This window comes from Arthrobacter sp. CAU 1506, assembly GCF_005047635.1.
Taxonomy (GTDB): Bacteria; Actinomycetota; Actinomycetes; order Actinomycetales; family Micrococcaceae; genus Crystallibacter.
On sequence record NZ_SUKC01000002.1, the window covers coordinates 454,600 to 499,221 of the forward strand.

The 44,622-nt window shown below is 66.6% G+C and carries 39 protein-coding genes and 1 tRNA gene (1 of these 40 only partly in view); 19 read left to right on the forward strand and 21 right to left on the reverse strand.

The window, feature by feature from the left end; genetic code table 11:
- Window positions 1-1,134: the 5' portion of a DNA-directed RNA polymerase subunit beta gene (rpoB, locus tag E4J89_RS04840; protein ID WP_136784943.1), read on the reverse strand. The gene continues 2,385 nt to the left of window position 1, outside the view; only the first 1,134 of its 3,519 coding nucleotides appear in the window; it begins with the start codon at window positions 1,132-1,134; the stop codon falls past the left edge of the window.
- 549 nt (window positions 1,135-1,683) lie between these two features.
- On the opposite strand from rpoB, the gene E4J89_RS04845 reads away from it, so the two are divergent.
- A complete protein-coding gene (locus E4J89_RS04845; protein WP_136784944.1) occupies window positions 1,684-2,886 on the forward strand; it encodes an acetyl-CoA C-acetyltransferase in 1,203 nt (400 codons plus the stop codon).
- A gap of 82 nt (window positions 2,887-2,968) precedes the next feature.
- Window positions 2,969-3,466: a YbaK/EbsC family protein gene (locus E4J89_RS04850; RefSeq protein WP_136784945.1), complete on the forward strand. Its 498-nt coding sequence runs from the start codon at window positions 2,969-2,971 to the stop codon at window positions 3,464-3,466.
- A gap of 216 nt (window positions 3,467-3,682) precedes the next feature.
- Here E4J89_RS04850 and rplL read toward each other — a convergent pair whose 3' ends face one another.
- From rplL to E4J89_RS04895, 9 genes are all read right to left on the reverse strand, one after another.
- Entirely contained in the window at window positions 3,683-4,060 is a 378-nt protein-coding gene (gene rplL / locus E4J89_RS04855; RefSeq protein ID WP_136784946.1) for a 50S ribosomal protein L7/L12, read from the reverse strand.
- A gap of 69 nt (window positions 4,061-4,129) precedes the next feature.
- Window positions 4,130-4,714 carry a 50S ribosomal protein L10 gene (gene rplJ, locus E4J89_RS04860; RefSeq protein ID WP_136784947.1) on the reverse strand — a complete coding sequence of 195 codons (585 nt, stop codon included), beginning with the start codon at window positions 4,712-4,714 and terminating at the stop codon, window positions 4,130-4,132.
- A gap of 332 nt (window positions 4,715-5,046) precedes the next feature.
- A complete protein-coding gene (locus tag E4J89_RS04865) occupies window positions 5,047-5,805 on the reverse strand; it encodes a FadR/GntR family transcriptional regulator (RefSeq protein WP_136784948.1) in 759 nt (252 codons plus the stop codon).
- Window positions 5,806-6,010: 205 nt separating this feature from the next.
- Window positions 6,011-7,228 (reverse strand): MFS transporter, encoded by a 1,218-nt coding sequence (locus E4J89_RS04870; protein ID WP_136784949.1) that lies wholly within the window; start codon window positions 7,226-7,228, stop codon window positions 6,011-6,013.
- Window positions 7,229-7,277: 49 nt separating this feature from the next.
- Entirely contained in the window at window positions 7,278-8,030 is a 753-nt protein-coding gene (gene narI / locus E4J89_RS04875) for a respiratory nitrate reductase subunit gamma (RefSeq protein ID WP_136784950.1), read from the reverse strand.
- A complete protein-coding gene (gene narJ, locus E4J89_RS04880; protein ID WP_136784951.1) occupies window positions 8,027-8,653 on the reverse strand; it encodes a nitrate reductase molybdenum cofactor assembly chaperone in 627 nt (208 codons plus the stop codon). Before narJ ends, narI begins: the two co-directional genes overlap by 4 nt.
- The gene (gene narH / locus E4J89_RS04885) at window positions 8,650-10,467 is read right to left on the reverse strand and encodes a nitrate reductase subunit beta (protein WP_136784952.1); all 1,818 of its coding nucleotides are present in this window, start codon (window positions 10,465-10,467) and stop codon (window positions 8,650-8,652) included. Before narH ends, narJ begins: the two co-directional genes overlap by 4 nt.
- Window positions 10,467-14,186, reverse strand: a complete 3,720-nt coding sequence (locus E4J89_RS04890; RefSeq protein WP_136784953.1) for a nitrate reductase subunit alpha — start codon at window positions 14,184-14,186, stop codon at window positions 10,467-10,469. The genes narH and E4J89_RS04890 overlap by 1 nt, the downstream gene beginning before the upstream one ends.
- 75 nt (window positions 14,187-14,261) lie before the next feature.
- Complete coding sequence (locus E4J89_RS04895; protein ID WP_169303921.1) at window positions 14,262-15,374, reverse strand: GNAT family N-acetyltransferase; 1,113 nt, start codon at window positions 15,372-15,374, stop codon at window positions 14,262-14,264.
- Window positions 15,375-15,716: 342 nt separating this feature from the next.
- Here E4J89_RS04895 and E4J89_RS04900 point away from each other — a divergent pair, with 342 nt between their 5' ends.
- Entirely contained in the window at window positions 15,717-16,163 is a 447-nt protein-coding gene (locus tag E4J89_RS04900; RefSeq protein WP_136784955.1) for a universal stress protein, read from the forward strand.
- 113 nt (window positions 16,164-16,276) lie between these two features.
- Here the strand turns inward: E4J89_RS04900 and rplA are convergent, their stop codons facing one another.
- From rplA to E4J89_RS04925, 5 genes are all read right to left on the reverse strand, one after another.
- On the reverse strand, window positions 16,277-16,984 hold the full coding sequence (rplA, locus tag E4J89_RS04905) for a 50S ribosomal protein L1 (protein WP_136784956.1): 708 nt from the start codon (window positions 16,982-16,984) through the stop codon (window positions 16,277-16,279).
- 175 nt (window positions 16,985-17,159) lie between these two features.
- Window positions 17,160-17,588, reverse strand: a complete 429-nt coding sequence (gene rplK, locus E4J89_RS04910; protein ID WP_136784957.1) for a 50S ribosomal protein L11 — start codon at window positions 17,586-17,588, stop codon at window positions 17,160-17,162.
- Window positions 17,589-17,715: 127 nt separating this feature from the next.
- Window positions 17,716-18,597, reverse strand: coding sequence for a transcription termination/antitermination protein NusG (gene nusG / locus E4J89_RS04915; RefSeq protein WP_240691705.1), 882 nt, complete (start codon window positions 18,595-18,597; stop codon window positions 17,716-17,718).
- A 93-nt stretch (window positions 18,598-18,690) separates the two neighbouring features.
- Complete coding sequence (secE, locus tag E4J89_RS04920) at window positions 18,691-18,975, reverse strand: preprotein translocase subunit SecE (protein WP_136785023.1); 285 nt, start codon at window positions 18,973-18,975, stop codon at window positions 18,691-18,693.
- Between the two features lie 99 nt (window positions 18,976-19,074).
- Window positions 19,075-19,147, reverse strand: a tRNA-Trp gene (locus E4J89_RS04925).
- A gap of 423 nt (window positions 19,148-19,570) precedes the next feature.
- Between E4J89_RS04925 and E4J89_RS04930 the strand changes: the two genes are divergently transcribed.
- Complete coding sequence (locus E4J89_RS04930; RefSeq protein ID WP_136784959.1) at window positions 19,571-20,791, forward strand: pyridoxal phosphate-dependent aminotransferase; 1,221 nt, start codon at window positions 19,571-19,573, stop codon at window positions 20,789-20,791.
- Window positions 20,792-21,067: 276 nt separating this feature from the next.
- Here the strand turns inward: E4J89_RS04930 and E4J89_RS04935 are convergent, their stop codons facing one another.
- The 3 genes from E4J89_RS04935 to E4J89_RS04945 all read right to left on the reverse strand — a co-directional run bounded on the left by E4J89_RS04935 (window position 21,068) and on the right by E4J89_RS04945 (window position 24,354).
- Entirely contained in the window at window positions 21,068-21,898 is an 831-nt protein-coding gene (locus tag E4J89_RS04935) for a type IV toxin-antitoxin system AbiEi family antitoxin domain-containing protein (protein WP_136784960.1), read from the reverse strand.
- Between the two features lie 447 nt (window positions 21,899-22,345).
- Window positions 22,346-22,996, reverse strand: a complete 651-nt coding sequence (locus E4J89_RS04940; RefSeq protein WP_136784961.1) for a response regulator transcription factor — start codon at window positions 22,994-22,996, stop codon at window positions 22,346-22,348.
- Entirely contained in the window at window positions 22,993-24,354 is a 1,362-nt protein-coding gene (locus E4J89_RS04945; RefSeq protein ID WP_136784962.1) for an ATP-binding protein, read from the reverse strand. The genes E4J89_RS04940 and E4J89_RS04945 overlap by 4 nt, the downstream gene beginning before the upstream one ends.
- 136 nt (window positions 24,355-24,490) lie before the next feature.
- On the opposite strand from E4J89_RS04945, the gene E4J89_RS04950 reads away from it, so the two are divergent.
- The 5 genes from E4J89_RS04950 (at window position 24,491) to E4J89_RS04970 (ending at window position 29,097) form a co-directional block, all read left to right on the forward strand.
- Window positions 24,491-26,572 carry a PspC domain-containing protein gene (locus E4J89_RS04950; protein ID WP_136784963.1) on the forward strand — a complete coding sequence of 694 codons (2,082 nt, stop codon included), beginning with the start codon at window positions 24,491-24,493 and terminating at the stop codon, window positions 26,570-26,572.
- Window positions 26,569-26,787, forward strand: coding sequence for a hypothetical protein (locus E4J89_RS04955; protein WP_136784964.1), 219 nt, complete (start codon window positions 26,569-26,571; stop codon window positions 26,785-26,787). The genes E4J89_RS04950 and E4J89_RS04955 overlap by 4 nt, the downstream gene beginning before the upstream one ends.
- Before the next feature lie 115 nt (window positions 26,788-26,902).
- Window positions 26,903-27,145: a PspC domain-containing protein gene (locus E4J89_RS04960; RefSeq protein ID WP_136784965.1), complete on the forward strand. Its 243-nt coding sequence runs from the start codon at window positions 26,903-26,905 to the stop codon at window positions 27,143-27,145.
- 200 nt (window positions 27,146-27,345) lie between these two features.
- A complete protein-coding gene (locus E4J89_RS04965; RefSeq protein ID WP_136784966.1) occupies window positions 27,346-28,374 on the forward strand; it encodes a 6-phosphofructokinase in 1,029 nt (342 codons plus the stop codon).
- 21 nt (window positions 28,375-28,395) lie between these two features.
- On the forward strand, window positions 28,396-29,097 hold the full coding sequence (locus E4J89_RS04970) for a GNAT family N-acetyltransferase (protein ID WP_136784967.1): 702 nt from the start codon (window positions 28,396-28,398) through the stop codon (window positions 29,095-29,097).
- A 19-nt stretch (window positions 29,098-29,116) separates the two neighbouring features.
- Here E4J89_RS04970 and E4J89_RS04975 read toward each other — a convergent pair whose 3' ends face one another.
- The 3 genes from E4J89_RS04975 to E4J89_RS04985 form a co-directional block, all read right to left on the reverse strand.
- A complete protein-coding gene (locus E4J89_RS04975) occupies window positions 29,117-30,199 on the reverse strand; it encodes a glycine cleavage T C-terminal barrel domain-containing protein (protein ID WP_136784968.1) in 1,083 nt (360 codons plus the stop codon).
- Window positions 30,200-30,431: 232 nt separating this feature from the next.
- On the reverse strand, window positions 30,432-31,034 hold the full coding sequence (locus E4J89_RS04980) for an FABP family protein (protein ID WP_136784969.1): 603 nt from the start codon (window positions 31,032-31,034) through the stop codon (window positions 30,432-30,434).
- Between the two features lie 255 nt (window positions 31,035-31,289).
- A complete protein-coding gene (locus E4J89_RS04985; protein WP_240691707.1) occupies window positions 31,290-32,042 on the reverse strand; it encodes a hypothetical protein in 753 nt (250 codons plus the stop codon).
- A 152-nt stretch (window positions 32,043-32,194) separates the two neighbouring features.
- On the opposite strand from E4J89_RS04985, the gene E4J89_RS04990 reads away from it, so the two are divergent.
- The 10 genes from E4J89_RS04990 to E4J89_RS05035 all read left to right on the forward strand — a co-directional run bounded on the left by E4J89_RS04990 (window position 32,195) and on the right by E4J89_RS05035 (window position 44,612).
- Window positions 32,195-32,899, forward strand: a complete 705-nt coding sequence (locus E4J89_RS04990) for a response regulator transcription factor (protein ID WP_136784970.1) — start codon at window positions 32,195-32,197, stop codon at window positions 32,897-32,899.
- A gap of 287 nt (window positions 32,900-33,186) precedes the next feature.
- Window positions 33,187-34,167, forward strand: a complete 981-nt coding sequence (gene mshD, locus E4J89_RS04995; protein ID WP_136784971.1) for a mycothiol synthase — start codon at window positions 33,187-33,189, stop codon at window positions 34,165-34,167.
- 72 nt (window positions 34,168-34,239) lie between these two features.
- On the forward strand, window positions 34,240-36,462 hold the full coding sequence (locus tag E4J89_RS05000; protein ID WP_136784972.1) for an RNA degradosome polyphosphate kinase: 2,223 nt from the start codon (window positions 34,240-34,242) through the stop codon (window positions 36,460-36,462).
- On the forward strand, window positions 36,462-37,421 hold the full coding sequence (locus E4J89_RS05005; RefSeq protein WP_136784973.1) for an NUDIX hydrolase: 960 nt from the start codon (window positions 36,462-36,464) through the stop codon (window positions 37,419-37,421). Before E4J89_RS05000 ends, E4J89_RS05005 begins: the two co-directional genes overlap by 1 nt.
- A gap of 72 nt (window positions 37,422-37,493) precedes the next feature.
- The gene (locus E4J89_RS05010) at window positions 37,494-39,449 is read left to right on the forward strand and encodes a hypothetical protein (RefSeq protein WP_136784974.1); all 1,956 of its coding nucleotides are present in this window, start codon (window positions 37,494-37,496) and stop codon (window positions 39,447-39,449) included.
- Entirely contained in the window at window positions 39,446-39,853 is a 408-nt protein-coding gene (locus E4J89_RS05015; RefSeq protein ID WP_136784975.1) for a GntR family transcriptional regulator, read from the forward strand. The genes E4J89_RS05010 and E4J89_RS05015 overlap by 4 nt, the downstream gene beginning before the upstream one ends.
- Window positions 39,854-40,065: 212 nt before the next feature.
- On the forward strand, window positions 40,066-40,827 hold the full coding sequence (locus tag E4J89_RS05020; RefSeq protein ID WP_240691718.1) for a thymidylate synthase: 762 nt from the start codon (window positions 40,066-40,068) through the stop codon (window positions 40,825-40,827).
- Window positions 40,824-41,507 (forward strand): dihydrofolate reductase, encoded by a 684-nt coding sequence (locus tag E4J89_RS05025; RefSeq protein WP_136784977.1) that lies wholly within the window; start codon window positions 40,824-40,826, stop codon window positions 41,505-41,507. The genes E4J89_RS05020 and E4J89_RS05025 overlap by 4 nt, the downstream gene beginning before the upstream one ends.
- Window positions 41,508-41,772: 265 nt before the next feature.
- Window positions 41,773-42,918, forward strand: a complete 1,146-nt coding sequence (gene asd / locus E4J89_RS05030) for an aspartate-semialdehyde dehydrogenase (RefSeq protein ID WP_136784978.1) — start codon at window positions 41,773-41,775, stop codon at window positions 42,916-42,918.
- Window positions 42,919-43,553: 635 nt separating this feature from the next.
- Window positions 43,554-44,612 carry a DUF222 domain-containing protein gene (locus E4J89_RS05035; RefSeq protein WP_136784979.1) on the forward strand — a complete coding sequence of 353 codons (1,059 nt, stop codon included), beginning with the start codon at window positions 43,554-43,556 and terminating at the stop codon, window positions 44,610-44,612.
- Window positions 44,613-44,622: the final 10 nt, after the last annotated feature.

The following is a 44,622-nucleotide window of genomic DNA, read 5'->3' on the forward strand; positions in this document are numbered from 1 at the left end:
CGCGCGGATGCGGCGGTTGCCGAAGTGGTCGATGTCGTCGATCTCGACGCGGAGGTCGTGGTCGGCGCCGTCGCGCTTGCCCGGGATGGTGGCTTCGCCAGCGTGCAGGGCGACCAGGAACTTGATCATGGCGACGATGTCGTCATTGTTCAGGACGGAGGCGTCCGGATCGCTCAGCGGCTTGTCGATGCCCAGCTTGCGGTTGATCTTGTAGCGGCCGACCTTGGCCAGATCGTAGCGCTTCGGGTTGAAGTACAGGTTGTCCAGCAGGGACTGGGCAGCCTCGACTGTCGGCGGCTCGCCCGGACGCAGCTTGCGGTAGATGTCCAGGAGGGCTTCCTCCTGGGTCTGGGTGGCGTCCTTCTCCAGCGTGGCGCGGATGGAGTCGTACTCGCCGAAGGTCTCCAGGATCTGGCCTTCGGTCCAGCCCAGAGCCTTCAGCAGGACGGTCACGGACTGCTTGCGCTTGCGGTCAAGGCGAACGCCGACCTGGTCGCGCTTGTCGATTTCCAGCTCGAACCAAGCGCCACGGGACGGGATGATCTTCGCGGTGAAGATGTCCTTGTCGCTGGTCTTGTCGGCGGTCTTCTCGAAGTAGGCGCCCGGCGAGCGGACCAACTGAGAGACAACAACACGCTCGGTGCCGTTGATGACGAAGGTGCCCTTGTCGGTCATCAGCGGGAAGTCGCCCATGAACACGGTCTGCTGCTTGATTTCGCCCGTGTTGTTGTTCATGAACTCGGCCTTGACGTACAGCGGCGCGGAGTACGTGGCGTCGCGGTCCTTGCACTCGGCCATGGTGTACTTCGGATCGGCGAACTCCGGCTCGGAGAAGCTCAGGGACATGGTGCCCTGGAAGTCCTCGATCGGGGAGATCTCCTCGAAGATGTCTGAGAGGCCGGAGGTGGTGGCGACGCCCTGGCGGCCTTCTTCCTCAGCCTGGGCTACGCGCGCTTTCCAGCGCTCGTTGCCGACCAGCCAGTCGAAGCTGTCGGTCTGAAGGGCGAGCAGATTGGGAACGTCAAGAGGTTCGTGAATCTTGGCGAATGAGAGCCGGCGGGTTGCTCCGTCGTTCGACGAGGCGTCCAGCAGGCTGTTAGCGGTATCGGTATTAGAGGTGCTCGAGGCGACCAAGAGGGATCCTTCCACAGACCTTCAGGCTTGTCCTGCGCTTCCGCACTGCCGGTACCCCTGGTGAGGTCCGGACACAACCTGGATCCGCTATATGATCCTTGCCCGCCGCACGATCTGTAGTTAAACACAGATAGGGCGTGGCGAAGCCCACCGCTATATGAAGGCCGAAGGTTTTGAGGGAAGACGCAAATACTAAGTGTACGGGACCGCGTCGCGGATTGTCCAGCATGCAGGGCAGGACCATGTGCCCGCTCCCCCGCCATCGGGATCGGAGCGGCGCGCGTCGGGCGAAACGCCATGCGGGGCACGGTGCCAACCACCGCAAACGGTAGTGCAAGCGCGTTGCGAAAGGCGTCTTCGCCGTTGTCTTCCCCGGGACAACGCCACCAGCATATACCCCGCCGCCAGCATTTTTCGGTCATCACTTCAGGCGAGTTCCCCGGTACGGGTAATCTGTGAAGCAGATCATACCCAGCGCAGCAGCCGCCAGCCTCAGTTTTACGGCCGGTTCACGGCCAGGCCGTCGGCGCAGAGAGAGGCACGTACACCATGGCCCAGAACACCAGCAGTCGCGACGACGTCGTCATCCTGGCCGGCGCGCGGACGCCGAACGGACGGCTGAACGGCCAGCTCGCATCCTTCACCGCCGTCGAACTCGGTGGTAAGGCCATCGCTGCCGCCCTGGAACGCGCCGGGGTCGCCGCAGCACAGGTGGACGCGGTCATCATGGGGCACGTGATCCAGGCCGGGACCGGCCAGAACCCTGCCCGCCAGGCCTCCATCGCCGCGGGACTGGGCTGGAACGTACCCACCGTAACGATCAACAAGGTCTGCCTCTCCGGGCTGGCAGCCATCACCGACGCGGCCCGGCTGATCCGCGCCGGCGAGGCCCAGGTGGTTGTCGCCGGCGGGCAGGAGTCCATGACCAACGGTCCGCATCTGCTCCCGGGCTCCCGCCAGGGCTGGACGTACGGCAGCATGACCGCACTGGATGCCACGGCCCACGACGGCCTCACCGATGCCTTCGACCACGAGTCCATGGGTGCCTCCACTGAACGCCGGAACAGCGAGCTGGGCATTGGCCGCGAAGCGCAGGACGAAGTGGCTGCTGCTTCACACCAGCGGGCCGCGGCAGCTGCGGAGAACGGCGTTTTCGACGACGAGATTGTGGTGGTCAAAGTGCCGCAGCGCAAGGGCGCCGATCTGATCGTGGACCGGGACGAGGGCGTCCGGCCGCAAACGACCGTCGAGAGCCTGTCTCCGCTGCGCCCGGCGTTTGCCAAGGACGGCACCATCACGGCCGGGAACTCGTCCCCGCTCTCCGATGGCGCCGCGGCCGTTGTGGTGGCCACGAGAGGTTTCGCGGAGGACAACGGGCTTGACTGGCTGGCCGTCGTCGGCCGTGCCGGGCAGGTTGCCGGACCGGACACCTCGTTGCAGTCCCAGCCCTCCAACGCCATCTCGCAGGCCCTGCACCGGGCTGGCTGGAGCACTGCGGAGCTGGACTTCATCGAAATCAACGAAGCTTTTGGTGCCGTGGCGGTGCAGTCGCTTCAGGACCTGGACTACCCGCTGGAGAAGTGCAACATCCACGGCGGCGCCATCGCCCTGGGTCATCCGATTGGTGCTTCCGGCGCCCGGCTGGCGCTGACTGCCGCGCTTGAACTGCGCCGGCGCGGGACCGGCAAGGCTGCGGTTTCGCTTTGCGGCGGCGGCGGCCAGGGCGAGGCGCTGCTGCTCTACCGCGACTAGGACTGCGGGCCGGCCGACTTTCGAGCCACGTCGTCGGGGCGTGGCAGGGAATACCGACCGTGCTCCGGGACTTGAACCGGACATGAGCAATGAATCCGGTGCCCCCGTCCTGCCTGCCGGCCTGCAACGCTTCCTGGCCGGCGCCGAAGCATACTCGCTTCAGGTGGAAGTGGCCGAGCGCTCCGGCGCCCGCAGCCTGGCAGAGGCGGCCGACCTCCTGGGCATTGCCGAAGCGGACATCGTGAAGACCCTAGTGGTCAAGCACAAGGACGGCTCGTTCCTGTTCGCCCTGATTCCCGGGGACCGGCAGATCTCCTGGCCGAAGCTCCGGTCGCTGCTGGGAGTCAACAAGCTCTCGCTGCCGCACGCCGATGTTGCCTTTGAGGCAACCGGCTACCGGCGCGGCACCATCACTCCGCTGGGCAGCAGCACGGCCTGGCCGGTGTACGCCGACGAGTCGATCCGCGGCCGGCGGATTTCTCTGGGTGCCGGTGAGCACGGCTACTCCGCCTTTGTCGACGCCGATGCCCTCACCGCAGCGCTTGGCGCAACGGTCGCAGATATCTCCGACCCGGTCTGACATCGACGGGTCGGCGCCGGCCTAGCCTGCACATTTCAGCCTGATACGCGCGGCCTGAATCCTTCTCTGATGCTGCCCGATCTGACCCTGCCCGCTCCGCCAACTCCGGCCCCGCCCGGCATCGACCGGGCGCCGCCTCGCCGTCGTGCTTGAAGGAAAACACAAAGCCCCGCCGCCCTGTGAGGGCAGCGGGGCTTTGCAGCAGCTTGAAGAAGCTTACTTGAGGGTGACGGTAGCGCCGGCAGCCTCGAGAACTTCCTTGGCCTTCTCGGCAGCTTCCTTGGTGGCGCCTTCGAGGACGGCCTTCGGAGCGCTGTCAACCAGGTCCTTGGCTTCCTTGAGGCCCAGGGAGGTCAGGCCGCGAACTTCCTTGATCACTGCGATCTTCTTGTCGCCGGCAGCTTCGAGGACGACGTCGAATTCGGTCTGCTCCTCAGCAGCGGCTTCGCCAGCGCCGCCGGCGGGGCCTGCAACGGCAACAGCTGCAGCGGTGACCTCGAAGGTCTCCTCGAACAGCTTGACGAACTCGGAGAGTTCGATGATGGTCAGTTCCTTGAAAGCTTCGATGAGCTCTTCGTTGGTGAGCTTCGCCATGGTTGGCGTCCTTCCTGATAGGTGATGCGGCTGGTGTGTCCGCACCAAGAGTGGGGTTGGTGAAGAGTCTTACTGCTCTTCGGCAGCAGCCTCGGCCGGGGCCTCGGTTGCTTCGGCAGCGGGAGCTTCAGCTTCGGCAGCTTCGGCCGGAGCTTCGGCAGCGGCGCCACCGTTCTCCTCCTGCTTGATGCGCAGAGCATCGATGGTGCGGGCCAGTGCGGACATCGGAGCCTTGAGGACTCCGGCGACGCGGGCCAGCTGGTGCTCGCGGGACTCGAGAGCGGCCAGTGCAGCAACAGCGGAAGCGTCCAGGGCCTTGCCCTCGAAGAAACCGGTCTTGATGATGAGCTGCGGGTTGGACTTTGCGAAATCCGTCAGGGACTTGGCGGCTGCAACGGCGTCACCCTTGATGAAGGCGATAGCAGTGGGTCCGGCAAGCTGGCCTTCGAACGCGTCGATGCCGGCTTCCTTGGCTGCAATGCCAGTCAGGGTGTTCTTTACGACCGAGAACTTGGTGTCCTGGCCCAGAGAAACACGCAGCTCCTTGAGCTGTGCAACGGTAAGCCCGCGGTATTCGGTTAGGACTGCAGCGCTGGATTCCTTGAAATCGGTGGTGATTTCTTCAACGGCTGCCACCTTTGTTGGCGTTGCCATAACCCTCCTTCCGGGGAATAGTGCCGGTGGTTCGGGTCGCATGCAATAAAAACGCCCCATGCAGATGCACGGGGCTTCGATCCCGTCTCCGGCAATTCGGGGGCGGGGCAATGCTTCGTTCACCTGCGCAGGCCGTCCCGGGCACGGGACTTTCGGTTGAAAACGTAGAGGATTCAACGACCGACGGTCTTTGGTTCTTCAAGGTTACGGGATGCTTCGGCCGGACTCCAAATCGGCGCCCGTGCCGGCAGCAGCGGGTCCGCTGGCTAGTCCACTGCCCTGGTCCCTGTTGGTCCGCCGACTAGTCCGCTCCACGTGCTGCCGCACGCCGTTTAGACGACGGCGGCTTTCTGCGCTTCGGCGGCCGGCACTCCTTCGGCGGATGGCACGGTCAGGCCGGCTGTACCGCCGTCGAAATCATCCTGGATCTGGCCCATATGGTCCTCCATGGCCTGGCGGGCACCGTGCTGGTCTCCGCTGCCGACGGCGGTGAGCACCTTGCGATGCATGGCCAGTGTGCGGGCGCGCACGGCGGGTGCGGTGAATGCCTCGCGTCGAGCGGAGGCCAGCACCCGGCCCATGGGCACGAACACAGCAGCAAAGAGAGTATTACCGGATGCTTTCAGGATCCCCGTGTGGAACAGACGGTCGGCTTCGACGAAGGCGTCTGCATCGCCCGCCGCATCTGCTGCCGCCATCGACTCCATTTCCCGGCGCAGAAGCTCCAGGTCCTGCTCGGTCCGGCGCGCAGCGGCCAGCGCCGCTGCCCCGGATTCCACCAGGCGCCGCGCTTCCAGCAATTGCCTCGATGCAAGGGAGTCACCAGTGCTGTGGGCGGCGGCCCGGACGATGGCCTCGACGGAGGTCCACTCGTCGGGCGGGTTGATAAAAGTGCCCCGTCCCCGCTGCACGCTGATCACGTTGATCGCCCGCAGCATGGTGAGCGCTTCCCGGACGGTAAGCCGGCTGACCTGGGACTCGGCGGCGATGTCGGCTTCGGCCGGCAGCGCGTCACCCGGAGCCAACCGGCCGGCGACAATTTCCTCCAGCAGCTTCTCGGCCACCGCGTCCACGAGTGTCCTGTGTTCCATGCGCCCGCTCCTGTCACTCCCGGCGCGGATGCCGGTGCGCAGTCATCGTAACTGCGCACTGCGGTTACCGAGGGGTAGCATTACGGCCGCCCGCCACACAGGCATTTTGACGTCACAGACGGTGAGCGATTGTTCGGGGCGGGGATGCGTTCGGGGCGGGGATCCGTTCCGGGCGGCGGTGCCACTCCCCCGGTTCGGCTGGATCTCAGCCGGGCTCCGACCCGGCGGTTTCCTCCGCCGGCTTGCGGCGGCCCTTCATGAACGACGTGGTGTAGGCGAAGGCGACCAACGCCGTGGCCGCCAGCAGCAGCAGGCCGATGGCGTAGCTCTTTTCTTCGGCGTTGTAGGTAGCACCCATGACCAGCGGGGGGAAGTATCCGCCGAGTCCGCCCGCCGCACTGACGATTCCGGTCACCGACCCGACCCGCTCGGGCGGCGCGCTGATCCCCACCCAGGCGAACACCCCGCCGGTGCCCATGCCCAGCGACGCGGCCATGGCCAGAAAGGTCAGGCCGGCCGGGATCTCAGCCCCCGGCCGCATATTCACCACGACGGCGAGGACGGCCACGGCGCCTAGCGAGAAGAGCACCACCGGCTTGGGCCCGATCTTGTCCGCAAGGGTGCCGCCGACCGGCCTGAGCAGAACTGCCGCCAAGGCGAAGCCGGCGGTCCGGGTGCCGGCCCCGGTGGGATCCATGTCGTACACATCCTTCAGGTAGGTGGGCAGATAGTTGCTGAAGGAGACGAATCCGCCGAACACCACAGCGTAGAGGAAACACATTTCCCAGGTGACCCGCAATTTGGCGGCAGCCTTCAACTTGGGGATCACCGGGTTCCGGTTGGCTTGCCAGCCGGGGGCTTCCTCCATGGTGAACCAGACGACGACGGCCACCGCAACCAGCAGGGCGGCCACCAACAGATGGGTGGGGAAATAGCCGATCCAGGCCACCAGCCGCGGCGTGAGGAAAGCAGACAGCGCGGTGCCGCCCATGCCGGCGCCGAAGACTCCAGTGGCAAAACCGCGCCGCGATTTCGGATACCACGGGCTGACGAATGGGATGCCGACGGCAAACACCGTGCCGGCGACTCCGAGGAAGAAGGCGAAAACCACCAGCAGCACATAGGACTGCAAGGAACCGGCCAACGCTACCAACAGCACCGACGGAACCGTGCTGATCAGCACCGCGGTGAACATGATCCTGCCGCCGAAGCGGTCGGTGAGGGACCCGACGATGATTCTGCCCAGCGATCCGACGAAGACCGGCATGGCCACCACGACCGCTGTTTGCGACGTCGACAGGCCCATCTGTTGGGTGTAGGCCGTGCTCAGCGGCGCGATGATGGTCCACGCCCAGAACGCGGTCAGTGAAGCCGCCGTGGCCAGCGCCAGGTTCTTGGTTGCACCCTTGCTCTCTGTCTCCACGTTTTCCCTTCCGTAGTGCCTGCTGGCGCTGTCTCGAAATGGCTGGGGGTTACCGCCGGTCCCGGTCCCGGGTCCCGACCGGCTGCCATCCCGGCTGGCGGCCGCGGGCGCCCGGGGCGTTGCCGATGTCGCGACTGCGGTAAACGATGTACGGCCGGAACAGATAGTGGAAGGGTGCCGTGAAGGCGTGCACCAGCCGGGTGAAAGGCCAGATGGCAAACAACAGCATGCCCACCAACGTGTGCAGGTGGAAGGAGAACGGGGCGGCCGCCATGGACCCGATGTCCGGCTGGAAGATGAACAGCGAGCGGAACCACGGGGAAACCGTCTCACGGTAGTTGTGCCCGTGTTCGCCCAGGAACACACTGGCCAGCGTGGTCCAGAGGCCGAACACGATCGCGGCCACCAGCACCACGTACATGGTCTTGTCATTTTTGGTGGTGGCCATGAAGACCGGCCCGGTGGTCCGGCGTCGGACGATCAGCAGGATGATTCCACCCAGCGTGCAGATACCGGCTATGCCGCCGACGAACAGCGCGTTGAAGTGGTAGAAGTCCTGGCTCATGCCAATGGCTTCGGTCCAGCTCTGCGGGATGACCAGCCCGAAGAAGTGGCCGGCGATGACGGCCAGGATGCCAAAGTGGAACACCGGCGAAGCGATCCGCAGCAGCTTGGACTCGTACAACTGGGATGACCTCGTGGTCCAGCCGAATTGGTCGTACTTGTAGCGCCAGATGCTGCCGCCCACCAAAATGGCGACCATGACATAGGGCAACACGCCCCAGAGCACAATGTCGGTCATTGTTGTCCTCCTGCCAGCGGGAGCAGCCGTGGGTCATAGGCGTCCAATCCCACGCGCTCGGTGGGCGGCCCATAGCCGGCCATTTTCATGATTTCCTGGCGGTCGGCGGGCGATCTGCCCGGCAGTGAATCGCACACCGCCTGCACCACGGCGGCCTGCGGAAGGTTGTCGTCCACCAAGGCCAGCCGCAGCATTTCCAAGCTGGCCCGGTAATCGGTCAACAGCTTGCGGCCGGCGTCGAGGTCCACGGTGGCAGCGAACTCCAGCACCATCGGCAGGTAGTCCGGCAGCTCGCCGTGCAAGTCCACCAGCATGCCGCTGTCCCGGTACACCTGCTTGAAGCTGGCAAGGACCTCGCCGCGGCGGCGTGTGTCGCCGTCGGTCCAGTAGGACAGGTGGAGGGCGTGACGCCGGTTGAGATCGAATTCCTGCACATAGCGGGCCTGCGACTCCCCCAGCGGTGCGGTGGTGAGCGCCTGCAGCACGTCTTGGAAGGTCCGGTCCAAGCCGGGGAATTCGGCGAGCGCCCGGCGGACCAGCGGGATCCGGCCGAGCAGTTCCTCGTCCGGGTAGGACAAGCACCAGGACGCCGCCAGATAGGTGACCCGGTTCCGCTGCGTCATGGCCGGCTCTCCAACGGGTTGCCGCCCGGTCCGGCCTGGCCGCTCGGCCCGCCGGAGTCGGGACTCGGCCCGCCGGCGTCCGGACCGGGGCCGGCGGCGTCCGGACCGGGGCCGGAGGCGCCGCCGGAATGGGCGGGTGAATCCGTCGACATCTGCGGGTTGTCCTGCTCCGGGAACATCCCGCGCGGCACGCCCCGGCCGTCCCAGTTGAGCAGGTTCACCCGGCCGCGCAGTTCGCCGGGTTCAGCGTGGCCGCCGGTGGTCTGGCGTTGCTTCAGGGCGTAAAAGTTCTCCACCGCTACCGGCGTCGGCCGTCCGCTGGCTTCGCCGAATGCCTCCGAGGGGTACATGCCGGGCCCGTCTTCGAAATCCAGCGAGCAGCCCATCTCCTCCAGATTGTGGGCCTGCTCGACGTGCGCCTTGGGAATGACATAGCGCTCGTTGTACTTGGCTATCGCCATCAGCCGGTACATGTCGTACATCCGCTCGCCGTCCATGCCCACGGATGCGGCGACCGCTTCTTCCGGATCGCCGCCCAGGCTGATCCCGCGCATGTAGGCGCGCATGGCCGCCAGTTTCCGCAGCACCCTTGTCACGATCTCGGTATCCCCGGCGGTGAAGAGTTCGGCCAGGTACTCCACCGGGACGCGCAGCGCTTCGATGGCCCCGAACAGGTTGTCCGCGTCCTCGGCGTCGTGGCCCTGGTCGCTGAGCAGGTCCACCACCGGCGAAAGCGGCGGCACGTACCAGACCATCGGCATGGTCCGGTACTCCGGGTGCAGCGGCAGCGCCACCTTATAGACCTTCGCGAGGTGGTAGACCGGCGAGCGCCGGGCGGCGTCCAGCCAGTCGTCCGGGATGCCTTCGGCACGGGCGGCCGTGATGACCTCCGGGTCGTTCGGGTCCAGCATCAAGTCAAGTTGGGCCTGGTAGAGGTCCCTCTCATCCGGGACCGACGCCGCTGCGGTGACCTTGTCGGCGTCGTACAGGAAAATCCCGAGGTACCGCAGCCGGCCCACGCAGGTCTCCGAGCACACCGTGGGGATGCCCACTTCGATGCGCGGGTAGCAGAACGTGCACTTCTCGGCCTTGCCCGTCTTGTGGTTGAAGTACATCTTCTTGTACGGGCATCCCGTGATGCACTGGCGCCACCCGCGGCACCGGTCCTGGTCCACCAGCACGATCCCGTCTTCTTCGCGCTTGTAAATGGCGCCGGACGGGCAGGAGGCCATGCAGGAGGGGTTCAGGCAGTGCTCGCAGATCCGCGGCAGGTAGAACATGAAGGTCTGTTCGAACTCGAACTTGATCTTGTCTTCGGACTCCTTGCGGATCTTCTCCACGATGGGGTCCAGATGCCCCAGCTGCGAGGTGCCGCCCAGGTTGTCGTCCCAGTTGGCGGACCACTCGATCTTGGTGTCCTCGCCGGTGATCAGGGACTTGGGCCGCGCCACCGGGAAATCGTCGCCGAGCGGCGCTTCGGTCAGCGTCTCGTAGTCGTAGGTCCACGGCTCGTAGTAGTCGTTGAGCTCCGGCTGGACGGGACTGGCGAAGATGCCCAGCAGCTTCTTCACCCGGCCGCCGGACTTGAGCTTCAAGCGCCCGCGCCGGTTCAGCTCCCAGCCGCCCCGCCACCGGTCCTGGTCCTCGTAGCGGCGCGGATACCCCTGCCCGGGCCGGGTCTCCACATTGTTGAACCAGACGTATTCGGTGCCGGCGCGGTTGGTCCAGGCTTGTTTGCAGGTAACAGAGCAGGTGTGGCAGCCAATGCATTTGTCGAGGTTCATCACCATGCCGACCTGAGCCATGACTTTCATCAGTACGTGACCTCCTGCGAGCGCTTGCGGATGGTGGTGACCATGTCCCGCTGGTTTCCGGTGGGGCCAAGGTAGTTGAAGGCGTAGGCCAACTGTCCGTACCCGCCGATCAAATGCGTGGGCTTGACCAGCAGCCGGGTCACCGAGTTGTGGATGCCGCCGCGGCGCCCGGTGGCCTCGGACTTGGGCACGTCGATAATGCGCTCCTGGGCGTGGTGGACGTAGACGACGCCTTCCGGCATCCGGTGGCTGACGATGGCCCGGCAGACAAACACGCCGTTGGCGTTGACGCACTCGACCCAGTCGTTGTCCAGCACCCCGATGGACGCGGCGTCCTGCTGGCTGATCCAGCAGACCGGACCTCCGCGGGAGAGCGACAGCATGAACAGGTTGTCCTGGTATTCGGAATGGATGGACCACTTGTTGTGCGGGGTCAGGTAGCGGACGGTGATCTCCTTGGAGCCGTCCTGGCCCAGCTTCGGCTCGCCGAAAAGCCGGTGCATGTCCAGCGGCGGGCGGTAGATGGGCAGCGCCTCGCCGAGGTCACGCATCCAGTCGTGGTCCAGGAAGAAGTGCATCCGCCCGGTCAGCGTGTGGAATGGCTTGAGCCGTTCGATATTGGTGGTGAACGGTGCGTAGCGCCGCCCGCCGGTCTCTGACCCCGACCACTCCGGCGAGCTGATCACGGGGACCGGCGCCGCCTGTGTGTCGGCGAAGGTGATGTGCTTTTCTTCCGAGCCCAGGGCCAGGTCCACCAGTTCCCGGCCGGTCTGTTTCTCCAGCTCCCGGAAGCCGTGCACCGCCAGTTCCCCGTTGGTGGTGCCGGAGAAGGTCAGGATCGCTTCGGCCATCTTGGCGTCCGTCTCGATGGCCGGGCGTCCGTCCGCGGCGCCGCCGAGCATCACTCCGTTCTTCTGGGCCAGCCAGTCCAGGGCGTGATCGAGTTTGTAGGTGATGTTCTTGACCGTGAAGCCGAGCTTGTCCGCCAACGGCCCGACGGCGGCGAGCTTGTCGGCGATGGCCGTGTAGTCGCGTTCGACGACGGTGAAGTTGGGCATGGTCTTGCCCGGCACCGGCTCCGTGGTTCCGTCCCGCCAGTCCCGGACCACGCCGCCGGGCTGGGCGATCTGGCCCTTGGTGTCATGCTGCAGCGGGACGCTGACCAGGTCTTTGCGCACGCCCAGGTGCGTGGCGGCCTGGCGGGAGAACTCTTGGGCCAGCAGGTGGAACATCTCGAAGTCCGATTTGGTCTCCCACGGCGGGTCAATGGCCGGCGTGAAGGCGTGCACAAACGGGTGCATGTCGGTGGAGGACAAGTCGTGCTTTTCGTACCACGTGGCCGCCGGGAACACGACGTCGGAGAGCAAGGTGGTGGAGGTCATCCGGAAATCCGCCGAACACAGCAGGTCCAGCTTTCCCTCCGGCGTCTCCTGGTGCCACGTCACGTCCTTCGGCCGAGCCATGCCGGCTTCTGCCGCGTTGCCCATCACGTTGTGGTGGGTGCCGAGCAGGTTCTTCAGGAAGTATTCGTTGCCCTTGGCCGAGGAACCCATCAGGTTGGACCGCCACAGCATCAGCGTCCGCGGCCAGTTCTCTGGAGCATCCACGTCCTCCACGGCCGGTTTCAGCGCGCCCGCGGCCAGTCGGGTGGCCACGTATCCGGCGGCGTCGTCCGCCTGGCCTGCGGCGACGGCGGCTTCTGCTTCTTCCGCGACGGCCAGGGGGTTCCGGTCAAACTGCGGGTAGAACGGCATCCAGCCCAGCCGGGCGGATTGCGCAATCGTGTCCGCGGTGTGCATCCCGGTCAAGTTTCCCTCGGCCAGCGGCGAGCTCAACGATCCCGCGGAGTAGCCGTCGTTGCGCCACTGGCCGGTGTGCATGTACCAGTAGGAGGTTCCCGTCATCGTCCGGGGCGGGCGGGACCAGTCCAGCGCGTTCGCCAGGGACACCCAGCCGGTGATCGGCCGGGTCTTTTCCTGACCCACGTAGTGCGCCCAGCCTCCGCCGTTGCGGCCCATCGATCCCGTCAGCAGCAGCAGCGAGAGAATCGACCGGTAGGTTGCGTCGCCGTGGAACCACTGGCAAATCCCGGCTCCCATGATGATCATCGACCGGCCCTTGGATTGTTCACCGTTGCGGGCGAACTCGCGGGCAATCTTGATGCACTTCTTCGCCGGAACCGAGGTAATCGCTTCCTGCCACGCGGGCGTGTAAGGCGTGGCTCCGTCGTCGTAATCCCCCGCCCATTCGCCCGGCAGGCCGTCCCGGGCCACGCCGTATTGCGCGAGCATCAGGTCATACACGGTGGTGACGACCTTGCCCCCCACCTGCCGGACCGGCACGCCGCGGCGCAGCACGGAGCCCGAACCGTCCGGAGCCTCGAAGCACGGCAGCAGCACTTCGCGGGCGTCGGCCCCCGGCGAGTACAGGCTCAGCTTCGGACGGATGCCGGCCAGGTCGAGGTTCCATTTGCCCGCGTCCGCCTGGTTGTAGCGGAAGCCCATGGAACCGTTCGGCACCACCGGTTCACCGCTGGCCTCATCCAGCAGCACGGTCTTCCACTCCGCGTCCTGGGCCGCGGCGTGTTCCGGCAGGTCGGCCGCGGTCAGGAACTTTCCGGGCACCAGCGACGAACCGTCCGGCGAGGGTGTCAGCGTGATGAGGAACGGCAGGTCCGTATACTGCTTGACGTAGTCGGTGAAGAACGGGACCTCGCGCTGCACAAAGAATTCCTTCAGAACCACGTGCCCCATCGCCATGGCCAGGGCCGCGTCGGTGCCCGCTTGCGCCGGCAGCCAGTCGTCGGCGAACTTGGTGTTGTCCGCGTAGTCCGGGCTGACCGTGACCACCTTGGTGCCGCGGTACCGGACCTCGGCCATCCAGTGCGCGTCCGGCGTGCGGGTCACGGGAACGTTGGAGCCCCACATCATCAAGTAGGTGGAATCCCACCAATCACCGGATTCGGGCACATCCGTCTGGTCGCCGAACACCTGGGGGCTGGCCACGGGGAGGTCCGCGTACCAGTCGTAGAAGCTGGTCATCACCCCGCCGATCAGCTGGATGAACCGGGTACCGACGCAGTGGCTGACCATGGACATGGCCGGGATCGGCGAGAACCCGGCCACCCGGTCCGGGCCGTAGGCCTTGATGGTGTGGATATGCGCCGCGGCCGCGATTTCCACCGCTTCCGCCCAGCTGGTGCGCACCAGTCCGCCCTTGCCGCGGGCCTGCTGGTAGCGGCGCCGGCGTTCCGGGTCGGACTGAATGTCCGCCCAGGCCAGTACCGGGTCTTTCAGCCGTTCCTTGGCTTCCCGGTACATCTGGACCAGCACACCGCGTACATAGGGATACCGCACGCGGGTGGGCGAATAGGTGTACCAGGAAAACGCAGCCCCGCGGGGGCAACCGCGGGGCTCGTATTCGGGACGGTCTGCGCCGACCGAGGGGTAGTCGGTCTGCTGCGCCTCCCAGGTGATGATGCCGTCCTTGACGTACACCTTCCAGGAGCAGGAGCCCGTGCAGTTCACGCCGTGCGTGGACCGGACCACCTTGTCGTGGCTCCAACGGTCGCGGTAGAACACGTCGCCCGCGCGGCCGCCTTTGCGGAAAACGGCCCGGCCATCGTCGGATTCCTCCCAGCGGGTGAAGAATTTCCCGACGGCCAGCATCGCGTCGGATGCACTGCCGTCTGTACCTGGTTTGATCGGTCCGGCTGCCATGTGGCCCACCCTATGGCTTGGATGTGACTTAGGCCACCCTTCCAGGTGCAGTCCGGATGCATTCCGTCGGCATTCTTATCCGGCCTCCGGCCGGGCCGGCAGTTTCTTTTGCCAGGCAGCCTCGTCACCGGCCGGTGCGAAGCCAAGGGCTAGGTTGATGTCCAGCATGTGGCTGTTCTCCGCCGCGTTCCAGGTGTACAGCCGGCGGCCCTGCGGCCAGGACTCCGCTACGCGCTGCAGGTTCCGGGCCTTGAGCCAGAGGCCCAGGCGGTGGCCGCGATGCGCACGCAGCACCAGGGTGTCCTCTTGGTACACGACCTCGGGTTGTTCCGGAAACCACTCAAGGACGGTATGCCCGACAAGGTCGCCGGTGGGCGCGTGCTGCACTGCCACCACCAGGCTCCGGCCGTTCATGCGCTTGAGGTTCTCCTCCTTGTGCCGCACCCGGACCGCGTCCCAGACTTCCTCCTCGTAGTCGAGTTCTCCGAGGGGAGCGTCGGTGCTCATCCGCTGGCGGAGCACAGCGTATTGGTCCAGGTATTCCGGCGGGCAGCTGTCAGCCCACTCCACCAGCCGGTAGCTGCCGGCGGCCCTGGCCGCGGCCGACTCCACCTGCCCGATCAGGCGGCCGGCGTCGGCGGGTATCGGCATCCGGCTGCACCGGTCCACTTGTTCCAGCTGGAAGCCGCTCGACGTGGCAAACCGGACAGCCGGCGATGCCGCCGGAGCGGAGCCGTACCCCGTTTCGGCCTGCAGCATCGCCTGACCCTCCATCTTGAAACCTACCGGGTGTTCGCTCCACGACTGGAGCGTGGTCCGGCCCCGGCTTCCCGCCAGTGCTTCGGCTTCAGCCAGCAGCCGTCGGCCGATTCCCCGGCGCCGGTACTGCGGGTGCACCGCCACAAAAACATAGCCGTTTTGTTCATTGTCTTGCAGCGACAGTTCCAGCAAGGCACGGCCTACGTGACGATCTCCGTCCCTGGCTGCCCAGAGATAGGTGGCCGTGTAGTCGTTGGCACGGGAACCTTCCAGCCTGGCGGCCGGACTGACCCAAAAATCGTTGTTCCCCCACAACAGGCAGCTGACCAGGTTGGCCAGCTCAGCGGAGGCAGTGAAGTCGGCACCCGCTTGCCCTGCCAGCGACTCCGGGATCGGTAGCGGCGCGATGGTGATCGACGTAATCGGCATGTCGGCTCCTCGGACCTGCACGAGTGATTGAGTCTTACCAATCACCTTACGGCATGGCGTCGGGCCAACACCAGAGTCGGTGTAGGCGCAGTCAGCCCGGCCTGCGCCACAGCGCGACCAACGCCGTCTCCCGGCCAGCACCACAGCGCGACCAACGCCGTCGCCTCGGCCAAAAGCACAGCCGACCTGACCTGTCATCCCGATCAACCCGCCGCGGGCACCCCTGCCGCCCGGCCCAGTATGGAAGGACCCGGAGGTCCGGCGTAGGCTGTCCAGACACAGGACCGGCCCGGGACTGAATCTGGTTCTGCGCCACAGGGGAGAAAAAGATCGGAGTCAGCCATGGCCAGCAACAGCGCTACCGGCACAGTCGTCGTAGGAGTCGATGGTTCCGAAGCCTCGCTTGAGGCCCTGCGAGAGGCCCAACGCCTGGCCGAGCCGCTCGGTGCCGATCTTGAGGCCATCGCCGTCTGGGAGTTTCCGCAGATGTACGACGGCTACACCGTCATGGGGATCGACGGGTTCAAAGAGCGGGCCGGACAGATCCTGCACGAATCTGTGGAGAAGGCTCTTGGCCCGGACAACAATGTCCGCACGCGCTTGGTGCGGGGTGCTGCCCGGCAGGCCCTGATCGAGGCCAGCAAAGAGGCCCGGATGCTGGTGGTCGGCCGGCGCGGCCACGGCCGGTTTGGTGGCTTGCTGATCGGCTCGGTCAGCTCGGCCTGTGTGGCACACGCACATTGCCCCGTTGTGGTGGTGCATACTCCGGAATCCGATAAGACGAACTGAGGTTCCCGGCCGGAACCTGTTAAACGGAACCCGGCGTTAAAACGGCAATGGCCGCAGCGTGATGCTGCGGCCATTGCCGGTGGACGCCGTTGCCAGCGAACGTGAAGTCCTGACTAGGCCTCCACAGCCACCTTGGTCACGTTCGGGTCCACGGCGATGCCGGGGCCGAAGGTGGTGGCGACGGTGGCCTTCTGGATGTAGCGGCCCTTGGAAGCGGACGGCTTCAGGCGCAGTACTTCTTCCAGAGCGGCGGCGTAGTTCTCCACCAGCTTGTTGGCGTCGAAGGACACCTTGCCGATGATGAAGTGGAGGTTGGCGTGCTTGTCGACGCGGAAGTCGATCTTGCCGCCCTTGATGTCGTTGACAGCCTTGGCCACGTCTGGGGTCACCGTACCGGTCTTCGGGTTCGGCATCAGGTTACGCGGACCCAGGACCTTACCCAGGCGGCCGACCTTGCCCATCAGTTCCGGCGTCGCCACGGCGGCGTCGAAGTCGGTCCAGCCGCCCTGGATCTTTTCGATCAGGTCGTCGGAGCCAACGAAGTCGGCGCCGGCGGCGATTGCGGCCTCGGCCTTGTCGCCGGTGGCGAAGACCAGCACGCGGGCGGTCTTGCCGGTGCCGTGCGGCAGGTTGACCGTGCCGCGGACCATCTGGTCAGCCTTGCGCGGGTCAACGCTGAGGCGGAAAGCCACCTCAACGGTCGCGTCGAACTTCGACGGGTTGGTCTCCTTGGCCAGGGTGATTGCCTCGACCGGGGCGTAAACCTTGTCCGCCTCGATCTTGGCTACAGCTGCCTCATATGCTTTGCTGCGCTTTGCCATCTGCTTTTTCTCCTTGTGCAGTTGTGGTCTGCGGACCGCGCTCGGCCCTGCCACAACGACGGCGGTGTTCCCACCTTTGGCGAGCCATGTCGCCGTCGTTCTTTGAATTGTTTTGTTGGGGCCGAAACAGGACGAAAGTCCTGGCACGACCGCCGGGCTAGGGGGTTAGCCCTCGCTACTCGACCTCGATGCCCATGGAGCGGGCGGTGCCGGCGATGATCTTGGCAGCAGCCTTGATGTCGTTGGCGTTGAGGTCATCCATCTTGGTGCTGGCGATCTCGTCGACCTGCGCCTGGGTCAGCTTGGCAACCTTGTTGGTGTGCGGGGTAGCCGAACCCTTCTGCACGCCTGCGGCCTTCTTGATCAGCTCGGCGGCCGGCGGGGTCTTGGTGATGAAGGTGAAGGAACGGTCTTCGTAGACCGTGATTTCAACCGGGATCACGTTTCCGCGCTGGGATTCCGTGGCAGCGTTGTACGCCTTGCAGAATTCCATGATGTTGACACCGTGCTGACCAAGTGCCGGACCGATCGGCGGTGCCGGGTTGGCGGCGCCTGCCTGGATCTGCAGCTTGATGAGGCCGGTGACCTTTTTCTTGGGGGCCATATCGGGTCCTTCTCTCACATTACGTACCGCGGCACAGGAGCGTGCCTGCGGTGGTTGGCCGCCATGGCGTGGCGGCCGCCCGTGCGGGCCCGGCTAAAGCGGGTCCGGATCCGCACGAAGTCTTTGGTTACTGGATCTTGGTGACCTGGCTGAACGAGAGCGTGACCGGGGTTTCGCGCTCGAAGATGGTCACCAACACCACCAGCTGCTGGGATTCCGGCTTGATCTCGGAGATCGTTGCCGGCAGCGTCTCGAACGGCCCGTCGTTGACCGTGACCGACTCGCCGACCTCGAAGTTGACGGTGATCGGCGTGCTCGAGGCTGCGGCCTTGCCAGCTGCCTTGCCCGCGGCCTCCGGCTTGGCGCCGGTGATGGTGTGCTCCAGCATGGAAGCAACTTCCTTCAGGCTCAGCGGCACCGGGTTGTGGGCGTTGCCCACGAAGCCGGTCACGCCCGGCGTGTGGCGGACAGCACCCCAGGAGGCGTCGGTCAGGTCCATCCGGACCAGCACGTAGCCGGGAATGCGCACGCGCTTGACCAGCTTGCGCGTGGTGTTCTTGATCTCCACGACCTCTTCCATGGGGACCTGGATTTCGTAGATGAAATCTTCCATGTTCAGGGTCTGGATACGCGTTTCCAGATTGACCTTCACGCGGTTTTCGTAGCCGGCGTAGGAGTGGATGACGTACCAGTCGCCGGGCTGGCGGCGCAGCTTGGCGCGGAACGCTTCGAGCGCTTCCTCTTCGGTCTGCTCGACCTCTTCGGCGGCCTCTTCGGCAGCGGCGGCTTCGGTCATGCCTGCCTCGGCAGCGGCCTCGGCCGCCTCGTCGAGAACCGGGGCGTCGTCGGCAGCCTGGTCAAGCTCGCTGGCCAGATCGGTACCGGCAGTCTCTGCGTCTTCAACGCCAGAAGCCGACACCTCGTCGGTGCCGGTCTCGGTAACCTGCTCGTCTGCTTCCAGCTCCACGTTCTCTTCGGAGTTCTGGGCTTCGAGTTCCTGGTCGGACACTTGGCTTCCTGCTTTCTTCTTCAGCTCACTTGGCTCGCGCCGGCTTTCCGCCGTCGTCGTCATCCATCCGTACGGCTGCCGCATACACGGGCGTTACTGTTCGGGTATGCCGTCTCCGAAGACGAAGAACGCGGCCTGGCCGAAAACCAGATCCAGCAGCGTAACGAGCAGCATCATGATGGCCACGAATGCAATCACTACCAGCGTGTAGTTCACCAGTTCCCTGCGGGTCGGCGTGACGACCTTTTTGAGTTCTGCGATGGTCTGGCGGACAAACAAAACGATCCGGGCGAAGAAACCGCGCTTGTCGGTCTTTCGTCCGGTGGGGCGCCCCTTGGGGCTACTGGCAGCCGTATCGGTCAACCTGGCCTCACTCATTCTGTCCGGTGTCCGGCCCGGGTCGGCCTCGGCCGGCCTGAACCACTGCTTCGTGCTGGGATGCTGAACTGCTGCAGTCATGTCTGCGACGGTTCTGCGCAGGGCAGACAGGACTCGAACCTGCAACCTGCGGTTTTGGAGACCGCTGCGCTACCAATTGCGCCACTACCCTATGGAGCCGAATACCGCCTGATGGTCCCGCCGGGCGGGCATGGAACATCATGGCGTTTTCAACACCGGAGATCTAGTTTACGCCAGCGATGCGCCGACGTCGAACCGGACCCCGTTTGCCGCCCGGAAAGGCGACTGATCCATTATGCAACATTTCCGACGGCCCCTTGACCACGCGGGGGTTCCCGGGTGGCCGCCGGGCGTTCTCAGGTCCCCGGGCGTATCCGGCTTCCCTGGGCATTCCCGGACAGCACCAGGGACTTCTAGGCAGCGGCTACGCGCGCCACCCAGTGGCCGCGGTGGCGCGCAAGCCGGCCGCGGATTGTTGGACCGCGGGCCGCGGTGCCCGCGCAGGCGGGACATGGCCGACGGCCTGCACCTAGACTATGAAACAGTCCTACACGCTACTGAAGACGGGAATCCCATGCCTGCCAACGCCCGCGTCTCCCGGCGCATCGCGTCCATCGCCGAATCCGCCACCCTCGCCGTCGATGCCAAGGCCAAGGCGCTGAAGGCTGCCGGGCGTCCGGTGATCGGCTTCGGGGCGGGCGAACCGGACTTCCCCACACCGGAGTACATCGTTGAGGCCGCCATCGAAGCCGCCCGGCAGCCGCGTTTCCACCGCTACTCCCCCGCCGGCGGGTTGCCTGAGCTGAAGCAGGCTATTGCGGATAAGACGCTGCGTGACTCCGGCTACCAGGTGGATCCGTCCCAGGTGCTGGTGACCAACGGCGGCAAGCAGGCCGTCTACGAATCCTTCGCCACCTTGCTGGACCCGGGCGACGAAGTCCTGGTCCCCACACCGTTCTGGACCACCTACCCGGAGGCCATCCGGCTGGCCGGCGGCGTCCCGGTGGAAGTTTTCGCCGGCCCGGAGCAGGGCTACCTGGTGACCGTTGACCAGCTTGAAGCCGCGCTGACCGACAACACCAAGGTGCTGCTGTTCGTCTCCCCGTCCAACCCCACCGGCGCCGTCTACTCGCCCGAACAGGTCGCCGAGATCGGGCGCTGGGCTGCCGCAAAGGGCTTGTGGGTGATCACCGACGAGATCTACGAGCACCTGACCTACGACGGCATGCCGTTCACCTCCATCGCCACCGCGGCGCCGGAACTGGGCGACAAGGTGGTCATCCTCAACGGCGTCGCCAAGACCTACGCGATGACCGGCTGGCGGGTGGGCTGGATGATCGGCCCGAACGACGTGGTCAAGGCCGCCACCAACATGCAGTCGCACGCCACCTCCAACGTGGCGAACGTGTCCCAGATGGCTGCGCTGGCGGCCGTGTCCGGACCGCTGACCGCCGTGGACGAAATGAAGGTCGCCTTCGACCGGCGCCGCAAGGCCATGGTGGACGGCTTAAACGCCATCGACGGCGTGGAATGCCCGACGCCGAAGGGCGCGTTCTACGCGTATGCCGACGTCCGCGGGCTGCTGGGCAAGGAATTTTCGACGGCGAACGGCACCATCCGCCCGGCGACCTCCGCAGAACTGGCCGCCCTGATCCTCGATGAGGTCGAAGTCGCCGTCGTCCCGGGCGAGGCCTTTGGCCCCTCCGGCTTTGTGCGGCTGTCCTACGCCCTCGGCGACGACGATCTCGCCACCGGCGTCGGCCGGCTGCAGGAGTTCCTGGCCAAGGCCAAGTAACTCACCCCGGCCGCCCTGGGGCCGGTACGCCTCTCGGTGGTGCCGGTCCTCGGCGCGGCCCGCCTCGGCGGTCCCGCCTCTCGGGCGGTACCGCCGCCCGGCAGCCTTCACACCCAGCCGAACGCCGCGGCAGCCCCAGGGCCGTGAGCAGCAGTTGCCTCGGCGTCGTACCGAATCGCAGCTTACGGCCCCGGACGCCGGGCCGTACGCTGCGCGGCGGCTCCGGCACCGGGTCTCTCGTTCCAATGCTCCTCAATCCCGTTATTCCGACCGTCACTATGCCGCCCGTGCGGCTACCCCACGGCCGGCGAAGTACCGGCTGACTGGCCGCAAGATGGACTCCGGATCGTCGAGAATGTCTCCGGCAGGAAGCACTAACAGGTCCCGGCCGAGGAGCGTCAGTTCGTTCCAGCGGCGCCGGTCCTCGGTGAAGGACGCCTCGTCGGAGTGGTAGTTTTTGCCGTCGATTTCCAGCAGCAAGCGGCCTTCAACTTCCAGGTCGATCCTGCCGACTCCTTCGATCCGTCTCTGACAAACCACGTTGTAGCCGGACGAGCGCAGTACGTGGCGGGCCAGTGTTTCCGGGACTGACATGGACGCCGGGTCGATGGCCTCGATGACCTCGTCTGCCCGCTTGCTCCCCCGCCCACGGCTGAGCCGGCGCGCGTCCTCCACGGTGATGTGGCCCTGAACGACAGCAGATTCAATGATGACAAGGGCTTCTCTGAGTGGAAAGCAGCTCAGGACTTGCCGGAGACAAACGTCAATCGGAACTACCGTGCCGTGTGCTTCCCGGGTTCGATGCACCTTGCCGTAGCGCGGCTTGGCAACAGAGCGCGGAGCACTCACATGGAGGCCGCGGTAGGGCCTGTGCACCCACAAGCCGTGAAACGCTGCAGCGCTGAAACACCCCACGGAGGCACCGATCGCCTTGGCTTGTGCAATTTCAGCGACCACATCGAGGATCGCGTAAAGACCAAAGCGGATCCGCTGCACGGACCCCGCTTCAACGGCTTCCTTCAATCTTCGCGCCGTCACACCCGCGTCCTGTAGCCGACGCCATCGTGCAATTCCGCCTTGTCGACGCAGAGCCATCACCGGATCCATGGCACAAGCCTGCTAGGTGGCGCGTAGTTCGGGCGGCATGCCCCGGAATGTGTGGATAACTGCTGGACCCCCTTCTGGCCCGTTTGGAAAGCTCGACGTGCCGAGGAAGGTGCCGTCTGAGTCCTTAGCCGTCCCGCCAGGCGATGTATGTACGCTATACGCCACATTGGCCCAGCCAACGGTCCCGCTTTGTCGCATCTGCGTGATGAAGTGACCATATAGCCAGCAGATGCGGAAACTCCCAACCGGTTTGGCAGGCAATGTGGCGCATCCTGTACAGGGCAGCACGAAGGAGCAGGCTTGGAATCTCGGTAAGTATGTCTTGGCGCATCACAGCGAGCATGCCAGAGGCGCGGCGCAGCCAGCCCGTCGCCCACAAGACCATCCCGAGTGCTCCGGCAGATTGAGCGGCTTTCGGACGGTCGGGCAGGGCGCCGGCCGGCTGCCCTACAGGATCCGGCGGTCGACGGCCCAGCGGGTCAGCTCGTGCCGGGACGACAGCTGCAGTTTGCGCAGGACGGACGAGACGTGGGTTTCGACGGTCTTGATGGAGATGAACAGTTCCTTGGCCACTTCCTTGTACTGATAGCCGCGGGCGATCAGCCGCATGACTTCCAGTTCGCGCGCGGAGAGCTTGTCCAGCTCGTCGTCCACGTTGGCTACCGCTGCCGTGCCGAAGGCGTCCAGCACGAACCCGGCCAGACGCGGCGAGAAGGCGGCGTCCCCGCCCGCCACACGCTGGACGGCGTCGGAAATCTCCGCCCCGGATACGGTCTTGGTGACATAGCCGCGGGCGCCGGCCCGGATCACGGTGACCACGTCTTCGGCTGAATCGGAAACGCTCAGGGCCAGGAACTTGGTCTCCCCCAGCAGGGCCGCGCAACCCGCAACCACCTCGGCCCCGCCGCCGCCCCTTCCGCCGGGCAGGTGCACGTCCAGCAGCACTACGTCGGGCCGCTGCTCATGGATGGCCGCAATTGCCTGCTCCACCGTCGCGGCCTCGGCAACGACCTCGATCCGCTCGTCCAGATCGGCTTTCAAGCCCGAACGGAAGATGGCGTGGTCGTCAACGACGACCACGCGGATGGGTTCGGTCACGATGCGGTTCCTTCCTGAGGGTGTTCCAAGCTGAGATGGACTTCGGTGCCGCTGCCGGTATTGCGGATCCGGGCCTCGCCGCCGTGGCGTTCCATCCGGCCGATCAGCGATTCACGGACGCCCATCCGGTCCGGCGGCACGGATGCCAGCTCGAACCCGGGACCCCGGTCGCGGACAAAGACTTCGCTGCGCGCCGGTGTGCACTCAACATAGACCGAGATGCCGCCGCCTGCATGTTTGGCCGCGTTTTGCACAGCTTCACGGGTGGCATGCACCAGGACCTCATGCCGGTCGGTCATAGCCGCATCGCCCACTGCCACCACTTCCACCGGGTGCCCGTAGGCGTCTTCGATCTCCGCTGCCACTGCCTTGACCCGATCGACCAAGTTGCCTTCCTCCTGCCGCTTGTCCCGGTACAACCATTCGCGCAGTTCGCGTTCCTGCGCGCGGGCCAAACGGGTCACGTCCTGCTCCGACCCGGCACGGTTCTGGATCAGCGCGAGCGTCTGCAACACGGAGTCATGCAGGTGCGCGGCAATTTCGGCCCGTTCAGTTTCCCGGATGCGGCCGGATCGCTCGGTCTCCAAATCGCGCCAATACTTCAGCACCCACGGCGCCAGGACCAGCAGGACGCCGGCCAGCACGGCCAGCGAGGCAAACAACGTCGGCCACATGGCCTCCCAGGTGATCGACCCGGACACCATGGTGACGATGCCGGCCACCACCAGCACCAGCCCGGCCAGCAACCGCACGGCACCCTGCGCGCCGGTGGCACCGGCGCGGTCCATCAGTCCACTGCGCCGGGAATCATCCAGCTGCATCCAGGCGATCACCGCACCGGCCGCAATGGCGAGGACGGGCAGCCATGTTCCCCACGGCAGATTAATGCCGGCGAGCTGTGCGACGACGGCGCCGCCCGCCAGCACCAAGGCCGCGCCGATCAGGATTTCCTTGCCGCCGCGCTGCAGCAGCCGCGGCGCGGCCACTTCGGCCTGCACTGCAGCTGCGCCGGGCTGTGTGAGGGGCTGGCCAACAGGCCGGCTGACGCTGCCATCCCGGGCGGTCACGTCTCGGCCTGTGCCATCCCGGCCGGCGCCGGAAGCGCCGAATCCCCGGGCGAAGTTCTCCGCAATGTTCCGCGGGTTGAAGGCGCGCTGGGCAGCCATGGCTTCATCGGCGGCGGTGGGTACCAGCAGCCAGAGCCATATGTAAAGCAGCGCCCCCGCACCGCCGGCCAGCGCCAAGACCACCATTCCCACCCGGACGATTCCAACCGAGACGTTCAGGTGTCGGGCCAGTCCCGCGCACACGCCCGCAATGATGCGGTCCTCGGTCGACCGGATGAGTGGTTCTCGCATGGGTTAATCCAAGCATGCGCCGCAGCCCCGACCTACCATCCTGCCCGAATTCAGGGGAACCCCGGCCGGGCGGTCAGGGAAGGGTCAGGGTGGCACCCCATAGAGGAAGGGTGGCGCCAGTTGGAATGATCTAACTATGACCTCACACGCACCGACCCCGAATGACGGCACTGACCGCCCAGGCGATCCGGACCAGCAGCCGGACGCCTCCGAACAAACTCCCGGGCAAGCCCCGGCGCCCGCATCCGACGAGCCGGAGATCGCCGAAGCAGAGGCCGCACAGCCGGCGATTGCGGAAGCGGATGCGCCCGAGCCTGACTCTGCTCCGGCCGCTGCTACACACGCCGATGACGCTGCCCGCTACGATGACGCCGAGCCCGTCGAGGCACCGCGGCCCGACGACGCTGCCCGCGACGACAATGCCGACGACGCTTTCCGCGACGGCACCGACTCCCCTGCCGACGACGCCGGCGGCGACGCTTTCCGCGATGACCGTGGGACCAACCCCACCGAACCGCTTGCCGCGGAAACCTACCCGACCACACCGATCGGCTCCGGGTACACCCGCGGACCTGCCGGTTCCGACTTCACCGGAGGCCCGGCGGGATCCGACTTCACCGGCGGACCTGCCGGTTCCGACTTCACCGGAGGCCCGGCGGGATCCGGCTACACCGGTGGACCTGCCGGCCCCGGCTACACCGGCGGACCGGGCTTTGGCAGCGGCAACGCGGGCTTTCCGCCGCCTCCGCCGTCGGGCGCTGCCGGCGCATTCCCTCCCCCGCCGCCCGGTGGACCGGTGGGGCCGCCGAGCAACGCATTTTTTAACTGGTTTCGTAACCTCGGCATGCCCCGCGGGCAGGACCGCTGGATCGGCGGCGTCGCCTCGGGCGTTGCACACCGGATCGGGCTGGACCCGATTCTGGTCCGCGGACTGTTCATCCTGCTGGCCGTCTTCGGCGTCGGCGTGCTCCTCTATGGCATCGCGTGGGCGCTGCTGCCCGAGCCGGACGGCCGCATCCATGCCGAAGAAGCAGGACGCAGCAGCTGGACGGCCGGCATGACCGGCGCGGTGATCTTCACCGTCCTCGGCGTGTTCAGCCGGCCCTTCGGCTGGTTCACCAACGACTGGGGCTGGGGCTTCGGCGGCTTCGTCTGGGCCGCCATCTGGGTCGGCGCCGTGGCGTTCTTTGTCTACTGGCTGGCCACGCGCAACAAGGACGGCGCTCCCGCCGGTACGTCGCAGCATGGGACCGCGGGTTTCCCGCCGGCACCTGCTGCGTCCGGACCAGGCACCTCCACATATGGCAGCGAGTATGACAAACCTGCCAGCACCTCCACCGATCCGGCCGCGGGCAGCCACTCCGGCCCGTCCCACTCCCCCGGCTCCAACTTCGGTTCGGCCTCCGGCTGGGGATCAGCCTCCAGCTTCGGGTCGACGCCGGCTGCCGGGACCGGTTACGGAACCTCCGGCGGCTACCAGGGCCCGCCCCGTCCGACCTACCCGCAGCCGCGCCCGTACCCGCAGCCAGCCCCGGTACCGCCGAAGCCCGCACCCCGCGGACCCTCGGGCGCAGCCATCGCGCTGACCCTGGGCGCCGCGATGCTGGCAGCCGGCGCCGTGCTGGGACTGAATGCGCTGGAGTTTGTTGAACTGGGCCTGAACGTTGTCCCGGTCGCGATCGCCTCCGCACTCATCGTGATCGGCCTCGGCGTCGTCGTGACCGGCTCCCTGGGCCGCACCTCCGGGATCCTCGGGTTCCTGGCCGCCGTGGGGCTGGTGCTGTCGCTGGTCTTCTCTGCCGGAATGCAGTGGACGGCCTCCAACTTCGCCATCGCCTCCAGCCGCACCTGGACCTCGACCGCCGCCCCGGCAGCGGGCGACGGCTACAGCGTGGTGGCCGGCAACGGCACCGTGGACCTGCGCGGCGTGTCCGGGTCCCGCTTCGGAGGCCCCGCTGTCGTCCCGGTCAACGCGGTTGCTGCGTCCGTCACGGTCATCATTCCTGACGACGTACCGGTGAAGGTTGAAACACAGATGGCGCTCGGCAACGTCGAGTACGCCACCCCCTCGGACAGCGGACGCCAGTCCGGCGTCTGGCAGCCCGGAACCTACATCATCAACGACGACGGCGGCGCGCCGGAGATCATCCTGTCCGTCAGGGGCGCGGTCAGCAGCGTCGACATCCTGACCGTTAGCGAACTGGAGCAGAACCAATGAGCACTGAATACAAGCACGACGACGATCGCCGGCCCCGCGTGGGCACCATCATCTGGGGACTGATCGCCATGGCCGTGGGCCTGCTGGTGCTCGCCGGATCCTGGTGGAACATCAGCTTCAACTGGGCCTACGTCATGATCGCCCTGCTGATCGGCTCCGGCCTCGCCCTGGTGGTGGCCGGCGTGCTGAGCGCCACCCGCAACCGCGGCCGATAATCCTGGCCGGCACACGATAACCCCCAACTGCCGACACCTTCCCCTGGCCACCCGCCCGGCAAGGGCAGTTACTTCCCCGAGTGACAACAGCTCCCGAACACGAAAGCATGGTCCCATGGAAACTTTTTACCGAATGCTCCGCTCCAGCCCGGTCCGGCGCGGGCCCGACCGCTGGGTGGCCGGCATCTGCGGAGGCATCGCTGCAAAGTTCGGCTGGGACGTGACGTGGGTGCGCATCGCCACCCTGCTGATCTTCCTGTTCCCCGGCATCGGCCTCGGCACCTACTTGGTGCTCTGGCTCTTGCTGCCGAAATACGACGGCAGCATTGCGCTGGAGAACCTGCTCCGCAAGTTCTGACCCGCCTGGGCGACAGCCAGACCGGAGCCTCCGCGCATGCGGGGGCTCCGGCACTTTTAAGCGGCAAGCCACCGCGGGAAGTGTGGGCTTTGGTACGTTAGGCGCGGCTCCTTGTGACTGCGGTGAGGTTCCTACGTAGAATCGAGGCGGGCTCAATGGGGTGCTCGCACTGACCGGCCGGCCACCGAGAAGGAGTACCCATGAGGATCGGCATCATGACCAGCGGCGGGGATTGTCCCGGCCTGAACGCGGTGATCCGCGGCATTGTGCTCAAGGGCATCACCGCACACGGGCACGAGTTCGTAGGCTTCCGCGACGGCTGGCGCGGCGTGGTCGAGGGCGACTTCATGAAGCTGCCGCGGCACCAGGTGCGTGGCATTTCCAAGCAGGGCGGCACCATCCTGGGCACCTCGCGCACCAACCCGTACGACGGCCCCAACGGCGGGCCGGAGAACATCCAGCGGACCCTGGACAAGCTGGGTGTCGACGCGCTCATCGTGATCGGCGGCGAGGGCACCTTGGCCGGCGCACACCGGCTCACCGAGGCCGGGCTGAAGATCGTGGGCGTGCCCAAGACCATCGACAACGATCTGGAAGCCACCGACTACACCTTCGGTTTCGACACCGCCGTGCAGATTGCCACCGAGGCGATCGACCGGCTGCGCACCACCGGCGAATCGCACCACCGCTGCATGATTGCAGAGGTCATGGGCCGTAACGTCGGCTGGATTGCGCTGCACGCGGGCATGGCCTCCGGAGCGCATGCCATTCTGATTCCCGAGCAGCGTGTCACCATCGACCAGGTCTCCGAGTGGGTGCTGCACGCGCAGAAACGCGGCCGCGCCCCACTGGTGGTGGTGGCGGAAGGCTGGGTTCCGGACGGCGAGCTGGGCCCGCACGCCGAGCGCGGGCTGGACAGGTTCGGCCGGCCCCGGCTGGGCGGCATCGGCGAACGGCTGGCCCCGGAGCTGGAAGCGCGCACCGGCATCGAGACCCGCGCCACGACCCTGGGCCACATCCAGCGCGGCGGAGTTCCCTCCGGCTACGACCGCGTGCTGGCCACCCGTCTGGGCATGGCGGCGGTGGATTCGGTGTCCGCCGAACGCTGGGGCACCATGGTGGCGCTGCGCGGCACGGACATTGCGCACGTGGGTTTCGAGTCCGCACTGAACAACTTAAAAACGGTCCCGCAGCACCGTTACGACGAGGCAAGGGTTCTCTTCGGCTAAGCCTTCAGTAATCTGGCCGGTATGCGATTGGACGCAGGAACAGCCGACATTGTGCTGCTGGCGTGGGCACGTTTGCTGGGGTTTGCCGACAACGCCTTCGCCTCGGGCGGGGGCCGGCTGACCAAGATCAACAACGACGCCGGTGCGCTCACCTTTGTGCGCCTGTTCGACAGATCCGCATTGGTCGGCCCGGAATGGGCGGTGGAAGCGGCCGCCCCCTACTCGGACGACGAGCTCACCGAGTACCAAACGCTGATGCAGGTGAGCCGGGAGCACGGCGGCCACGGGCTGGGCAAGGCGGTGCTGTCCTACGCGGACGATATGCCGGTGGTGCAACCCGAACGGGAGGCCACGGTGTCCACTGCGGGCAGTGACGTCGCCCGTCTGGAGGCCATGTGCCCGCCGGACGACAACCACGAAGTGGGGCTGGCCGGCATGGACAAGTCCTTTGTGCTGCTGGACGGCAGCACGCCGATGGCCGGCGCCGGCTACAAGGAATGGCAGCAGATCCTGGCCAACCTGAGTGTGCTGACTGCGCCTACCTACCGGCGCCGCGGCGCCGGGGCGCTGATCGCGGCAATCGCCGGCCACGAGGCGCTCTCCTCCGGGCTGATCCCGCAGTGGCGCTCGCATGAAGCGAATGAAGCCTCCCGCGCACTGGCCGCCAGCCTGGGCTTCTGGGACGCCGGCACCCAGACGTCGGTGATCCTGCCGAAGGGCTAAAACGCCGAAGGACTGAGACTCAGCGCGGCGCGCGCAAGAACCCGGTCTGCCGGCCGACCACCTGGCCGGCGTCGGTGGTGACGATGACTTCCTGGGCGGCGTCATAGCTCTCGCCGTCGTCCACCACCGTCAGCTGCGCCTGCGGATCGGCCGAGCGCTTGACCACTGCCAAGGCAATCGGCCCCATTTCGTAATGCTGTGCCGCGGAGGTAATGGCACCGACCCGCTTGTCGCCGAGCAGGACGTCGCTGCCCGGGGCAGGAAGCGTGTGCTGGGAGCCGTCCAACTGGAGGAACACCAGCCGGCGCGGCGGATGGCCAAGGTTGTGCACGCGGGCAATGGTCTCCTGGCCCTTGTAGCAGCCCTTGGCCAAGTGCACGGCGGTGCGGAGCAGATCGAGCTCATGCGGAATGGTTTTCTCGTCCGTCTCGGCGCCGAACCGCGGGCGCCAGGCCGCGATCCGCAGTGCCTCTGCCGCCCAGACGCCGGCCAGCTGCAGGCCGGTAACGGCAGCCTCAAGTTCGTCGGCCGGCAGCAGATACTCGTACCAAGTCCGCTCCAGGCCGGGGTGCTGGGGTTCGTTGATCCCGGTGTAGGCATAGCCGCCAACGCCGATCTGCGGCCACGGGTCCTGCCACACAGTCCTGCCGTCGAACGCCGGCACCGGTTTGACCGAACCGACCACGGCCCAGTCCGCGGTGACATCGGCGACGTCGACCCGCAGCATGAACTTCATCGAGTCCAGCCAGGCGGCCAGCGGCGCGGCCTCGAAGGACTCGACAATCAGCCAGGTGCGTTCGCCGTCGTCCACAATCCGGGCGTCGTATTCGATCCGGCCCTGCACGGTGAGCAGCAGAGCCTCGCTGGACTGCCCCGGCTGCAGGTTCAGCAGCAACTGCGAAGAAAGGGTGTTCAGCCAGCTCAGCCGGTCCTCGCCGGCCACGGTCACCACACCGCGGTGCGACAGGTCCACCACGGCTTCGCCGCGCGCCAGCGCCCGCTGTTCGCGCAGCGGGTCGGAATAATGGGCGGCTACGCCGGCGTCGGCTCCGGAGGCTTCGACGGCGCCGGTCTGCAGAAGCAAGGGGCTGCGGTAAGTCATATTGGCATCAACTCCTGACGGCGGTGCCGAATTCCCGAGGGGCCGGCCTCCAACGGTATCGGCCCCTGGCGGTGACGGTTTCTGGCGGTGCCGGTTTCGATCAATATCGGCTTCTGAGCGGTGCCTGCCCGGCGACCTGGAGGGGCCAGATGTGCCGTCCCGGCAGGCGAGGTCGCTCGTGGTTGAGGTCGCCCGTGATTGAGGGCGCCAGCGGCTCAGGGGCGCTTGAAGATCAGGGGCGCTTGGTGAGGATGGCCGAGGCGTGCGGGGCCAGGTCTTTGCCCTTGGCCGCGGCCACGTCCCAGCGCCAGTAAAGGTCATTGTTGACCAGGCCGAAGATCCGGGTGGCCGCGCTGTAGTCCTTGGACTGCGATCCGCGCATGACCATGTCCGTGCTCAGCTGCACGCGCGGGCCCTTGATCTGGCCATAGTAAAGCTCGGAGATGCCGCCCGGGTGCACGATGGTGGCGGTGATGTCGAAGCCGCCGTCGGCGTTACGCAGCTCTTCGACTTCGTCCGCTGATTTCAAAGCCGGCACAATGTCCGCCGGGACCAGGCCCGGTCCGACGTCGGCGTCATTGAGTTTGCGGTCGAGCGCCCAGAAGCCGGTTTCCACCGACAACGGCCGCAACCGGTTGCCGTCCTCATCGGTGAGCCAGCTTTCGGCGGTGTACTGCAGGTAGGGCAGGCCGTTCTGCGTGAACGTGGCCTTCTGGACGAAGTGTTCGTCCTCCTCCTCGCCCGCGCCCAGCCGGCCAGCACCTTCCCAGGTACCGAGAAGCCATGACAGCGGCACCAGTTCCGGGGTCAGCTCCGTGGGCAGTTCAATCGGCATGATGAAGCGACGGGCCGCTTACTTCTGGCCCTTGAACAGGCGGACGACCACCAGCGAGGCGACAGCTGCAATGGACAGGCCGGCGAGGACCAGCAGGGAAAGGAAGGCGATTTCAAGACCGAGATACGACATGGCTCCATAGTAACGGGCCGGACGGAACGATGCCTGCTTGCGACGTAACCACCCGCTGTGACCTCGATCATTCGGGCGCACCTGCCGGCGCCGTACACACCACGTTTCCCGGCCGCGGCTTGATCAGCGCAGCAGCATCCGCTCCAGGAAGTAGACCAGCGAACCGGCAGACATCACCGGCGCCGCTCCCGCCGCGAGCATCGCCGACAGCCGGGTGGGGCCGCCGCCGGCCAGGATCAGCCGACGGAAGCAGACCAAGATGACGCCGACGACGGCGCCTACGACTGCTGCGGCAAGCATCGGCACGTTGGAGAACAGCGGGGCGGCCAGGGTCCCCGCCAGCGTAGCCAACACGACGCCCAGCGGCGCCACGATGCGGTCCGGCCAGGGCAGCAGGCAGACGCCGATGGCCACCAGCATGCTGATGCCGGTCACCAGCATCATGCCCGTGTTGGCGGCATTGGCGGCGAGCCGTTCGGCCGCCACCCACCCGGCCCCCAACGAGGTCAGCACCAAGCCTGTGCTGGTGCCAAAAGTGGATTCAAGCCGGTGTGGCTGCCCGGTTCCGCGGAGCAACTGGATCAGGAAAACGGCCATCACGCCGAGGGCAATCACCACGGCCATCCACATCAGCGGCATGCCGGAGGGGGCCACGCTGGCGAGCACCGCCGTCGCAATTCCTGCCAAGGAAATGACCACCGACAAGGTCTTTTTGGCGGGCACCTCCAGCAACACCGGCCAGCCGACCCCGATCACCACGGCGGTAACGCACACTACGGCCGTCAGCACGGGAAGGGACAGGTAGGAGGCACCGATGACGGCGCACAGTACGGCGGCCGCTGCTACGGCGACGATCCACGTTTTCACGCTAGTCATACTGCCTTATGACGCAGGGGCGGTGCGAGAACGCGCGGGGGTCCACGCCGTGGGCGCTATACTTGTGCCACCGTCCGGCAGTGTTCGCCTGCTTTGAGAGGACCTTCCGGGCCAAGCCCGATGATGTGCGCCGCAAACCCCTTGGAGGAACCATGCCGCACATTCTGCTGTTGACCAACAGCCCCGGCTCATCGATTGGCGTCCTGCCGGCCCTGGAACTGCTGAACCATAAGGTCCACATCCTGCCGGCAGAACCCACTGCACTGCTGGAAACCGACCCGGCCGACGTGGTGATGGTCGACGCCCGCAAAGACCTGGTCGGTGCGCGCTCGCTCACCCAACTGCTGAAGGCCACCGGGCTGGGCGCCCCGCTGATGCTGGTCCTCACGGAAGGCGGCATGGCCGCCGTCAGCGCCAACTGGCTGGCCGACGACGTGGTTCTGGACACGGCCGGGCCGGCCGAGGTGGAGGCGCGGCTGCGGCTGGTGATCGCCCGGGCCCACGCCGGCGACGAGGAAACCAGCACGGAGATCCACGCCTCCGGTGTGGTGATCGACGAGGCCAGCTACACGGCGCGGGTGGGTGGGCAGCCGCTGAACCTGACCTACAAGGAATTCGAGCTGCTCAAGTACCTGGCCCAGCACCCCGGCCGGGTCTTCACCCGCGACCAACTGCTGCACGAAGTCTGGGGCTACGACTACTACGGCGGCACCCGCACAGTGGATGTGCACGTGCGGCGGCTGCGGGCCAAGATGGGCTCCGACCACGAGCAGTTGATCGGCACCGTCCGGAACGTCGGCTACCGCTTCACGCTGGTCCGCGCCTCGGAAGAGGCACCCGCCGACATCGCGGGCTAAAGCAGGCCCCGGCGAACCCGCAGCCTGCCCGACCCGCAGCCTGCCCGGGCCGCAGCCTGCCCGGGGAAAGCGCCCGCCGACGTCGCCGGTTAAAGCCGCCAAACGGCCCCAGCCGCCGACCCGCTGCCTGCCCGAGGAAAGCGCCCGCCGACGTCGCGGGCTAAGCCGGTCCCCGCGGACCCGGCAGCACGCCCGCGCAAGCACCCGCCGAGCGTATTGCGCGCGCCAACCTCCCGCGGCGGCCCGCGCTAGCCCGCGGCCGCCGCCTGCTCGGATAGTCTGTGCTCATGACTGCATCGGATTCCGACCTGTGGCCCGTGCTGACCATCAAGGGCGCCCCTGACACCGAGACCCTCGCGGACATCAAGGCGCTCGCCGCCGCGGCCGAAGAATCCGACGGGAACCCGCCGCTCTCCGAGCAAACCTGGGTAAACCTGCGCGCCGCGGAATCCGGCGACTTGCTGGTGCTGGCAACCTACGCCGGCGAAGAGCGCTCGGATCCCGCCACCGCGAGCGCACTGGCCGGCGTCGCCGTCGTCAGCCTCGCCACCGCGGCCGGCGCCGACAGCGTCCTGGAACTGGTGGTGCACCCCTCCTACCGCGGCGAAGGTGTGGGCCTGCGGCTGGCCGAAGCGGTGCAGCAGCACACCGAACTGCCCGATCTGAAGGCCTGGTCGCACGGCGGGCACGAGGCAGCCGGGCGGCTGGCCGCCCGCTTCGGTTTCACCCCGGTGCGCGAGCTGTGGCGGATGCGCTTGACCCACCCTGCGGGAATGCCCGACGCCGAGCTGCCGGCCGGCGTCGTCATCCGAGCCTTCGTGCCCGGTCAGGACGAGGAAGCCTGGTTGGCCGCGAACGCCGCCGCCTTCGCCGACCATCCCGAACAGGGCGCCATGACCCTGTCCGATTTGCAGGCCCGCATGGCGGAAGACTGGTTCGACCCGGCCGGCTTCCTGCTGGCGGAGCGTCCGGACGGCGGCGGACTGCTCGGTTTCCACTGGACCAAAATCCATCCGCGGACCGGCAGCCATCCGTCGATCGGCGAGGTCTACGTGGTCGGGGTGACGCCGCAGGCACAGGGCACCGGGCTGGGCAAGGCCCTGACCATCGCCGGTATCAAACACCTGCAGGACGCCGGCGAGCACGCGATCATGCTCTACGTGGACGCGGACAACGAGCCGGCAGTGGGGCTGTACCGCAAGCTCGGCTTCACCCGCTGGGATGTGGATGTGATGTACGCGGCGCAGGCTCAGGCTGACGGGCAATAGTCGGTAATCTTATAGGTACCCGGCGCCTCGAGGAGAGGAGAGTCCGGCCCGCCGATGTAAGCAGGAGAGAGCATGGTCACCGAACCTGAAGCCGCAGCCATTCCCCGCTTAGGGTCTTCCGAGATGGTTCCTGCCCGCGCCACCCAGGACCGCATCGACATTCCGGAGTTCGCCCCCTCGCTGACCCCGGACGGCAACTTCACCCTGGACCGGTTCCTGGACCGCGAAATCAGCTGGCTGGACTTCAACGCCCGGGTCCTGGAGCTGGCCGAGGACGAGGACCTCTACTTGCTGGAACGGCTGAACTTCCTGTCCATCTTCGCCTCGAACCTGGACGAGTTCTTCATGGTCCGGGTGGCCGGCCTGAAGCGCCGGATCGCCACCGGGCTGGCGGTCCCCTCCGCGGCCGGGCTCTCGCCGAGCGAGCAGCTGGAACAGATCAAGGTCGCCGCGCACAAGCTGCAGCACCGCCATGCCCGGATTTTCGCCGAGCAGATCCGCCCGGCGCTGGCCTACGAGCACATCCACGTTGTCCGCTGGGATGAGCTGGACGAGGCGGCCCGCACCGAGCTGTCGGTGATGTTCCGGGAGCGGGTGTTCCCGATCCTGACGCCGCTGGCGGTGGACCCGGCCCACCCGTTCCCCTACATCTCCGGGCTCTCGCTGAACCTGGCCGTGATTGTCCGCAACCCGGTGAGCGAGAAGGAACTCTTCGCCCGCCTGAAGGTGCCGGACCAGCTGCCCCGGCTGATCGCCGTCGACGGACCCCGGGCCGGCTCGGTCCCGGGCCGCACCGCGCGGTTCATCCCGCTGGAGGACGTCATTGCCCAGCACCTGGACCTGCTCTTCCAGGGCATGGAAGTGCTGGAGCACCACACCTTCCGGGTCACCCGCAACGAGGATCTGGAAGTCGAAGAGGACGACGCCGAGAACCTGCTCCAGGCGCTGGAAAAGGAACTGCTGCGCCGCCGCTTCGGACCGCCGGTCAGGTTGGAAGTGGCCACGGACATCAACCCGAGCGTGCGCGAACTGCTGGTGCGCGAGCTCGGCGTGGAGGAATCCGAAGTGTACGCGCTGCCCGCACCGCTGGATCTCCGCGGGTTGGAGGCCATCTACCGGATCGACCGGCCGGACATGAAGTACCCCAAGCAGTTGGCGCATACCAGCCGCTTCCTGAACGAGAGCGAAACCTCCAAGGCCGCGAATGTGTTCGCCGCCATGCGCCGACGCGACATCCTGCTGCACCATCCCTACGACTCGTTCTCCACTTCGGTGCAGGCCTTCCTGGAACAGGCCGCCGCCGATCCGAAGGTCCAGGCGATCAAGCAGACCCTGTACCGGACGTCGGGCGATTCACCGATCGTGGATGCGCTGATCGACGCCGCCGAAGCCGGCAAGCAGGTGCTGGCCTTGGTGGAGATCAAGGCCCGGTTCGACGAGCAGGCCAACATCGACTGGGCCCGAAAGCTGGAGCAGGCCGGCGTCCACGTGGTTTACGGCATCGTGGGCCTGAAGACGCACTGCAAGCTCTCGCTGGTGGTGCGCCAGGAGGGCGACGGGCTGCGGCGCTACTGCCACATCGGCACCGGCAACTACCATCCGCGCACCGCCCGCTATTACGAGGACCTTGGCCTGTTAACGGCCAATTACCAGGTGGGCGAAGACCTCTCCAAGCTGTTCAACCAGCTCTCCGGCTACGCGCCGAAGTCCACCTTCAAACGCCTGCTGGTGGCACCGCGTTCCGTGCGGTCGGGACTGATTGACCGGATCGAGAAGGAAATCGCCAACAGCAAGGCCGGCCTGGCCGCGCGCGTGGTGATCAAGGTGAATTCCATGGTGGACGAGGCCATCATCGACTCGCTCTACCGTGCCTCGCAGGCCGGTGTGAAGGTGGACGTGATTGTGCGCGGCATCTGCGCGGTGCGCCCGGGCGTGCCGGGGCTCAGCGAGAACATCCGCGTCCGCTCCATCCTGGGCCGCTTCCTGGAGCACTCCCGCGTGTTCGGCTTCGCCAACGGCGGCGACCCGGTGGTCTACATCGGCTCCGCGGACATGATGCACCGTAACCTGGACCGCCGTGTGGAGGCCCTGGTGCAGCTGAACTCGAGGGAGGACATCAACGACCTGCTGGCCCTGTTGGACCGGTACATGGACCCGGGCACCGCCAGCTGGCATCTGGACAGCGACGGGGCGTGGACCCGGCACCACAAGGACGACGACGGCAACCCGCTCTCGGACATCCAGTCCTGGCTGCTCGCCTCCCGGTCCCGCCAGCGCACCCTCACCCGCCGCTGATGACGCAGAACAAAACCGACGACGCCGGCGCTCCCCCGGGCGTCAAAGTCACCGCTGCGGGGGCCCTGTGTTGGCGCGTCCGCCAGGGCCGGCTAGAGGTGCTGCTGATCCACCGTCCGCGTTACGACGACTGGTCCTGGCCCAAGGGCAAACTGAACAGCGGCGAAACCACACCCGAGTGCGCCGTTCGCGAGGTCGACGAGGAAATCGGCGTGCAGGTCCGGCTGGGCATTCCGTTGCCCACCATCTACTACCGGGTGAACCCCGGGCTCAAGCAGGTGCTTTACTGGGCTGCCAAGCTGGACAAGCAGGACCCGGTTCCCGACGGCAACGAAGTGGACCGCGTGCTCTGGTGCGCACCGGCCAAGGCACGCGAACTGCTGAGCAACCCTTCCGACGTCGAACCGCTGGACGCGCTGGTGGAAGCACACCGGCTGAACGAACTGGATACCTATCCGTTCGTCGTCGTCCGCCACGCCAAGGCCAAACCGCGGTCCGCCTGGTCACAGGCCGAGGGCGAGCGCCCGCTGGTGGCGACGGGGCGGCGGCAGGCCCTGGCGGTCTGCCGGATGCTGTCCGCCTGGAAGCCCAAGCGCATCGTTTCCAGCCCCTGGCTGCGCTGCGTGCAGACCGTCACGCCGTACGTGTTGCACACGCAGACCAAGCTGCGGACCGTGGACGCGATTACCGAACACAACAATGAGCGCAACCCGAAAAAGGCCCGCGCCGCACTGTTCCAGATGTTGGAGAAGGGCAAGCCGACGGCCGTCTGCACCCACCGGCCCGTGCTGCCGAACCTGTTCAAGGTCCTTGCCGACCGGATGGACCCGGTGCTGGCCGAGAAGCTGCCCACCGAGGACCCCTATCTGCGGCCCGGCGCCGTGCTGGTCTGCCACATCTCGAAAAAGCAGCATGGAAAAATTGTGGCGATGGAAATCCTCGACGCCTACGACGACTGAAGCCCGGCCACCCTTGACGCCTTAGCACTTTGTATCAAATACTTGATTCATTGCTACAGCCTGAGGGGAACTGTGGACTTACTGACCAGCACTGTCGTCGGGTTGCTGATAGGCGCCGTCATCATCTACGGCGTGCTGCGGATCATCGCTGGCAGGGCCGAGCCTGCTGCTGCCGCCAGCGAAGGGCCGCACTCCGGCTCGGGATCAGGTGTCCAACCCGGCTCAGGCGCAGGCTCTGGGCTATCCGACGAGTCCGCGCGAGATGCGGCCCGGATGCATGCGTTCTGGACGGCCATTATCGCGTTTTTTGCCAGCGGACTCTCTGCGGCCTCCAAGGTGGGTGACATTCCGGCCGCCTACTACGCCGGAAACACGGCAGCGCCATCTTGGCTGGCGGACTTGCTGACCGTCCTGGTGCCTCTTGTCAGCCTGGCCGGAATCTACATCATTGGCCAGTACACCTGGCCAAGGCCCCGCGGCAACGTGCGCCGTGCCGACATCACCCTCCGGCGCCTCCGCGACTACATCCCGCGGGCGCTGCTGGTGGTGATGACCGCGGCGTGCGTGCTGGCCGTTGCCACGACGGTGGCGGTCTGGGACCTGCCGGGCATCGAGGGCTTCAGCGGCACCCAAACCTTTGACGGTGTTGAGGTCACCGGCGAACACATCGGTCGCCAGCCCGGCAGCTACTTCGCACCAATCCTGCTGATCGGCATCCTGACGCTCGCGGCCGGCGTCGCCACAGCCACCGCCGACATCGTGCGCCGACGCCCGCTGGCATCGCTCAACAGCGAAGACAACCGCATCCTGCGCATCGTCCTGATCAACCGCCTCTTCCGTACCGCCACACTGCTTTTCGCCTCGCTCGGCGGCATGGCGGTCAGTTTCGCCAATCAGCAGGCGCCGACCCTGATCCTCGACGGACCCGCACCGATGACCGGCTGGGAACCTGCCCAGCAACTGGCAGGCTGGCTCACGGTCGCACTGATGATCGCCATGGCCCTGTGGCGCCCACCCCTGCTGGCACCCGATGGCGCTCCGCGCCGGCAGATCATCTACCGTGGCAGCTACGCCGCGGGGCAGGAGATCACCGATTCCATGCATACGGTCGCGGTGGTCTTCACCGTAGTTGCGTTATTGGCTGTCGGTGGCTGGGCTAGTTTCGTTGGTCCCCCGGCAACCGTTGCTGACACCGGAAACCCGGTCTTCCCCGCTTCGCCCCTACTCTTGCTGCCTCTGGCATTTGCCGTTCCGGTGACCGTGTTTGTGGCCGTTATTGCCTCCGGAGAGGTTCGGCTATGGCGTGGCCACACCAGATCGTCCCACCAGCCCGCTTCCGGCTGGACTGGATACGACCGCCCCGCGTCTGCGGCCCGTCTGGTTCCACGCCCGCTTCTTGCCGCCGCAGCCGGTGGCGCGGTGCTGCTGGCAGTCGCCATCGGCTTCAATGCTGCCGCTCCTGGCGGACAGCCCGACCTGCTGGCGGCTTTCGCCGTGGCCTGTATTGGCCTGCTCCTGTTCTGCGCGGCCGCCGTCCTGTTGGTGCACCGCCGTCCCCGATTGTTCGAGGCAACGCCGGAGGCAGACAACATGCTCCGCCGGGCTTCCGCCTTCCGTGTGACGCGAATAACCGCAGCCGGGCTGTTCGCCCTAACCGCCCAACTGCTCCTCGTACACCCCGCCGCCTGGGGCTGGGTCCTGGACGGACGCATCTCGCTGTACGTCCATCAACTGTCCCCCGGCCTGCACACAGCGCTCCGCATCACCACGGCAGTGCTCTACCTTGCCGCCGTTGTGCTGGCACTTCTCCCGTCCGCATCGCGGCCCCGCCGGTCGGTGGCAGGCCATATCGGCCATCCCGTAGCGCACCACTCCGGCGACCTCGGCTCGCACAATTCGGACAACCCCGTCTCGCACGATTCCGCCGACGCCGAGAGCGGACCGCCAGGCCCCGGCCAGGACCACCGTCTGCCCGCCACCGGCCGGACCCACGAGCAGCCCTCTGCCCGCCAGGACCGCACGCCATGAGCACGCAGATCCGGGTAGACCTGGCGGCGCCGACGCCGCCGTACGAGCAGATCCGCAGCCAGGTCGCCTCGCTCATCGCGGTTGGCATGTTGGCCGCCGGACAACGGCTGCCCCCGGTGCGCAGCCTGGCGGCGGATCTGGGTGTGGCCGCGGGTACCGTGGCCCGCGCGTACAAGGAGCTTGAGGCAGCAGGCCTGCTCATCAGCCGCCGGCGCCATGGCACTACCGTGGCCGAGACGGCAGCCGCCATGCGCAAAACCGCAGCCGGCTCTGCCGAGGTGAGCGCCGCCGTCGTCCATTTGGTGCATGCTGCCCGGACTGCAGGACTGGACGATGAGACGGTCTTGAACCTGGTCCGCGGCCAACTGCAGCACCCACACGGAACCCCACCGACCGCGCCGTAGACCTCGCCCCGGAAAGCGCACCGGCCGCTCCGTAAACCTCACCCGCGGGACGCGCGACGCCCTCGCTTGGGCCCACGCCGCAGTCCATCGCCTCACCCTCGACGCCCTCGCCGCGGGCCCCACTCCGCGAACAACTGCCGGCGCACCCCTCAACTACACTGGACGCTGTGAACGCGATTCCCACCCCGTATGAAGACCTGCTGCGCGACGTGATGGCCAACGGCACGGCCAAATCGGACCGCACCGGCACCGGCACGCGCAGTGTCTTTGGCCGCCAGATCCGCTATGACCTGGCCCAGGGTTTCCCGCTGATCACCACCAAGCGCGTGCATTTCAAGTCCGTGGCGCTGGAGCTGCTGTGGTTCCTGCGCGGCGACTCGAACGCGAAATGGCTGCAGGAACGCGGCGTCAAGATCTGGAATGAATGGGCCGACGCCGACGGCGAGCTCGGTCCGGTCTACGGCGTGCAGTGGCGCTCTTGGCCCACGCCCGACGGCGGGCATATCGACCAGATCGCCAACCTGGTGGAGGACCTGAAGAACAATCCGGATTCGCGCCGGCACATCGTCTCCGCGTGGAACGTCGCGGAGATCAAGAACATGGCGCTGCCGCCGTGCCACGCGTTCTTCCAGTTCTACGTGGCGGACGGCAAGCTCTCCTGCCAGCTGTACCAGCGCAGCGCGGATATGTTCCTGGGCGTGCCGTTCAACATCGCATCCTACGCGTTGCTCACCCTGATGCTGGCGCAGCAGGTGGGCCTGGAGCCGGGCGAATTCATCTGGACCGGCGGCGATGTGCACGTCTACGACGACCATGTGGACCAGGTCCGCGAACAGCTATCGCGCGAGCCCTATCCGTACCCCACGCTCAACTTCCTGCGGAAGCCGGAGAGCATTTTCGACTACTCGCTGGAGGACTTCGACGTGGCGAACTACCAGCATCACCCGGCCATCAAGGCACCGGTGGCCGTATGAGCGCCGAAGGTGGTGCTAACGCCGGCAACAACTCCGGCGCCGCTGATGCTGCCCGCGCCCCGCGCCCCTATCCGGACAGCGTCGCCGAGGCCGTGACCGCCGCATCAGCCACCGACGCCGGACAGCCCCAGCCGCTGGCGGCGCCCGTCGTCGGCATGATCTGGGCCCAGACCACCAACGGCGTGATCGGCCGCGACGGCGGCATGCCGTGGCATCTGCCCGAAGACCTGGCGCACTTCAAACGGACCACGCTCAACCATCCCGTGATCATGGGCCGCAAAACGTGGGAATCCTTCCCGGACAAGTACCGGCCGCTGCCCGGGCGCACCAACATTGTGATCAGCCGCCGGCCGGAAATGCGCGACCAACTGGCCGCCGAGGGCGCCGTCGTGGTCGAATCCGTGGAAGACGCGATGGCCGCAGCCGCCGCCAGTCCAGGCAGCGACGAAATCTGGATCCTTGGCGGCGGCGAGATCTTCAACCTCGCCACACAGCATGCCAACGCTGCATCGGTCACCGTTATTGACATGGAGACCGACGGCGACACCTACGCGCCGCAGCTAGGCCCGGAATGGAAGTTCGACGGCGTCTCCCCCACCGAGGGCTGGAGCACCGGGGCCAACGGCACCCGCTACCGCATCTCGCTTTGGGTCCTCGGGAACAACGGCCGGGCGCAGTAGTCCCTGTCTCGCCGCACAGCGAAGTGTGGGGGTCCCGGTGCCGGGGGCCGCACCGAACACCGCAGAGTGTTAGGCCCCCAGGTTAGGCCCCCAGCGCCGCCGACCGCACCATCACGCCGTCGGCACGAAAGGGGACGCGTCGGCACGAAGGGGACGCCCCGCCGTCGTACGCGTGCCTTGGAGGCGTACGTTTGCCGCGGATTCGCGCCCTGGCTTCACGTAACTCACGGGCATCCAAATTGACCCTGCCCGTAAACTAGATGGCATGAGTTCCCCCGCAGCCACTTCATCTACACAGTCCGTCGGCCTGATCGGTTGGCGCGGCATGGTCGGTTCCGTCCTCATGCAGCGCATGCAGGATGAAGGCGACTTCGACCTGATCAACCCCGTCTTCTTCTCCACATCGAACGCCGGCGGCGATGCCCCGGCCTTCGCTGCAGGCGCGGGCAAACTGCAGGACGCGTACGACGTCGAGACGCTCGCCAAGCTGCCGATCATCGTCACTGCGCAGGGCGGGGACTACACCTCCGAGGTCTACCCCAAGCTGCGCGATGCTGGCTGGGACGGCCTGTGGATTGACGCCGCGTCCACGCTGCGGATGCAGGACAGCTCCATCATCGTGTTGGATCCGGTGAACCGTGACGTGATCGACGCCGGGCTGGCCCGCGGCGTCAAGGAATTCATCGGTGGCAACTGCACCGTTTCCTGCATGCTCATGGGCCTGGGCGGGCTGTTCAAGAACGGCTTGGTGGAGTGGGGAACCTCCATGACCTACCAGGCAGCCTCCGGCGGCGGTGCACGGCACATGCGCGAGCTGCTGAACCAGTTCGGTTCGCTCAACGCCGCCGTGACCGCGGAACTGGCGGACCCCGCCTCCGCGATCCTGGAAATCGACCGCAAGGTCCTGGCCCTGCAGCGCAACCCGGAGCTGGATTCCTCCCAGTTCGGCGTGCCGCTGGCCGGGTCCGTGATCCCGTGGATCGACAAGGACCTGGGCAACGGGCAGTCCAAGGAAGAGTGGAAGGCCCCGGCGGAGACGAATAAGATCCTGGGGCTTAGCAATGACAAGCGCATCCCGTTTGACGGTCTGTGTGTACGCATCGGCGCCATGCGATCCCACTCGCAGGCCCTGACCTTGAAACTCACCGAAGACCTGCCGGTGGCCGAAATCGAGCGGATCATCGACGCCGACAACGAGTGGTCCCGCGTTGTGCCGAACACCAAGGAAGCCACCATGGAGCAGCTCACCCCTGTGGCTGCCAGCGGCACCCTGGAAATCCCGGTTGGCCGCATCCGCAAGCTGGAAATGGGCCCCGAATACATCAGCGCCTTCACCGTCGGCGACCAGCTCCTGTGGGGCGCCGCGGAGCCGCTGCGCCGCATGCTGCGCATCGCCACCGGCAACCTTTAGGACAGCCAGCACCTCGAGGCTCCAGGGCCTTGAGGTGGCCGTGCCTTATGACGGCCGGCCCCTTGGGGCAGATGGGTCTTGGGGGCCGTTGCCTCTTAGGGCAGCCCGCCACGCTGGTGGACTAAATCCTGTGGTGCCCGTCCCTTTGTGGGACGGGCTCCCGCTGTTATGTTCAGCCCCTCACCTTGTGCCCACGCCGACCGCGTGTTCTCAAGCGCGGCTCCGAGCCCAAGCCGACCGCGCGTTCTCAAGCGCGGCTCCGTTTCCAAGCCGACCGCGCGTTCTCAAGCGCGGCTCCGTTTCCAAGCCGACCGCGTGCCCGGGCTGCAAACTCGGCTCACGTGCCCCTTAGCTGGCCACGTGAGCGCAAGCGCGCCTTGCCCGCAAGCAGCCCCACGGCGCTTCATTTCCGCGGCGTCTGACCTTTCATTGCCTCTTGCGTGAACCATCGACGATCATGAGCCACTCCGGGGCTGTTGGCCTGCACAGGCCTGCTTCGTCCCCAAGCCGTCATGTACTCCACAGACCAGTCTTCTGGCGTTGACTTGCCCTCCACAGGCACCTGCCAGCGGGTGTTTGTGCACATACGTCGAACGTCCGTTCTACCCGGAGCTTGCGCTGCGTAGCGTTGAAGTATGGCAGCGGAACCTTTGGACGAGGCACAGGAGCCGGAGGAACACTCCGGCTCCGCAGCCACGCCCGACGAGGTGTCGGAAGCCAAACCCGACCCAACCGCTTCGGCTCAGTCTGCGGCCGGTCCTGCCATGGCGGAGGACCGCACATTATCAGATTCTGCCGCCGTTGAACCTGCCCCTGAAGCCGCCGAAGATCCTGACATCGCCGGTCCCGAAGACGATACCGCGGTGGGGTCGCCGGCGGGGCGGGAGTTGTGGGAGGAGGACTGGCGGGAGCTGGAACCGGCGGAACTGGCCGGGCTGCTCGCCGGCACCGACCCCGGGACCCTGGACGACTGGTCCACGCTGGAATACCTCAAAGCCGTCGGCAAACACGAGGCCTGGACCCAGTCCCGCCGCACCCGCGGCCTGCACCGCATGGCCGTGCTCCGGCCGGCCACCGGCGCCGACGCCGGCGCCGACGCCGGCGCCCCGGACGGGATTTCCCGGCACGCCGCGCAGGAACTCGCCCCGATCCTCGGCGTGCCCCGGCGGCAGGCGGCCGCGGACCTGGCCGACGCGCACCAGCTCGGCACCCACCTGCCCGCCACCCTGGCCGCCCTCGACCAGGGTGCCATCGACCTGCCCCGCGCCACGGCGATCGCCCGCAAAGGCGCCGACCTGCCCCCGGAGACCCTGGCCGAGTACGAGAACACGGTGCTGCCCGGCGCCGGGACCATCACCCTCGAATCCGTCCACGCCCGGGCCCGCACCGCCCGCGACCAGCTCCACCCCGTGCCCTTGGAGACACGGCACCGGGCCGCGATGGAACGGCGCACCGTCCAATACCTGCCGCAGGACGACGGCATGGCCGAACTGTTCATCCGCACCTCAGCGGACAAAGCCCTGCTCGCCTACAACCTGATGCAGGCCCACGCCCGGAAACTGAACTGTGCTGGGTTTCGTAGAGGCTCGGGATTCACGCACTCAGGGGTTCCCGGGTGCGGTTCAGGTGGAAATGGTGTTCGTACTCTATCGGGCTCTGGTAGCCGATGGATGAATGGAGACGCTGATGGTTGAACCAGTGCAC

What these genes read in the sequence shown, in the direction of transcription:
- E4J89_RS04845 (WP_136784944.1), top strand. Translation starts at nt 1,684, where the DNA reads ATGGCCCAGAACACCAGCAGTCGCGACGACGTCGTCATCCTGGCCGGC.
- E4J89_RS04850 (WP_136784945.1), top strand. Translation starts at nt 2,969, where the DNA reads ATGAGCAATGAATCCGGTGCCCCCGTCCTGCCTGCCGGCCTGCAACGC.
- rplL (WP_136784946.1), bottom strand. Translation starts at nt 4,060, where the DNA reads ATGGCGAAGCTCACCAACGAAGAGCTCATCGAAGCTTTCAAGGAACTG.
- rplJ (WP_136784947.1), bottom strand. Translation starts at nt 4,714, where the DNA reads ATGGCAACGCCAACAAAGGTGGCAGCCGTTGAAGAAATCACCACCGAT.
- E4J89_RS04865 (WP_136784948.1), bottom strand. Translation starts at nt 5,805, where the DNA reads ATGGAACACAGGACACTCGTGGACGCGGTGGCCGAGAAGCTGCTGGAG.
- narI (WP_136784950.1), bottom strand. Translation starts at nt 8,030, where the DNA reads ATGACCGACATTGTGCTCTGGGGCGTGTTGCCCTATGTCATGGTCGCC.
- narJ (WP_136784951.1), bottom strand. Translation starts at nt 8,653, where the DNA reads ATGACGCAGCGGAACCGGGTCACCTATCTGGCGGCGTCCTGGTGCTTG.
- narH (WP_136784952.1), bottom strand. Translation starts at nt 10,467, where the DNA reads ATGAAAGTCATGGCTCAGGTCGGCATGGTGATGAACCTCGACAAATGC.
- E4J89_RS04890 (WP_136784953.1), bottom strand. Translation starts at nt 14,186, where the DNA reads ATGGCAGCCGGACCGATCAAACCAGGTACAGACGGCAGTGCATCCGAC.
- E4J89_RS04895 (WP_169303921.1), bottom strand. Translation starts at nt 15,374, where the DNA reads ATGCCGATTACGTCGATCACCATCGCGCCGCTACCGATCCCGGAGTCG.
- E4J89_RS04900 (WP_136784955.1), top strand. Translation starts at nt 15,717, where the DNA reads ATGGCCAGCAACAGCGCTACCGGCACAGTCGTCGTAGGAGTCGATGGT.
- rplA (WP_136784956.1), bottom strand. Translation starts at nt 16,984, where the DNA reads ATGGCAAAGCGCAGCAAAGCATATGAGGCAGCTGTAGCCAAGATCGAG.
- rplK (WP_136784957.1), bottom strand. Translation starts at nt 17,588, where the DNA reads ATGGCCCCCAAGAAAAAGGTCACCGGCCTCATCAAGCTGCAGATCCAG.
- secE (WP_136785023.1), bottom strand. Translation starts at nt 18,975, where the DNA reads ATGAGTGAGGCCAGGTTGACCGATACGGCTGCCAGTAGCCCCAAGGGG.
- E4J89_RS04930 (WP_136784959.1), top strand. Translation starts at nt 19,571, where the DNA reads ATGCCTGCCAACGCCCGCGTCTCCCGGCGCATCGCGTCCATCGCCGAA.
- E4J89_RS04935 (WP_136784960.1), bottom strand. Translation starts at nt 21,898, where the DNA reads ATGGATCCGGTGATGGCTCTGCGTCGACAAGGCGGAATTGCACGATGG.
- E4J89_RS04945 (WP_136784962.1), bottom strand. Translation starts at nt 24,354, where the DNA reads ATGCGAGAACCACTCATCCGGTCGACCGAGGACCGCATCATTGCGGGC.
- E4J89_RS04950 (WP_136784963.1), top strand. Translation starts at nt 24,491, where the DNA reads ATGACCTCACACGCACCGACCCCGAATGACGGCACTGACCGCCCAGGC.
- E4J89_RS04955 (WP_136784964.1), top strand. Translation starts at nt 26,569, where the DNA reads ATGAGCACTGAATACAAGCACGACGACGATCGCCGGCCCCGCGTGGGC.
- E4J89_RS04960 (WP_136784965.1), top strand. Translation starts at nt 26,903, where the DNA reads ATGGAAACTTTTTACCGAATGCTCCGCTCCAGCCCGGTCCGGCGCGGG.
- E4J89_RS04965 (WP_136784966.1), top strand. Translation starts at nt 27,346, where the DNA reads ATGAGGATCGGCATCATGACCAGCGGCGGGGATTGTCCCGGCCTGAAC.
- E4J89_RS04970 (WP_136784967.1), top strand. Translation starts at nt 28,396, where the DNA reads ATGCGATTGGACGCAGGAACAGCCGACATTGTGCTGCTGGCGTGGGCA.
- E4J89_RS04975 (WP_136784968.1), bottom strand. Translation starts at nt 30,199, where the DNA reads ATGACTTACCGCAGCCCCTTGCTTCTGCAGACCGGCGCCGTCGAAGCC.
- E4J89_RS04980 (WP_136784969.1), bottom strand. Translation starts at nt 31,034, where the DNA reads ATGCCGATTGAACTGCCCACGGAGCTGACCCCGGAACTGGTGCCGCTG.
- E4J89_RS04985 (WP_240691707.1), bottom strand. Translation starts at nt 32,042, where the DNA reads ATGACTAGCGTGAAAACGTGGATCGTCGCCGTAGCAGCGGCCGCCGTA.
- E4J89_RS04990 (WP_136784970.1), top strand. Translation starts at nt 32,195, where the DNA reads ATGCCGCACATTCTGCTGTTGACCAACAGCCCCGGCTCATCGATTGGC.
- mshD (WP_136784971.1), top strand. Translation starts at nt 33,187, where the DNA reads ATGACTGCATCGGATTCCGACCTGTGGCCCGTGCTGACCATCAAGGGC.
- E4J89_RS05000 (WP_136784972.1), top strand. Translation starts at nt 34,240, where the DNA reads ATGGTCACCGAACCTGAAGCCGCAGCCATTCCCCGCTTAGGGTCTTCC.
- E4J89_RS05005 (WP_136784973.1), top strand. Translation starts at nt 36,462, where the DNA reads ATGACGCAGAACAAAACCGACGACGCCGGCGCTCCCCCGGGCGTCAAA.
- E4J89_RS05015 (WP_136784975.1), top strand. Translation starts at nt 39,446, where the DNA reads ATGAGCACGCAGATCCGGGTAGACCTGGCGGCGCCGACGCCGCCGTAC.
- E4J89_RS05020 (WP_240691718.1), top strand. Translation starts at nt 40,066, where the DNA reads ATGGCCAACGGCACGGCCAAATCGGACCGCACCGGCACCGGCACGCGC.
- E4J89_RS05025 (WP_136784977.1), top strand. Translation starts at nt 40,824, where the DNA reads ATGAGCGCCGAAGGTGGTGCTAACGCCGGCAACAACTCCGGCGCCGCT.
- asd (WP_136784978.1), top strand. Translation starts at nt 41,773, where the DNA reads ATGAGTTCCCCCGCAGCCACTTCATCTACACAGTCCGTCGGCCTGATC.
- E4J89_RS05035 (WP_136784979.1), top strand. Translation starts at nt 43,554, where the DNA reads ATGGCAGCGGAACCTTTGGACGAGGCACAGGAGCCGGAGGAACACTCC.